Genomic DNA, 57671 nt, shown 5'->3' with positions numbered 1-57671 from the left:
AGCCGCTGTCTCTTTATTGGGAACCGTCTTTACGGTCATTTATTCTCTTTCATATCATATATTGGGCTTTTCTCCCGCTTCATTCGGGGCTTTTTGCGGGGCAACGCTTCATGAGGTGGCGCATGTGGCGGCGGCCGGCAGCGCCGGGGGAAAAGAAGCTGTCGAGATGGCAGTTATCGTCAAACTGACAAGGGTTGCGCTGCTTGTTCCGGCTGCATTGGCACTTGGAATTTGGGCACGCCGCAGCGGAGAGTCTGAGCCGCTTTCTTTTTCTTCTCTGCCTGTTCCTTGGTTTATCTTTGGATTTCTCGGAATGAGTGCGGTGCACACATCAGGTATTATTTCGGCATCACAGGCGGCGTTTCTTGTTCAAGTGTCGTATGTTCTCATCGGGATGGCGATGGCCGGGCTCGGCTTGAAGGTGCATGTCGCGGCGTTTCAAAACAATGGCTGGCGGGCACTGGCGGCGGGTTTGATCGGTTCTGCCTGTTTATCTCTGTTCGGCTGGGCCGCAGTCACTTTTTTTCTATAAAAAAAACGGCAGGCCTTTATGAAAAAGGCCGCCGTTTCCTGATTACAGCGCTTGAGCTGCCGTAATTAAAGCAAGGTTGTAAACGTCTTCAGCGTTACATCCTCTTGAAAGGTCGTTTACAGGCATATTTAAACCTTGTAAAATCGGTCCCACCGCTTCAAAGCCGCCGAGGCGCTGAGCGATTTTGTAGCCGATGTTTCCGGCTTCAAGGCTAGGGAATACAAATACATTTGCGTCCCCTTTAATTTCAGAATCCGGCGCTTTTTTCTCAGCAACGGATGGCACAAATGCCGCGTCAAATTGGAATTCTCCGTCTAAAGTAAGCTCAGGTGCTTTTTCTTTCGCAACCTTAACGGCTTCCGCCACTTTTTCTGTTTCGTCAGATTTTGCTGATCCTTTTGTAGAGAAGCTGAGCATCGCTACGCGCGGGTCGATATCAAACATTTTAGCCGTATTGGCGCTTTCGATTGCGATTTCCGCAAGGTCTTGGCTGTCAGGCGCAATGTTGATCGCGCAATCCGCGAAAACATATTGCTCATCGCCGCGGGCCATAATGAACACGCCAGACGTTTTTTTCACGCCTTCTTTTGTTTTGATGATTTGCAGCGCAGGGCGAACCGTGTCGGCCGTAGAATGCGCGGCTCCGCTGACAAGGCCGTCTGCAAGGCCTTTATACACAAGCATTGTGCCGAAGTAGTTTTCGTCTAACAAGGCTTTGCGCGCTTGTTCTTCCGTCGCTTTTCCTTTGCGGCGTTCTACGAAAGCCTGAACAAGTTCTTCCATGCCTTCATATGTATGCGGGTCATAAATATCAACGCCGTCAAGCGTGAGATTTAGTTCTTTCGCTTTTGCTTGAATTTCCTCTTTATTGCCGACAACGATCGGCTTTAATACCTTGTTGCCCACCAGGTTGTTGACCGCAACTAGGATACGTTCGTCCATTCCTTCAGGAAATACGATTTTCACATCTTTTCCTGCTACTTTTTCTTGTACTTTTGTAAATAAATCTGCCACGATATACCCTCCTCTATGTTGACAAAAAACGCTTACTTTTACAGCATACTCTTCTTCCAGCTAAATTCAAATAACCAACTTCTATTATAGCGCTTTCAATTAAAAATCTTATTTTTCTAATTAATTTAACCGCCTATGCAAACACGGCTTAGTTTCTCATACAAGACTTGAAATTATTCAAGGTTTCTCCACAGCCGAAACGGTTAAACTGTGATATAGTGAAGGCATTAACGAAAAGATATAGGAGTGAAGATAAATGAGTGAGCAGCAAAAAACGAATGAAGCGGCCCAAACGTTGGACGGCTGGTATGCGCTTCATGATTTCCGCACGATGGACTGGGCTTCTTGGAAACTGTTATCCAGCGACGAACGCCAATCGATTATTTATGAATTTACGGGCCTGCTTGAAAAATGGGGAGCCGCCCAAAAAGAAGGAAAAGGCTCGCAAACCATTTACAGCATCGTCGGACAAAAGGCTGATTTTATGCTGATGATTCTTCGCCCGACAATGGAAGAATTAAATGAAATTGAGCTTGAATTCAATAAGTCAAGGCTTGCTGAATTTACGATTCCGGCCTACTCCTACGTGTCAGTGGTTGAGCTGAGCAATTACCTGGCGAGCGGAGACGGTGATCCGTACGAAAATCCGCACGTGCGCGCACGCCTTTACCCTGAGCTTCCGGAAGCGAAATACATTTGCTTCTATCCGATGGATAAAAGAAGAAGCGGCGAAGATAACTGGTACATGCTGTCTATGGAAGAACGCAAAAACCTGATGAGAAGCCACGGTCTGATCGGCCGAAGCTATGCCGGCAAAGTCAAACAGATCATTACCGGGTCTGTCGGTTTTGATGATTACGAATGGGGCGTTACGCTGTTCAGCGATGATGTGCTTCAGTTTAAAAAGCTCGTCTATGAAATGCGTTTTGACGAAGTCAGCGCCCGCTACGGCGAATTTGGTTCATTTTTTGTCGGAAACAGATTATCTCTCGACACGCTTCCGCAGTTTTTGCACGTATAACACTCACCCGCCATTCCGGCGGGTTTTTTCTTTGTCAGAATTTAAATAAAATTTGCTATTTTCGTCATTTTTTTTTACGATGTAAAGGAGATTCCATTTTTATAAAGGGGTGCAGATATTTGTCAAAACGAACCGCATTTATTATGGGAGCCAGCCAGGGAATCGGCAAAGCGATTGCTCTGAAGCTGGCGGACAATGGTTTTGCCGTTGTCATCAATTCACGCGTCCTCGAAAATATTGAACCTGTGAAAGAAGACATTCTGGCCAAACATCCTGAGGCAAGCGTTACCGTTCTTGCAGGTGATATGTCCGATCAGCAGGCGAGAGCGGGCATTTTTGAAGAAATCGAATCAAAATGCGGACGCCTTGATGTACTGATCAACAATATTCCGGGCGGTACGCCGGATACGTTTGAAAACTGTGATATTGAGGATATGACAAAAACCTTTACGAATAAAACAATTGCTTATATCGACTCTATGAAAACAGCCGCCTCATTCATGAAGCGGAACGAATTTGGCAGAATCATCAATATCGTCGGGAACCTGTGGAAAGAGCCGGGCGTAAACATGTTTACCAACAGTATGATGAATGCCGCTTTAATTAATGCCAGTAAAAATATCGCCATTCAGCTTGCTCCTCACAACATTACTGTCAATTGCCTGAATCCAGGGTTTATCACTACAGACCGTTATCATCATTTCGTGCAGAATGTCATGAAGCAAAACGGCATTTCCAAAGAGGAAGCGGAAGAACGGATTGCTTCGGGTATTCCGATGAAACGCGTCGGGTCTGCTGAAGAAGCCGCTGCACTGGCCGCATTTCTCGCCTCTGAAGAAGCCTCTTATATTACGGGGCAGCAAGTCTCAGCGGACGGCGGCAGCATGAAAAGCATATAAAAAAATCCCGCTTTTTAGCGGGATACTTCTTGTAATGATGAAAACGGCAGGCTGAGCTTTTGAATCCGCATGACAAATTCCCGCAGTTCCTCCTGCTTTGCCACCATCGAAATCCGGACATAACGTTTTCCGCCGCTGCCGAAAATCTCCCCCGGCGTTACGACGACATGGGCATGCTCCAGCAAATAGTCGGAGAATTGGTGTGAGGACTCAAATGTTTTCGGAATGTCAGCCCATACATAAAACGTGCCTTTCGGCTTTTCGATGCTCCAGCCCAATTCCTTTTCACATAACTCCGTAAAAAAATCAATTCGTTCCCCATAGATGCGTTTCAGGCTTTCTGTGTGGGCGGGATCACCGGACAGCGCCGCCGCTGCCGCCTGCTGAAGCCCGCCGAACATGCCGACGAAGACGTGATCCTGAAACTCATTGACCGCCTGAATGATTTTCTCATTCCCAACGGCAAACGCCATTCTCCAGCCTGCCATATTAAATGTTTTTGAGAATGAATAAAGCTCCGCGCCGACAGCTTTTGAGCCTTCTGCCTGCAGAAAGCTGGCCGGTTTTTTATCAAACTCAAACGCGCCGTACGCAAAGTCATGAATCAGGTGGATCTGGTGCTTTTTCGCAAATGCCGCCGCCTTTTCATAAAACGCAGCGTCAGCCACGGCTCCCGTCGGGTTATTCGGGTAATTCAAAAACATCAGCTTGGCCTTTTGCAAGACGGCAGGATCGATCCGTTCAAAATCCGGCAAATAGCCGTTTTCCGGATGGAGGGGCATCTCATGCAGCTCCCCCCTTGCCATTGTGATTCCCGATAAATATTCAGGATAGCCGGGGTTCGGAACTAAAGCAATGTCACCGGGATTGAGCAGGCATTGCGTCAGAACGTACAAGCCTGCCTTTCCTCCGCCGAACAGGGCGATTTCTGTTTCCGGGTTGATGGAAACTCCGTACTCTCTCTCATAAAAGCCCGCAATGGCTTCCTTCAGAAAAGGATAGCCCCTGAACGGCCCGTACCCGTGAAAGGATGGATTCAGAGCGGCCTCCTGCAATGACTGCACAATATGCGGCGGTGTGGGAAGATCAGGATTTCCCTGCCCGAGATTAATGATCTGCGCCCCCGTTTTTTCCATCTCTTTTACCTTTTGAAAAACGAGCGAAAATTCCTGCTTTGGCAGTGTCTTGATGACGTCGGACGGTGTGATTTCCATCTGAAAGACTCCTTATAAATGAATTTGCTCTGATTTGTTATCTCGTTCCGAAAACGATTTATTGACCAGTTTTGTATGCAGAAACAAACCGCTTACCAAGATGACGATGAAAGCCATAATGACAGAGGCGTCTAACACGTTGATCAGCATGGAACCAACAGCGATGCATAAACCGATGGACGCCTCAGCCACGGAAAAAATCCGCCCTTGGATTTGGTTCGCCGCGTTCTCCTGCACTTTGACCTTCGCCAGCACTTCCCCATATTCCATCGCGATGAAAAAGAGAATGGCGGCGATGACAGATACGGCGAATATCGGCGTAAACAAAAACAGCGCAAGCGAGACAATGGATAAAACCGTAAAATACACCAAACCTTTATTGTTGTTAAAGCCCCATTTGCTGACGAGAGCGGCACCGATAAAACCCCCGAAGCCGATACAGAAAGTAAGGATGAAGTTGCCGATTTCCCCGTCGCCCAAAAACCGGCTGACGATCGGAAAATAGCTGTAGACGACTCCCCACAGAAGCGCCATCGTAATCATCGTAAACATAGCGTTTAATACGAATGAATTCGTTTTGATTTCCTTCAGCCCTTCTTTAAACGATTGAAAGGCCTCTTTCACGTTTTCTGACTGAATCGGCACAAATTGAAGCTTAATGCGTCTGATAAAAAACGCGGAGATCAAATAAGTCACACCGTTAAAGGCAACAGCCAGCTGTACAGAGCCGCCTAACAGGAAAAGCCCGCCGGCCGCAGCTCCGACAATAATGGAGATCGTCGTGGCTTTTGCAAATAGGGTGTTGATGCTTTTAATATCCGTTTCTAAAGAAGACATGACCGCGAGGCGGGCCGGGTTAAAAAACACGCCGCTTCCGTAAGAAATAAACAGCAGCGCCAGAAAAATGAGCGGATACTCGCCTTTCGGGAGAAACGTGAGCCCCAAAAAGATGACACCCCTGATCACATCCGTCCACAGCATGATCTTAATCCTGTCGAGGCGGTCAACGAGGACGCCTAAAAACGGCTGGAATACCATCGGAATACTCCGAACAGCGATGACACCCGAGGTGACCCAGTAATCATGATAGTATGTAGACAAAATGAGCAGGGCGGGGAGAACACAATAGTCTCCCATAAACGAAAGCGCCTGCCCGTAAAGCAAGTATTTAGAGTTCGGCTTCAGCTGTTTCATACTGATAACGCATACTTTGCAGCCAGCTTCGCATGCTGCTGGATTTGTTTGATTGATTCAGCGACATCAAGAGAATTTGTGCCTTTCAGCTCAAATGTCGCAATGGAATTAAATGCTTCGAAGAGCCGCAAATCAACTGACGTACCCGGTGCAACGGCTGAAAAAGAAACGAGTTCGGTATCTCCCTTTAAGATGCCGGACGGAATCTCAATGTTTTCAATGACGAAATCCGTAACCGCCTCAGGAAGCTGGCCGTTTTCTTTGAAATGCTGAGGATACAAATGGCAGTCGGCGATATAGTGCGGTTCTTTCTCCAATAATCCGTTCGGCAGGCCGGCGTCTTTTCCGAAGCAGAGAACGTCCAATAATAGCTGCGCCATGTCGACGCCGAAGACCTTTTTAATATTCGGAATCATATTCCAGCCTGCGAATCTGGCCGCTGATTCAATTAATCCGGCTTCTCTGTTTTTCATTAATTTAATTTCCGTATGCGTCGCGCAGTTTTCGAGGCCAAGCCCTTCATTTGCTTTTTTGGCGGCTTCGACGATTTTCCGCTTCGCGTCTTCGTCCAAGATGGACGGCGTAATATGAGATGTTTCCGTGAATCCGATTTGCGGTGTTTTATCATGGATCGCGACCGGGAAATATTCTCCGTCCGCCATGATGCCTTCTATGCTGATATAGTCGGAATAACCGCTTGTTTCGTACCAGTCGTCATACTCGCCCTGCAAAAATTCTTCCGCGATAAACGGAGCTTCAAACGTGACCGCTTTCGGTACATTGATTGATTTCAAGTAATCATTGACTCTGTTAAACTCGTCCTCGGCCGTTTCGATGTGTTTGATGAGCGTCACGCCGATGGAGCTTGCCAAATATGTCGGTTTTAAAATAAGCGGCGTGCCGATTTCTTCAAGTGCGGAACGGAAATCTTCAAGTGTGGTGACCCGTTTGTTTTTAATCGATTTGACACCCGCTTGGTTAAAGGCGGCTCTCATTTTATTTTTATCTCTGGCATTTTCAGCGGCTTGTACGCCTGCGCCCCTTAATCCGAGCCGTTCACAGGCTTTCGCCATCGGCGTGATAAACAATTCATTATTTGTCGTAATGGCATCGGCCTGAAACATTTCTGCAACCTTTACGATTTGATCGACGACTTCTTCTTCGGGCTTATTATGGTCTTCATGCGCCCAATAGATTGAATCGGGATGCTCAAAATCAGCTAAACTTTGAAAATAGTCTTTATCTTTAATGACCGCAACCGAGTATTTTTCAATTAACGCCGCATGAGAGGCTGTAATCGCAAATGGTCTCGGAATAAAGCTGACGAGGTTATATTTTTCGGCGGCGCTTTTATAAAACATGTGCGGCGGGCAGCCTCCAAGATCAGCGATAACCAATACTGTTTTTCTCTCCATATGTAAACACTCCTTCTCTATTGTGCGGTGTATCCACCGTCTGCGGTGATGGCGCTTCCGGTCATATAGCTTGATAAATCCGAGGCTAGAAACAGCATGACATTCGCTATTTCTTCAGGTTTGCCGAGCCTCAGCAGCGGATTAACTTTCGCTTTTTCTTTTTTGATTTCTTCAAGCGTGCCTTCATTATTTTCGAGAAACGATTTTTCATTCAAAGGTGTGTCGATGATACCGGGGCACACACAGTTGACGCGGATATTGTGTTTGGCGTAATCAACAGCCATAGAACGCGTCAGCTGCAATACGCCGCCTTTGCTGGCGTTATATGCGGGTATGTCAGGCCATGCCACGACTCCCCCGACAGAACACGTGTTGATGATATTGCCCTTGCCGCGCACGAGCATATGCTTGAGCGCATGCTTGCTCATTAAAAACATGCCCGTCAAATTGACATCAAGCACCTTGTTCCAATCGCTCAGCTCCATTTCATGGATGGGCGCTACAATTTCGAGGCCTGCATTATTAAGCAGGACGTCTAACCCGCCGAACGTATCAATCGCTGACTGGACGGCATTCTGACAAGCCACCTCGTCCGTAATATCCGTTTGGACAAAGTGCAGCCTGTCATTGTTTTCTTTTCGAATCATCGCTTCTCCCTGCGCCTCATCAATATCCGCTACAACCACATTTGCCTGCTCGTTCAAAAACGCTTGAACCGCGGCATAACCGATGCCTGATGCGCCCCCTGTAATGAGGACGGTTTTATCAGTAAGGTTCATGACTCTTTCTCCTCTAATTTTTTTGCTTTTGATCTGTTATAGCGCGGCGGAAAAAAGACATTGATTGATTTTGATTCTTTTTCAAATCGGTTGATGGCGCCGTGGTCTTCTCGTGGATCACAGAAATAAGCGGTGCCGAATTTCATTTCCACTTTGCAGTCTTCAACGGTCATATCATAACCGCCCCCGATGCAGATCCCGATTTGTTCATTGCGGTGTTTATGGAACGGCATTTCTCCGCCGTTGCCCGGAATATTCGCAAGCATGATTTCCACCCAGTCTTCCACAAAGAATGTGACTTCCATACCAGGCATTAAGTCCCTAGTTTTGTAAATATTCAAAAAATAGTCTTCGGGGCTTGTATATGTTTCATCAGCCTTCAGCCGTTTGATATCAATGGCGATCACTTCTTGGTCTGTCTCATTTCTTGCTCCGTGCGGCACATTCGGCGGTGCGATGTAGGCAGATTCCAAAGCTGTCATTTTCTTTGTGACGTCCCCGACAGTCATGGACAGCTCGCCTGAAACGACAATGCCGATTTGGACTTCCTTATGCTGATGAGGTTCGACATTGGTATGAGGCGGGACGTAAGACATCAGTACTTCAGTATCACCGCGCACGGAGGAATACTGCCTTACCCCGTTTTCCCACTCTATTAATTTAGGCGTCGGAAAATAAATTTCCTGCAAATCTTGTTCAGTTTTCATATTCAATCTCTCCTTTTCCGAATAATGACCAGCTCATAGGAATGCTTTTAAACGTTTTAACGAATTGAAGGCCGTACTTTTGTCTGGCAAGTTCATTGGTTAAGGCAATATCAGACAAGCCGTCTTTCACTTTTTTTGCGGCTGCACTGGTCGAATTAACCAGATCGAATGTGACATCTTTACGGGTAAAATACTTAATCAAATTGATAGGAGACGGGTGGGACACGATAACAGCCGTATCAAGCATGTCATCTGTGTATTCAAAATCGGGACGAACAGCCAGGCCGTACATCGGTGTATCGCACCTGAAGATTTGCAGAAGCTGCAAATCCGGCCTCATGTAGAAATGCTTAATGCCGTCATAAGCATGCGGCACAATTGTGTATTCCAGCGGGCTTTGAAGCGTTTTTTCAATGCACGATTCAAATGTATCATGCAGTGACAGCTTACTGTTCACCCCTTGAAGAAGGGTAAAATTGGAGATGAAGTTCTTTGCTGCGTACTCACTGCTTGTCCCTTCAGGACCGAGCGTGTTGACTGTAATCAGTTTTGATATTGAATAAGCGTTACTTTTTGTCTGAATGCTATTATCCAATATAATCATGAGCACCAACCAATCTTTTAAATTTTAAGTAAATATTATCCATAGAAAATACAGCTGTCAATATTATTTGAAAATATTGATAATTATTCCTATATAAAAGAAAACACCCTCATAAATAGGGTGTTAAAAATTCATTTTTACAGGAATTAAGAAACTTTATTTTATTGGGACAATGAATCATCCGCTTTCTGATCATAACTGCCGTATCTTCTGTATGCAAACACGCTGAGTCCAAACCCGAGCACGGTGACGGCCGAACATATAAAACCGACAGCGGCATATCCGTATCCGACGTATACCGGACCCATAGCGGCTGATCCCAATGTCACGGCCAAATTGGACGCTAAACTGTAAAACGCCATGATTTTGCCCCGATGACGCTCTGAGCAATCACTTAGAATGGTGCTGAGCAAGGTCACCGTCAGACTTTGCATCAATCCCCAGACGAATAAGCCGATGACTAAAAAGGTCATTGATGACGGCGCATATGCAAGACAGGCGAGCCAAATGCTGATGACAGCCATTGCCGTGATCAGGGAGCGCATTTTCCCAGCCTTGTCAGCGATTTTTCCTGTAAACACACTCATGGAAAACCCGATGCCGTAAATCATAATCAACAGGCCGGCCGTTGTATTTCCGCCGGAAAACACGTGATGAAGATACGCGCCTAAAAACGAATACATGCCGTAAAAACCAATCATGTTGCAAAAGGTAATCATGATATAAACGGGGACACGCGGCACTTTAAGCGCATCCCGAAATGTTCCCGCCGGCTGCTCGTTTTCCTCCGGTTCACCTTTTTCCGCCGCGTGGCGGCGCACTTCAAATAAAACAAGAGAAGCAACGAGGACAGCCATCATGGCGAAAATCCAAAACGTCCATCTCCAATTCAAAATCCCTCCGATAAAGGAGCCGAGCGGAACGCCGAAAATTAAAGCAAGCGACCAGCTTGATACAATCAGGCCCATCACCTTGCCCCGGTATGCATAAGGAACCCGGTCTCCGACAACCGCGTATGCGGTCGGCACAAACGCCCCGGCTGCCAATCCGGAAAGCGCCCTTCCTAAAAAGAAAATAAAGATATTCTGCGCCAATGCGCATATAACCGTCCCGGCGATAAAGATCAGAAGCCCCGCCATCAGGCTCAGCTCTCTGGAATATTTATCTCCCAAAGGAACCAAAAGCGGCGCTCCGATAAAAATCATGACACCGTAAATGCTGATCGAAAGCGCCAGCACACTGACATCCGAGCTGAAGGCCTGCGCTAAATCCGGCAGCAGCGGCGAAATGACAAGCTCTTCAGAACCCGCGGCAAAGACGCCTAATGTCAAAGCAAGCGCGAGGCATATCGGAAAATGGCGTTTCGTTTCGCTGTGATTGGTTTGTTTGCTGTTCATTCTCTCTGAACACCTCTTCCGGAAAACTTTCTAAAATTAGTTGAATTATAGTTTAGCATCCTTTATTTGCATTTTACATTTCATACGTAAACTAAATTGTCTTAATAATTTACAATCAGATTTTAAATAAAATATTTAGTTTATGTTCTAAAAATAAGATAAAACAAGCCTGCCGGATATGCTATAGTGATAGAATCATTTGTTAAGGTGGGTCATGTGATGAATAAAGGTCATTCAAAGGCCGTCCGCGCCAGTCTCGGCATGGTATTGATTCTCGGGACATTGGCTTCATTCGGGCCGCTTTCTCTTGATATGTATCTTCCTGCTTTGCCTGAGGTTGCGGAGGATCTTCATACGACAGCGTCGCTTGCGCAGCTGAGCCTGACGTTTTGTCTGCTTGGACTGGCGGTCGGGCAGATTATCGTCGGGCCGCTCAGCGATATGAAAGGGCGCCGGAAGCCGCTGATCATATCATTGATGCTTTATACGCTTTCTTCTTTATTATGCGCCTTCAGCCCTTCCGTTTCATTTTTAATTGTGATGAGGTTTATCCAAGGCTTTACCGGAGCAGCCGGGATCGTGATCGCCCGCGCTTCCGCCCGGGACATGTATTCCGGTAAAGAGCTGACCGCTTTTTTCTCATTATTAATGCTTGTGAATGGGGCGGCGCCGATTTTAGCGCCGATCACCGGAGGATTTGTCCTTCAATTTGCCAGCTGGAAAACAGTGTTTATTGTATTAGCGATCATCGGTATTCTTATTTTCATCTCAGTCCTTGCTGCTTTGCCTGAATCACTTCCATTGGAAAAACGGACAAAAGGCGGGCTTCAGGAGACGCTTACGACGTTTCGGCGCCTGCTTGGCGACCGGATGTTTATGGGCTTTGCCCTCAGCCAGGCATTTGTGCTGACCGGCATGTTCGCTTATATTGCCGGTTCACCGTTTGTGCTGCAAAACATATACGGCGTATCGGCCCAAATGTTCAGCCTGCTGTTCGCCGTCAACGGGGCCGGGATTATCGCCGCATCCCAGATCACGGGACGCCTTGCAAAAAAACTGGATGAGCGCAAACTGTTTGCCGCCGGACTTATCATCGCAATCATCGGCAGCATTGCGCTGCTGTTGTCGCTTGCCTTCGGTCTCGGACTGACTGCCGTCTGCATCTCTTTATTTATCATTGTTTCCTGTGTCGGAATCGTCACGACGACAGGTTTTGCACTGGCAATGCAAAAACAGGAGAAAGGCGCAGGGAGCGCTGCGGCTCTTCTCGGACTCCTGCCTTTTATCGGCGGAGCGCTTGCCGCTCCTTTGGTCGGCGCAGCCGGAGAAGAAAATGCATGGCCGATGGCCGCAAGCATTTTCGGCTTCAATTTAATTGCCGTTCTCTCCTATATTCTGTTGGTAAAACGAAAAACAAAGTAAAGCCCGCCGCCTATGCGGAGGGCTTTTCTCTCATCCTGCCGCGCCTTTTCCTGAGGCAGCGGACTCATTTTTCAGGCGCTTCTTTATGCTTAAGTGATAGTATGCATAACAGATGATCATCAGCGGCACGCCGCAGTATAAACCGATTCGCTGGTCGGGGATGAAAATAAGGCTGATCAGTATAAGCCCATAGATGACAAACCCGAGAATTGGAACGATTGGATAAAGAGGTGTTTTGAATGCCAGGTCTTTCAAATTCCCTCCTTCAGCGAGGAACCGTCTGCGAAAGACAAATTGCGAGGCGCAGATTGACATCCATGCGACCACGGTAATCATGCCCGATATCGATATCAGCCATACATACACCGTCTCAGCCGCCACCACACTTGTCAAAAGGGACAAGCCGGAAATGGCGATTGTAATGAACAGGGCTTTCAGGGGCACGCCTTTTTTCGTCAACTTCGTTAAAGAAGCGGGGCCCATTTTCGTTTTGGAAAGTGACCACATCATTCTGGAGGAAGCGTATAATCCGGAATTGGCCACCGATAACATCGCAGTTAAAATGACAAAATTCATAATATCAGCCGCATACGGAACGCCGATTTTATCCAGCACAGCCACAAACGGGCTTTCAATGACACCCGCCGTTTGATACGGCAAAATAGAGACAAGGACAAACATAGCGAACACAAAGAAAAACAGCGTCCGCCATATAACATTACGAATGGAGCGGGGAAGCGTCTTTTCCGGATTTTCGCTTTCACCCGACGCAATGCCGACGAGTTCGGTCCCCTGGAATGAGAAATTGACCATCACAAGCGTAAACAGGACGGCCTGGGCTCCGTTAGGGAAAAGACCTTTATCGGTCATGAAGTTTGACAGATAAGGTGCCTGCTGCCCGCCCTGAAAACCGATAAAGCCGAACACCGCAGCGCAGCCGATGATGATAAACAGCACGATCGCCATCACTTTAATACTCGAAAACCAAAATTCCGTTTCAGCAAAACTCCGCGCTGACAGAGCATTGATGGAAAAAATAATAACGCCGAATACGAGGCACCACACCCAAATCGGAACCGCGGGAAACCACCGCTGCATTAAAATGCCCGCGGACGTCAGCTCAAGCCCGACTGTATTGGCCCAGCTGAACGCGTACATCCAACCGATCGTAAAACCGGTTGACGGGCCCAAAAACCTTGAAGCATATGCCTGAAATGAACCCGCGACCGGCATGGCGACCGCCAGTTCTCCCAAACAAAGCATAACCAAATACATTAAAAAGCCGCCGATCATGTATGCCAATATCGCGCCTATCGGCCCCGCTTCGCTGATCGTAAAACCTGAGCCTAAAAACAGGCCGGTTCCGATCACGCCGCCGAGTGCGATCATAAACAAATGCCGGCCTTTCATCGTTCGCTGTAATTCATTTTGATTGGTATCTCCCTGCATGTTTCATCCCCCTCATTCCAATGTTTTAGCCATTGGTACGTATGTCTTCTAATCGGTAGCTTTGCAGCAGGTGCATCGTGGTTTGCTGAATGAGCTCAGGCAGAACATGAAATGTATACGGCTTATACACTCTTTCCGTCCATTTATGGCCGTCCTTGCCGTACACCCCTATGTTGACCGATGGTATATTCAATTCCCTTATTTCTTTAAAAGGAATCGTGCCGATTACGTCCCATCCCGGAAAATTATCCGTAAATGCTGAGATTTCCGCATCTGTCTCATGGAGCGATAAAAAACTTCCGTCCGCTAAATAAGGAAAAAACTTTTTAAAGGCAAATGTTTCTCCCGTTGATGCTGCTGTTTTTTCTACGGCCTCTTTAATGACATTCTGCAAAAGCCGGTCGCGGGTGCTCTCCTCTTTCAAATAATTATGCGGCAAGTACGGCGGCGCATAAAACAGGATGACTTTGGCTCCCTGCTCCGGATCAAGCTTTTGCAGCTCTTCGACAGCCTTAAAGCATCTCATCCGCAGCTCAAGATGTTCATACGTTTTAAATGCTTGTTCAATGCACTGCTCCGGGTCGATACCGCGGCTTTTCAGCCTTCTCAAGTAGTCTTCAAGACTGTACACTTGAATGTTCCATGACAGGTCTTTTTTCGGAAGGCTCGTACGATCGCAATATTCGTCGTAATAATCTGATAATTTTTGCTCTGTTTCACGGCAGGCGTCAGCTGCGACAACGGTCAGCTGATCCATGACTTCTTTGGCGGTTTTTTCGTATATGAAATAATTAAAATATAAATAGCTGCTCACCGCGGTTTGCACATTATACGCTTCCTTGTTATCACGCTGGTACAGGCATGACGGCGGCAGTACAAGCTCCCCTTCAATGTTTTCTGCCATGTGGATATTGTTGTGGATTCTTCTCGTGATTTCTGAAGCGATCAGATTCGGATCTATTCCCGCAAGCGTATCGCCGACATGCACCTCGCGTCCGTAAATCGCAAAGCACGGCAAAAGCTTTCCCGCGGCGCCCATGTAAATATACCTTGTCGTATCGCCGTCAAATAAAGGCGTGATAAAGTCGGTATTAATCGCCGCTAAATAATTGATCTGCTTTTCTTGTTTCAGCCGTTTTAATTCAGGGATACTCGTTAATATGCCGGAATGCTGGCTTTCTTCATCAGGATTAGACATGAATAAGATGTGGCCGGGCAATTGATCGCGCCGTTCTGAAAAGTGCAGCAGATTGGCGAGATGAACGGCAATTCCGCTCTGCATATCAACGGAGCCCCTTCCGAACATCCACTCCCCCGAGCGGGCATCCCGCTGTACGTCCTGATCAAATTCATAGTTTGAAAAATACTCAGCCAAACGGTCAGAATCAAAGGCGATATCCTTTAAAGGGCCGAAATCTTCGATGCCGACCGTATCCAGGTGGGCGTGATAGATGATCGTGTTCCGGCTTTTTCCGTTTCCTTCTATAAACGCGAAAATATTTTTGCGGCCGTAAGGGTCTTCCGGAATTGCCTGCTCCCAAACATGTGAAGGGTTTTCCTGAAAGTAAGGAAAGCTCTTCACCATATCTTTGATAAAGTCCGCTTTTTTTCCTTCTCCCAATGTGCCGTTTATGCTGTTTAATTGAACCAAAGATTTCGTGATGGCTTCGATTTTCTCACCCGGCAGCATTTTGCTGATTTGCTCATACATACCCCATCCTCCTTATTTGTTATAGAGAAATAGCGCGACTCTCTTTCGCATCGCGCTATTTCCGCAAGATTAATAGGCTTCAGACGTTGTTTTTGCCTGCATATGGAGAATCAGATAATCCGGTCCTCCGGCTTTTGAATCCGTTCCCGACATATTAAAGCCTCCGAATGGCTGATAACCGACAATCGCACCGGTACAGCCCCGGTTGAAGTAAAGATTTCCGACGTGAAAATCCTCGCGCGCACGTTCGATATGCGCGCGGTTTTTCGATAGCAGGGCACCCGTCAGGCCGTAATCGGTGTTATTGGCAATCTCAAGCATGTGATCGAAATCACGGGCTTTGCAGATCGCGACAACCGGCCCGAAAATTTCCTCCTGCATCAGGCGGGCGTTTTCATCTACATCGGCAAAAATGGTCGGCTGAATAAAATACCCTTTTGAATCATCGCCTTCCCCTCCCGTCAGAAGCTTGCCTTCTGTCTTGCCGATTTCGATATAACTCATCACTTTATTATAAGACGCTTCGTGGATAACTGGCCCCATGTATGTATCATAATCTTCCGGATTACCCACTGTTAATGATTTCGTTAAGGCGACGGCTTTCTCGACGACTTCATCGTATACGTCCTGATGAATGACCGCGCGGGAACCGGCTGAACATTTTTGGCCCGAGAATCCGAAAGCGGAATACACAATCGAAGAGGCTGCAAGATCGAGATCCGCATCTCTGTCCACAAGCACCGTATCTTTTCCGCCCATTTCCGCGATGACCCGTTTCAGCCATTTTTGGCCCGGCTGCACTTTTGCCGCGCGCTCATAGATGCGGCAGCCGACCGCACGGGAGCCTGTAAATGACACAAATCTCGTCTTCGGATGCTCCACTAAATAATCGCCGATTTCCGCTCCGTCGCCCGGAATGAAATTGAGCACGCCATCCGGCAGACCCGCTTCTTCCATCACCTCGACAAATTTCGCTGCAACGACCGGCGCCGCATCAGCCGGCTTTAACAAAATCGTGTTTCCCGATACGATCGCTGCTGCCGCCGTTCCGGCCATAATCGCAAGCGGAAAGTTAAATGGAGAAATCACGATCCCGACGCCAAGCGGCTCATAATGGTATTGATTATGTTCTCCTTCGCGGCTTTTTACGGGAGATCCGTCTTTCAGCTTCAAAATCTGCCGCGCGTAATACTCTAAAAAGTCTATCGCCTCTGCCGTGTCAGCATCTGCTTCTTTCCACGGTTTTCCCGCTTCTTTCACCAGGTATCCTGAGAATTCATGTTTTCTTCTGCGCAAAATAGCCGCCGCTTTAAACAGCACATTCGCGCGGTGCTCCGGCTGTACTTTTTTCCATGTCTGAAATGCCTGTAATGCCGCCTGCATCGCCTTCTCAGCAATCTCTTTGCCCGCGGCGGATACGGAACCGATGACTTCTTTTTTATCAGCCGGATTGATGGAAACGATTTTTTTATCCGTCTCTATTTTTTCTCCGTTAATGATGAGCGGATAATGCTTGCCAAGCTGCGTATTCACATAAGCTAACGCCTCTTGGAACGATTGTTTATGTGTCTCTTCCTGAAAATTTGTAAACGGTTCGTGCGCATATGAAACTGTCATATGAAATCCTCCTCGTTGTGTGTACTGTTTTCTCACTCTCATTTAGATGCAAGAAGTATACCAATGATGATGGTTTTATATAAAAATAGAGAGATTCATTGCCGAATGTGAACGAAGCATGTCCGATTTTGACTGAAGCTTTCTGAAAAACGCAAAGAAATTTTGCGAATCTCCCGCTGATTCACGCAAAATTCCTTTGCAGTGTAAAAGGGTTTTTATCGATCACACCCAGCCGCGGAAACGGGCGGCTTCAGCCGTTTTTCTGATGCCTGTCATATATGCCGCTAAGCGCATATCGACCTTGTGTGTGTGAGATGTCTGATAAATGGTTTCAAAAGAATGTACCATGACGCTTCGCAGTTTCTCGGCCACTTCAGCCTCAGACCAGTAATAGCCTTGATTATTCTGCACCCATTCAAAATAAGATACCGTCACACCCCCGGCGCTTGCCAAAATATCCGGCACGAGAAGCACGCCTCTTTCGTTAAGAATTTTCGTCGCGTCGATCGTTGTCGGCCCGTTTGCCGCTTCCACAATGATAGAGGCTTTGATGTGATGGGCGTTTTCAGCCGTAATCTGATTGGAAATGGCAGCCGGCACGAGAATATCACAATCCTTTTCCAGCAATTCTTTATTAGAAATGACATCTGTAAAAAGATTCGTCACCGTGCCGAAGCTGTCGCGCTTATCCAGCAGGTGGTCAATATCAAGACCGTTCGGGTCATACAGAGCGCCGTGGGCGTCTGAGATTCCGATTACCTTGGCGCCGGCGTCATGCATAAACTTGGCGAGAAAGCTCCCGGCATTTCCGAACCCTTGAATGATGATGCGCGCATTCTCCAATGGAATGCCCTTTTTCTTTACGGCTTCTTCGATACAAATCGTGACGCCTTGCGCGGTCGCTGTTTCCCGTCCCTGCGATCCGCCCAAAACGATCGGTTTCCCCGTAATGAAACCGGGCGAATCAAATTCGCGCAAGCGGCTGTATTCATCCATCATCCACGCCATGATCTGCGAGTTGGTATAGACGTCAGGAGCCGGAATATCCTTTGTCGGGCCGACGATTTGGCTGATGGCGCGCACATATCCGCGGCTTAATCGTTCTAATTCGCTAAATGACATCGTCCGCGGATCACAGATGATGCCGCCCTTTCCGCCCCCGTAAGGAAGGTTTGTGATTCCGCATTTTAACGTCATCCAGATGGAGAGCGCCTTGACTTCCTCTTCATTGACTTCCGGGTGGAAACGGACGCCGCCTTTTGTCGGGCCGACCGCGTCATTATGCTGTGAGCGGTAGCCTGTAAAGACCCGGACGCTACCGTTGTCCATTTTGACAGGAATGCGGACGGTCAGCATCCGCATCGGTTCTTTCATTAAGTCATACGTATTGTCGGGATACCCTAATTTACGCAAGGCTTCCTTTATGATTGATTGTGTGGACAAAAACAGATTAAGCACTTCTTTTTCTTCATCTTTTTGGTTGCTTTTTGAAAGCGGGTTGGCTGACATGTTTATCACCTCATCATGTTTTACGTTTAAGCTTCAATCAACAGCATAATATAAATGTAAGCGCTTTTACACCAAAACCCATCAGTCCCTTTTCAAATTGTCGTTACGCACGTTTATATGCAAGTTTCATGCCATCTTTTCCGGACACACAAAAAAAGGCTGTTGTCAGCCCTTTTTTGTTTTATACATTTTCACACATCTATTCACCTGTTCTAAAAACAGAAAAAGAACTCCCGCATACTTAGCCTTGTTTGGCTAGGTATGCGGCAATCTTCTTCATGTTTTGGCATGCGGCTGTGAGGAGAACTTGTTCGCTCACATTCCGTTTTCCCCTTAACCTGCAATAGCGAAGCCCATGCAGCGGTTTTGATTCTGCAAAACTTCGCTCTATTTTTTCTTTTCTTTTTTTATAGAGGTTTTTTCCTGAAGCAGACAACACGATTTTGTCTAACCTTTTCTTTATGAACTTCCCATACATGTTTAACATGTCCTTTGTATTTGAAAAAGTGCCTGGTGTCATAAATTTCAAGGTGTGTATGATAGACAACTAGTAAACGGTTTAATATATCGAACAGTCCTTTGTCCCGTACAGACAGCATCTCTATGAGTTCAAAAGACCTGCCGTAACGGAGACGGAAGTTTTTTGTATTGAGACCTTCACCATTTAGCCCTTCTTTTATATAGACATTTACTTGATTATAAGAAAGCAAGTCCAAATGGCAGATGCCATAAAGCTGAATATTTCTTGATCCTATTCTAGAAAGAATATTATTTTATCATATAGGCTATAGATAGATTTCACCTATATCTTAGTGGTTTCACTAATCCCAAAGGCTATCTTTATAAGACACTGTACTAAAAAGCATATCATATTTATAGCTAGTTACTTTATTAGAATCTAATACGTTTTAAACGCACAGTAAATGTTGTTTTTTGAAAGGGTGCGCTATCTAAAGATATACTTCCTCCCATTTGCTCTACTAATCTTTTAGTAATAGTTAGCCCCAATCCACTTCCCTGATAATTGGTATTTCTCGAGTCTTCCAATGTGTACATTCGCTCAAAGACACGGTCTTTATGCAATTCATTGATCCCTTTTCCTTTATCTGATACTTCTACGTAAACATCATTTTCTGCTATTCTAATCTTTAAACCTACCATCTTACCGGCAGAACCATATTGAATTGCATTAGTAATTAAATTATTTATAACCCTCTCAATTGCATCTTCATCTCCCCTAACAAAGACAGGATCTTCTGGTATATCTATAACTACCTCGAATTCTTTATTTATTAAAATTTCGTAGTAATCCAATATTATTTTTCGGCTAACTTCACATATATCAATTCTTGAAGAATTTAATTTTTTATCTCCTGACTCCAATTTTACTAGTTCAAAGAAACGGTTTATTAACTCTAATACCTCTACAGTTTTTAAATTAACTGTTTCTAGTGAACTCATAATCTTTTCTGTAGTTAGATTTTTATCATTGTTTAAAATCTCAATATAGCCTAGTATAACGGTTAGAGGCGTCTTTAAATCATGTGAAATATTTGAGAGCATTTTTCGCATTGAAAGTTCTATACTATTATAATTCCCTATGATCTTTTGATTATGGTTCAAAAGACGGTTTATTTGTATTAACAAGGATTTAATATATTTATCATCCGTGTAAAGCAATAACCTTTCGCCTGTTTCTTCACTAACAATTTTACTTAGTTTATTCCTTATGTACTTAATTTCAGTTCTTTGATTTGATCGACTTCGAAAAAGAATTATATTTACTACTACAGAACATATTAATAAAATAACCACCAGATTAAACATTTTAAAAATCTCCTAACTTATAACCGATCCCCCACAAAGTTTTTATGTACGTGGGATGAGATGGATCGTCCTCAATTTTCTCTCTAAGCCGTCTAATATGAACATTAATTACATTCTCATCACCGTGATAATTATCTTCCCATACGGCCTTATAAAGTTGAGATTTAGTATATACTTGCGAAGGATTAGAAATAAAAAGTTTTAAAATATTAAATTCTTTTGCAGTAAGATTAATCTTCTTGTCGATTTTTTTTACAGAAAAGCCATCCAGATCAACACTTAAATCTCCTATTTTCACAATTTTTCTTTCTTTCTCTTCCTCTGGGGATTGGGAACCCTTATAGTGTCTCTCTCTTCTAATGGTTGCTTTGATTCTAGCCAAAACCTCCAGCATAGAAAAAGGTTTGGAAATATAATCATCAGCTCCAAGGCCGAGACCAAGTGCCTTATCTACATCTTCATCTTTTGCAGACATGATAAGGACTGGAACCATGCTTTTAGAACGAATCATTCTTAGACATTCCATACCATCTATCTTCGGTAGCATAAGATCCAACAATATAACCTCAAACGTTTGTGTGTTCAATATCTCTAAAGCTTCTTCACCATCAAAAGCTGCTGTTACTTCAAACCCTTCCTTTGTCAAGCTTTCATTTACCATATCGCTTATAAATTGATCGTCTTCTACAATTAATATTCTGTAACTCAAAGCTTTCCACTCCTCAAATCTTTAGTATAGAAATGATATTCTTGATCCTCTATAATTTCAATTTTATACAATTAATTCAATTTTATTATAATTCTTTTTTCATCCAACAGTAATAAATATTTCATAAGATGTTATCAAATAAATAAGACAACCATTTCTTCACTATAGCGGAAATCGGCTGTCTAGTGTTCTTCTCTTTCTCATCTCAAAAAAGATTTTAATGCTTTTGCGTCTTACTTACATGTAATTTACGTCCTTCGGAAAAGGTATTCTAATTCTTGTACTACTTTCCATGCACATTCAGGGCTAAGACATAGCTGTCCGTGCAGTAGGGATATATTACGTTCTGAAACCTCACCAGTAATTGTGCATCTACTATAAGGTGCATATTTTTTTAGAACAATTTCATTTCCTCTTGTGAATATTTCCATTAGTGTGTTTACTCCTATACCTTTTGCATCTCGTAGGTCTTTTGGTAATACAATTCTTCCTAAACCATCTACTTTTCTAGTAATCCCTGTAGAGTTCATTTTAATTCTTCCTCTCTAATTTCTTAATATGACTTCACAAGCTGCATAGACGCATTTTCAAGTTAAAGAATAAGCGATTCTAAAAAAAGGAACTAAATAAAAAGAAAGAACTATAGCACTTTGAATTTCATTTTTTCTAAAAATTGATTTCCTATAAAGATTTACGAATTAATATTTTTAGTAAATCAAAATATTAAAAAACTAATTAAAAAGTGCTGTGCTTAAAAGAAAAAATTAAGACAGCACCTAAAGAAAGACTTAAACTCATTTTAATGTCGGTGTATAGTTCCGAAGGTTCTGCACAAACCTCTTAATAATTAATTTGTAACATTTATAGCGCCATCCACACTAGATAGACTTAGCTTATTAGCTCCCTCGCCGATTTCACCTTTTTTCAATTTTACGCCATCATTACTTTTCTTAAGCCCATCTATATCGAGCGTTACATCAGAATTACTCTTTGCAAAAACTGTGAGGGAAGTTGGCGCTTTTTTATATGAAAGACCAATATCTCCTGCTATCGTATTTACAACTAAAGATTCTCCCTCTGTTATGTCCCTGATTGAAACCGCTCCATCTTTAGAAGTTACCTTTATCTTAGAACTATCTATATCTTTCATATAATTATCGCCGTTTGTAGAAGTTATATTTAAGTCTTCAAAAGAACTATTTTCAAGACTTAACGATCCATCCCTAGATGCAAACTTTCCAGTATTAGCTGAAACACCTTTAATTTTTTCATCACCGTAACTATTTTCAACGACAATATTATCGGCTGTAATTTTACTCATTTGTATATTCCCATCTTTATTAGTTATTTCAATATTGTTCATGCCTGACTTGGGAACATTAATATAAATTGTGCCGCCCTGCTTCCCAAAAGTAAATCCTCCAAAAAAGCCACTACTTTTTTGTGCTTTTTGTCTAATGACTAAATCTTCTCCGTCTTTTTGAAATGTAACTGGAGCTTTATCTTTTTGTTTTCCCTCTGCAGAAATTGTTACCTCATTTGAATTACTCTCTTTAAACCTCACATCCCATGAGTCAGTATATACTTTTAAAGTTTCAATATTTTCCACATTATAAGACTTGTTCTTTTTAAAGCTTTTTGCATCTACCTTATAAGTACTAAAAGCAATAGCAATTCCACCAATCACTACTAACGCTATAGACGTTGCTATAAACTTTTTCATTTTCTAATTCCTCCTCATTGTATTGTATTATAAAGATAATTTTATCTTCATTTACACTATATCTTTTTGATCCACCTTACGATAAGAAAGATAACCCACTAAAAGACCAATTAAACAAAATGTAGTTGGAATTATAATGAATTGACTCAAACTGACTGTTTCTCCTCCATTGGAAACTGTTGCATTAATAAAGACTCCAATTATTACTGCCCAAGTGATTGTAGCAGCCGTTGATTTTCTTCTCATACCAAAAAATAATGGAATTAGACTCACTCCAGCCATCATAAGAGCAGTGATAAGAGTCGATGGCACAGTAGAAATAATTTCACTCATTTCAACAGGCTTCTCAAATAAATATAAGTGTGGACTGATTAAGAAAATTAACAAGTTAATAACAAAAGTAGCAATAACAATACTTACAAAACAGAATAGGAAAACTATTGATAGTTTAGCTTGCATTAATTTTTTTCTTTGTAAAGGATAAGTAAATAGCAATTGAATTGTTTTATTTTTATATTCATCAATAACTAAACGGGACAAAATAACAGCAGCAAAACTAATAAACACAATTCTAATAAAAATATTAGTTAGAGACATAAAATCTGCATAAGCAGGAAACATTGGTTCAATTTCGTTTCTAGATCCCCATCCCATAAGAGCAACCAAGGCAAAGATGATTAATATCCAAAGTGCCACTCCTTTAAAATACTGTGACAAGTGATGCTTTCTGTACTCCAATTTCATAAGTTTTAACATATTAAATAGCCTCCAGCAGAAGAATTTAAGACGATGTATCTAAGGCTTCTTTCCTTCAAGATGCACTTTAGCCAAATAACATCAAAATAAAATTTATACTTTTTACAAAATTATATTTGAGTGATCTATCTAATTAAGTGTGTATTCCTTCACCATTCATTGAACTTAGGAAATACTCTTCTAATGAACTGTGTTTTTTATTTATACTTTCTATACCTATATCATTCATAATGAATGCTTTAGAGATTTCTTGTTGTGTGACAGCTGTTTCGTAGATACGAATTATCTGTTTATCAATTATTTTAAAATTTCTTATCCCTAAATTTTGTTCTAAAATATATAACGCTTTTTTTTTATTTTGGACTTTTACCTCAATATACTCCGTTTGGTTTCCATTAATGCTCTTCATTGATACTTCTTTTATTAACTTACCATTTTGTATAATGCCAACAGTATCTGACATCTGTTCCATTTCGGCTAAAATGTGACTAGAGACTAACAACGTAATTCCATACTCTCTGCAAAGTAACTTAAAGAGATCCCTTAACTCTTTTATACCGATAGGATCTAGACCGTTGATTGGCTCATCTAGAACCAAAAGTTCTGGTCTTGTAGAAATGGCTCTAGCTATTCCTAACCTTTGTTTCATTCCTAACGAAAACTCTTTTACTTTTTTATTTTCAATATTATGTAACTTTACAAGCTCAATAGCGTGATCAATAGACTTTTTATCGTAATACCCCATATATTCACAATGGAAATATAGATTTTCTTTAGCAGTGAGATTGTCATAGAAAATTGGATACTCAATAATGGTGCCCATTCGCTTTAGAACTTCAAATGATGTGTCTGTTAATTTCTCACCGAAAATTTCAATTTCCCCACTTGTTGGTTTAATCAAATTGGTAATCATTTTCATAATAGTTGTTTTACCTGCACCATTCGGGCCTAAAAAGCCATAAATCTCTCCTTTTTTCACGTGCATGTTAACTCCAGAAACAACCTCTTTTCCTTTAAATGATTTTGTAAGTTGGTTAGTTTTTAAGATGTACGTCATTCGCTTTCCCCTTTCCATATATATTCTTATTATATAAAGCAAACTTCTCTTTTCCCTTAAGCAAATATTACTTTTTTCTTAAGATTTATTATTACACCTAAAAGAGTTAATCTGGATATTTTAAAAAGAAGAAAGAGCTATCTAAAATAGCTAGATAGGCTCTTTTCCCCTCATTATAAAGTATAGTTCTTTCTTTAAAGCTGCTTAGATCGGTTCAAAAATGCCTAATCGTGGTATGGGGAATCTTATTTTGCAATGTGTGTCCCCAGAGATATTTAATAATGTAGACACTGATATCACTTTCGACTATTTAAGGGAGCTTTTATTCACTAATACCTCAGAAAAAGTTAAAAGCATTTCATCAACTTCTTCAGTTTTAAATTCATCGCTATGACTATTTATAAAATCTTCAATTAGTTTTCTCTTATTTAGTTTGCCCCCTGCTGTTACGGGAAGCTTTTCACTTTAACAATTTCATTCGGAATCATATAACAAGAAAGATTCTTTTTTTAATGACTTAATTTCATTAGCAGATTCCACTCTATTACTGTGATAAAAAGCAATGAAGAGTGGGAGTCCTGAGATTGATCATAAATAACTGCAGCATCATTAATTCCCTTTAACTCACGAATTCTCGCTTCTACTTCTGCTAATTCAATTCTATATCCATTAATTTTGACTTGCTCATCCGCTCTTCCTAACAGCTTTATTGTTCCAGCTTGCTTCCAATACCTAACATTTCCAGTTTTGTAGAGAGGCTGATCTGAAATATGAGGAATAGTAATATATCGCTCGTCAGTTAAGCTTGGCTTATTTAACCCCGTGCAACTCCTGATCCACCGACATATAACTCCCCTTCCTCGTCAATGGCACATAGGTTATCATCTTTTAGGTATAAATTTCACCATTTTTAATAGGACTTTTCCTTTCGCGAATGACTTTCTCCTTTTCCCGCAAGGTTCACATGTACTGAAAATCACAAAAAAACGAAGACATCCTGCTGTCTTCGTTTTGTATTATCGATGAGCGGTCTGCCAATCAAAGCCGATGGTCTTGTCATTCCACGGAATCCTTTTTTCATCGGGCTGATCCGGATTATATGACATGGTCGTAAAATAAATGATGGTCAGCGGGGTTTCTCCGAGCACCCTGTAACCGTGTGCGACTCCTTTCGGAATAAGGAGCAGCATCGGATTGTCTTCTCCCATGTAGTATACATCTGTTTCTCCCTTTGTTTTTGACTCTTCGCGCAGGTCGTAAAGCACGACCTGCGCATGGCCTGTTGGGAAAAACCAAAGGTCATCCTGTTTTTCATGATAGTGAAATGCCTTGATGACGCCGGGATAGCTTTTGGACCAGGAAGCCTGCCCGAAATGCTCCAGCAGATTCTCGTCGTCACGGACGAGCTCTGAGAAAAATCCCCGGTCATCACTGTATTTTGTCAGCTTTTTAACTTTTACGCCTTCAATCACTTGCACTGTCCCACCCCTTGTAAATAATCCCGCAGCGCGTCCCGCCAATGTCTCATGCTAAGACCCAGCTTTTCAATCGACTCAAGGCTTAGCACTGAGTAAGCGGGCCGCGGCGTCAGGTTTCCGTATTCCTCCGTGCTGACAGGCAGCACGGCAGTCGTCCGGCCGCTTTCTTCCATAATGGCTTTGGCAAATTCATACCAGCTGCATATCCCTGCATTTGCTGCATGATACGTTCCCGGCGGACTGTCAAACAGCTGGATCACCGTTTCGGCCAAATCCTTTGTATATGTCGGCGATCCGATTTGATCACTGACGACACGCACTTGATCACGTGTGTCTGCAAGCTTCAGCATCGTATTGACAAAGTTATGCCCGCCGCTGCCGTACACCCATGATGTTCTGACGATGGTATGATTTTTCCCCGTTAACCGAATCAGTTCTTCCCCGAGTTTTTTGCTTTTTCCGTATATCGTTCCGGGCTCAGGAGGATCGTCTTCTTTATAAGGTTCGGTGCCTCTGCCGCTGAAGACGTAATCGGTGCTGATATGGATGACTCTTGCGCCGATTTGCTCTGCCTCCAGCGCGGTATAATAAGCGCCGATTCCGTTAATCAAATACGCTTTATCCAGCTCCGTCTCACATTGATCCACGGATGTATACGCCGCCGTATTGACGACGATATCCGGCTTGTAATGACTGAACGAATGCCGCACTGAGCGCTGGTCGGAGATATTCATCATTGCTTTCGTTAAGGCAATTACTTCATAGCCTGCCTGCTTCAGTTGGCGGCAAAGCTCCCGCCCCAGCTGGCCGGCCGCTCCGGTTACTAATACCTTCGTCAATCGGATCCCCTTCTTTCCGATTAGTCTTGGCTGTCTGTATACCAGCGAATGGTTCGTTTCATTCCCTCTTCAAACGTGACTTCCTGCTGCCAGCCCAGCTCGTTTTTCAGCTTGGAAGCATCGATGGCGTAACGGCGGTCGTGCCCTTTTCTGTCTTCGACATGCGCAAACTGTTCTTTTACGCCCAGCTCTTTCATAATAAAAGCCGCCAGTTCTTTATTCGTCCGTTCATTTCCGCCGCCGATATTGTAAACCCCGCCGATCGTTCCTTTTTCCAGCACTAACTTGACCGCACGGCAATGATCTTCGGCGAACAGCCAGTCTCTGATCTGCATGCCGTCGCCATACAGCGGAACGGGCTGCCCATTTACGGCATTCCTGATGATGGCCGGGATCATTTTTTCATGATGCTGGTAAGGCCCGTAATTGTTACTGCACCTTGTAATGACCGCGGGCAGCTGATGGGTTTTGACATAGGACATGACGAGAAGATCGGAGCTTGCTTTGCTTGCGGAATACGGATTGTTCGGAGAAAGCGGCGTCGTTTCCGTAAAGGCGGGATCGTCCGGTCCCAGATCTCCGTACACCTCATCTGTTGAAATGTGAATCAGCTTGCCGGCCTTGCCCAGTAATACCGCCTCAGCCAGCCGATATGTGCCCATTACATTGGTTGTGATAAACGGTTCAGCCTGATTGATGCTTCTGTCCACATGAGATTCAGCCGCAAAGTGTATCACCGCGTCATACGTCTCAGTAAATGCCTTGTCAATATCCTCCCTGCTTGTGATATCGCCCTTTATGAACCGGAAACGGCCGTTCTTTTTTAATGCTTCTATTTCAAGCGGCCGGCTCGCGTACGTGAGGTTATCTAAGACCGTAATCTGCGCATCCGTCTCGTGCAGCATCATCTTTGTAAAGGTAAGGCCGATAAATCCGGCACCGCCCGTAATTAAATAAGATTTTGGCATGATTAATGTTCCTGTCCTTTCTGTAATGCCTGATGCGCCAAACTGCCGGCAAGGTAAAGCGATTCATGCGTTCCGGCATCCACCCACCAGCCCGTTAACACATCATACGTCAGCTCACTGTGTTCAATGTATAAATTATTGACATCGGTGATTTCGAGTTCCCCGCGTTTTGAGGGAGATATTTGTTCAATATAAGAAAATACTTCTGCATCATACATGTAAATGCCTGTGACACATAGATTGGTCGGCGGGTTTTCCGGCTTTTCAATGATCGACTTGATCCGTTTATTTTTCACATCAATGTCGGCGATACCGAAGCGCTCTGGATCATCAACTTCTTTCAGCAGCACTTTTGCCCCTTTTCCTTGCTGCGTAAAACGTTCCGTATATGGCTTCAAGGAATCTTCAAATATATTATCTCCTAAAAGCAAGACAAACGGGTCACGTCCGGTAAACCGCTTCGCGTATGACAGCCCGTCTGAGATGCCGGATGCAGCGGGCTGCAATTGGTATGTGAGAGAAACACCAAGCTCCTCGCCGTTTTCAAGCAGTTTATGAAATTGCGGCACGTACTCCTTTTGTGTAATCAGCAAAATGTCCGTGATTCCGGCTTCTGCAAGCTTCATAATCGACCAGTAAATCATCGGATAAGGACCGACGGGGAGCAAATGCTTATTGACCGCTTTTGTCAGCGGCATAAGGCGTGTGCCGGTACCCCCGGCTAAAATGACACCTTTCACATGAACACTTCCTTACGTGTGGTTTTATCACAAATCATAAAGAATCGCCGCCGCCCGTTTGATGCCCTTGCCATCCACAAGCGGCGTTCCGTTTTGGTGAAGCCCGAGACGAAGCGGAAAATGGCCGCTCATCTCAGACATATGCCGGGCGAGCTCAGCTGCTGAAATCTTTTCTCCAAGCCCGAGATCAACGGCCGCGCCTGCCGCGGCAAATTTCCCCGCTGTCACGGTTTGATGCGGAACTTGAGAAAGAACGATGCAGGGCACACCTGTGCAGACGGTTTCGTATAACGTGATTCCGCCGGAGACAACCGCCATATCCGCCTGTCTCAGCAGCGCCGACATGTCATTTGTTTGCTTTACCATCGCATAATAAGGCTTTTGCGCAATAAGCGCGCGGGCTTCCTCAGCATGGCTTGCGGCGTCTCCCATAACAAATATCACTTTTTTCCGTTCAATGTCCGGGACGTGCCGGCATGCTTCGATCACTTTGAAAACAAGCTTTTTCGGATCACTTCCCCCTAAAGACACCAAAATCGTCCGGCACTCTTTTTTCAGACGATATGCCCGTTTGGCCTTTTTAAAACCCGGATGAAGAATGATATATTCAGGGCCTTCACATACAAGGGCATTTCCCAGTCTGTACGTTCGGCTTTTCACCTCTCCGTAGATGCCGTTAATGACGGCGTCACATAAGCGTATGGTTTTTTCTTGTTTTTCTTCAAATAAAACGATGCGTGCCGCTGACTTTGCCTTGATTGCCTCAAGCCAATCAGAAGGCATATTGAGAAGGTCAAATAAGAGCATATCCGGAGCCTGCCGGTTTATTTCCCGGACAATAAAATCCTTCTGTCCCTGCTCGGGCTTTACGAGGACTTGCCAATGGCCCGACGCGAGATACGAAGCAGATTCTTCATTTGTGTAAAACGTAATGGAGCATCTGCTTTTCATTTCGTCAGCGAGAAGCTTCATCCGGACGACGTGCCCCATGCCTTTTTCACGCCCGCCATCGGCGAATATCAAAACACGCATGCTAGTCAGCCTCTTTTTGCCGTATCATTTTATTGATCACCGCGAGCTCGGGATGGCTGTTCAGCAGACGGATCAGTTCTTTTGCCGGAACATCAGGCCGCGCCCCTGCTTTTTCATATAGGGCACAGGCTAATTGATAGTCCTCTTCGGTATCTACGGTCAGCCGTAAATGAGGGGCGCGGAGGTTCTCAGGAGGTTCCGGAAACAGCAGGCGGTACCGCTCAGGGCAGTCTCTTACATACAGCGTCACATGCTCTTGGTATTTGTCCGCAAGTATTTTGTCGGCGCTGATGTCCGTCAGCAGGCTCGCGTTTACCGCCTCGCCGCCGATGCCGAGCGGCGTATTGCTGACATACGTGTAGTCAGCTTTTTCTTTTACATGCGCCGTGATCATCATATCAAGCAGCGAAGGATCGACAAACGGATTATCACCCGTCAGCCTGACCGCAACGGATGGTTTTACCCGTTCAATCACCTCTGCGAACCGGTCGAGCACGCGTTGTTCACTGCCGCGATGCACCCGGTATTGCTTGCCCCGGCAATGTTCCTCCAAGATGTCGTCGGCCTCGCTGTCAGAGGTGGCGATGATCAGATTGTCTCGCTTTCCCTCGTAGTACGCGCTTTGCCGGACTCTGCTGACGATAATATCCAAAATGGTTTGTTCCCCGAGCGGGCGAAGCACTTTGCCGGGAAGCCGTTCGCTCCCCATCCTTGCCTGAATGATGAACAGAATATCAGTCATGGCCAGAGCTGCCTTTCGTCAATAGGTCATCCCATGTGATGCCCGTGTCGGCAGGGATATCCCTGACCGCACACACTCCGTCTGTCAGAAGCTCAAAATATCTCGGATGAAGCCCCTGCGGTTTTTGGCCGGGGCGAAGGACGGCAATGTTGTCTGCCGTAAAGGCCTCGCCTTTTTGAATCGGAGCTGTTGAAAAGATGCCTCTGTACGCAAATTTTCTGATATCCCCTTCAATTGCCGTCGTCGTTTTGTGTGAGCTTCCTGACAGCGTTTCTGAAATCGGTGCGCGTACCCCCTGCTTCAGCTCATCTTCAACGGCACGGATCGCTGTGACCATTTCTTTTAATTCATCCGGATTCAGGGCGAATGAATGATCCGCGCCGGGCAGGTTTTTGTCTATCGTAAAATGCTTTTCTATCAGTTTCGCGCCTAACCTGACAGCCGCACACGGGACTTCATACGGGTGTGCGCTATGGTCTGAAAAACCGATCACCGCATCCGGAAAAGCCGCGGCGAGCATCGGGATGACGCTCAGGTTGCTGTATTCGGGCGGCGCAGGGTATTTCGCCACACAGTGCATGATCGCAATCTCTTTGTTTCCCTCTGAGGTAATTGTTTTATAAGCCTCCTGAATATCTGAAATGTCAGCCCCCGCTGTTGAAAAAATAATCGGCGTGTTCAGCTTCGCGACATATTTCAAAAGCGGCAGATGGTTCAGTTCATAGGAGGCAATTTTAAATGCTGACGGCGAGGTCGCATACAATAAGTCAGCGGAGCCTTCGTCACATACCGTGCTTAAAAAAAGCACCCCTTTTTTCTTACAGTATTCAAGCAGCGGTTCAATCCATTCAGCGGGCATTTCCATTGACTGCACTAAAGAAAAAATAGATACGTTTTTTCCGGCTGCCGTTTGGTACAAGCCGGGATCTTTCTGATACATTTTGTCAGCCTGAAACATCTGAAATTTGACCGCATCCGCTCCGGCTTCACTGGCGGCGTCAATCAATGCAAATGCCTGGCTCAGCTTCCCGTCATGATTAATGCCTGCTTCTGCAATGATGAATACAGGCGAGTCTTCTCCGATTGACTTAGATCCGATTTGACACGATGCCATTAGTCCGCCTCCTTCGCGGGCCACACATGATAGTAGTAATAGGATTTTTCCGCGGCAAATCCCATTCTTTCGTACAGACGGATCGCCCTGACATTGTGAAGCTGCGTTCCTGCTGATACAGTTCTATGCTGAAAACGCATCGATTGTTCAATAATGTGCGCCACTAAATGATATCCCGCTCCTTTTCCTTCAAAGCCCGGCTTTACCGCCATCAGATCAAGGACGAATTCATCGCCCTTTGACAGTCCCTGAACAAATCCGACGACTTCACCTTTTGATATGGCGACGATGTTTAAAGAAGCTCTCCCTTCGGCATTATTTCGCGCCCACTCTTCAAACAGGCGGTTTGCGTTCTCATAGCTGATATGGGGGTCATAATAATACCTGCTTTTTGTAAAGACGTCGCGGGCAAGCCGGCAAATATCCTCCGTGTCGCCGGGTCTGGCTTCGGCAAGCTCAAACGGCGGAGCCTGGTGATAAAAACGCACCGGGCTGACAAGCTTGAACAAGCTGCCGACAAAATAGGAGGACGGGAGCTGCTGCACCACTTGCATAGCGCCGACATCCTCGGCAGGTATTTTGATAAACATAAAGTCAGTGCCGTCCGCCCGCCTCGCCGCGTAAAATTCCTGAAACAGCTTTTTGAGCTGTCCTGTGCTGTTTGCGGAGGCAATCTTCACATTAATCACATGCTTTTGGTACAATTCGCTTTCCCACGGGGAGCTTTCGTATAAGATCACGCCCTGAAGGCTGTTTTCCTCTAATAATCCAAGCGAGAATTCATATGTCTCAGGCTGAATCCCCTTATCTTGCAAAAATGCAAGAATCACATCCTGCGGAAGATTTTCTTTCAGCGTGTACACCTAATCAGCCCCTTTGACGATATCCCGGACCGCTGAAATAACGTCCCCGACATCATCATCTGTCATGGAAGGATAAAGGGGAAGGGACACAGTCCGCTTATAATAGGCTGCGGCTGCCGGGAAATCAGTCTCTTTATATCCATATGTTTTCTGATAATACGGATGAAACGGAACCGGAATAAAGTGGACGCTCGTGCCGATGTTGTATTGATCCTTTAAAGCATTAATCATGTCATTCCTGCTGATTCCGGCCTCCTTTTCCTCCACTTGGAGGACATACAAATGCCAGGCATGCCGCCCGTCATCACTGACATACGGGACGGTAAGCCCTTTGATTTGGCTGAAAGCGTCCTGATAGCGGAGCGCAATCTCCGTCCTCCGTTTCTGCATACCGTCAATCCGTTTCAGCTGATGAAGCCCAAGCGCAGCCTGAAGATCAAACATATTCATTTTGTAGCCGGGCGTTTCGACCTCATAGTACCAGCTCCCGTTTGAGGAGTAGCGGTTCCACGCCCCTTTGCTCATGCCGTGAAGGCTGAGCACCCTGATCTGATCGGCGAGCGCGTCATCATCGGTCGTCAGCATACCTCCTTCGCCCGTCGCCAGGTTTTTGGTCGCGTAAAAGCTGAATGCCGTCGCGTCTCCGATTGATCCGACCATTTTCTGTTTATAAGTGGTGTACACGGCGTGTGCCGCGTCCTCTAAGACAAAAAGCTGATGCTTGCGGGCAATGGCTAATATCTCATCCATGTCACACGACTGACCGCCGAAGTGAACGGGGACAATCGCCTTTGTCCGCGGAGTGACAGCCGCCTTGATCTTCTCGGGGTCTGCATTAAGCGTTAACGGATCAATATCGACAAACACAGGCACAGCGCCTGTATGCACGATCGTATTGGCGGTTGAGCTGAATGTCAGCGCTGATGTGATGACCTCGTCGCCCGGGCCGATCCCTTTCGCCTTCAGCGCCAAAAATAAAGCGGCGGTACATGAATTCAGCGCGACCGCGTGTTTTGCCCCCGTCCAGGCTGCAAATGCTTTTTCAAACGCCTCTACTTTCGGCCCCTTCGAAAGCCAGCCTGATTCAAGCGTATCAATGACCTCCTGAATTTCTTCCTTCCCGATCATCGGAAATGAATAGGGAAGAAAGGTTGATCTTTTTTGTACCATTTTCTTTGCGCTCCTATCTTTTTTATAAAGGGTCAACCCGTCTGAAGTCGACTCCGGTTTTTTGTTGCAAAACATCACATAAGGCATCCGTTGAATTCTGAACCGGGTAATTGGCCGCGATAAAAGCCCGGCGCACCTGCTCTGCCTGTTGATATTTGGCAGGACTGCCGCATACACTGATCAATTCCTGGGCGAGTGCCGTCGGATCGTCAAAAGCAAATTCCCCGAGAGAATGATAATAAGGGTAATGGCGGGCCCCGGCTGATTTTCCGATCAGAACGGGTTTTTGGAACAGCATCGCTTCCAAACCGACCGTTGATGTTTGTGTCACTGCGGCGTCAACATACGGGAGAATGTCATACAGACTCATCTCTTTTTTGATCATTTTGCAGGCTTTATGTTTCCTGAACACCCGAGCGTAGACATCAAGCTTATTTTTGCCGATCTCCCACGGATGCGGCTTGATGATCAGCTGAATGTGCTTATGCTTCATAAGCTCTTCCAGCACCCCCGTATAAAATTCATCGGAGAACGGCTGAGTGGCGATCAGCACTGTCTGCCGCGACGGGAGAAAGGACAGCTTGCGGTAAAACACTTCCTTATCGATCGGTTCTCTTGAGAAAATATCGTCAAAGCGGGGATGACCCGTTATGATGATTTGTTCAGGCCGGCAGCCTTTCTGTTTGTACCACCCCGCTTCATAGGCGCCAAACACTGCCTGATAGTCGGTAAACACGGGCAGAAACGCTTCGTCTCCCATGAGCGCCCCGTGCTGGAGACAAATGCTGACGGCATTTCGTTTCGCACACATCAGCGCGAGCACCCGGCTGTAAATATCTTCTGTCGTGCCGACAACGACGGCGGAAATATTTTCAGACGCAAACAAAACGTCAATGGCATCAATCGCTTCAATAAATAACGGAATATCTTTATACAGGCGCTCCTGAAACGCTTCGCTCCCAAAAGCCGGGTGGCTGCTGAGCCGTTCCAGAATCGATTGGGCTTTTTCAATATATGGGGCGGAATTGCCTTTTTTGCCCGTTCTGTTCAGCTCCAATCTTGAGATAACGGGAAGCCCGCAATGATCCGGCAGGCTCCATCTGGCTAATACAGCCGTTTTTTCCGGATCAAACTGCCGGTAGTTGCCGTCGGTGAACCGGAGATGGTCGAAATGCAAAATCACCTTTCCCTCTGCCGGTGTCTCGTTTGTTTCCTTGATGGCTTGTTTCTTTTCATCAAAATAAGGCTGAATATGAGCCTCCGGTACATGCTGGTCAGCCGGGCCGAAAAGCTCAGGGTTCTCTTCCATGCTCTCCCGCAGCTCGGGGCTGATATATTGGTAAAAATTACTGATCAATGCAAGCGGGATGTCCTTGTAGCGAAAGGTTTGAAAAAGGTCAATATATTGCCGGTACAGCACCCAATAGTTCGCTAAGTATGCCGACAAGCCCTCACCCCTTTCTAAGCTTTTTTAATGATTCCCTCAGCTCGCGGCACGTGTTTTGCGGAGGCAGATTGTGCACAAATTCATTTTTCCCCTCAGCAAAAAGCTGATAATGGATCGATTGATCGGTAATGTAATTAAGGTCAAGCTCCTCAGAAATCGGATAAAACGGATAAAAATGATTGACTCTCCAAAAGAAACGGGCATCACCGATCCGGTAAAACGCGGGGCTTTCATCCCAATAGGAACCGAATGCTGCTTTGACGGTCTCCAGCACGGAAAATCGGTGCATGACCGAGCAATGGTCAATCGCGCACGGCGCATTCCATACGATCTGCTCAGCAGGTCTCACAGTCTCCTTCACAACCTCTTGATGCTGATTCAGATGATAGGTTTTGGAGCTTGAATAGATCACTGCTTTTTCCCGATCACCATCAAGCTCATTTACCATTTTCTCGAGCCGGTCCGGCATGTATATGTTGTCGTCGGTCGCATATGTTACATACTCACCCTCTGCCATTTCTATCGCTTGGTTAATCAGTGCGGCATATCGCGTTTTTTCCGTTCTTTCTTTGACGTCCGATATATCGCTTTTATAAAACCGAACACGGGCATCCGTGAGAAAAGGACGTATTTCCGCCAGTGTTTCTTCATTTGAATTGTCGTCCATAATAAAAAGCTCAAAATCAGTAAATGTCTGTGAAAGAATGCTTTTAATAGAGCGGGCCACATAGTCACTTTTGTTATAACTCGTCATAATCACTGACACTTTAGGCAACTCGTCACCCCCTTTTCGCACCTGAAACTACCGCTATCATATGTTCCTAATGCGTGAGATGCGCTAGGAATACAGACTATTATGCGAAAAGTCAGCAGGGCGGCGTATAAAAAAAGCCGGATGGGGCATCCGGCTGTCAGCACGTTTTCTTTTTTCGCATAATTCTCTTTGGCGGCTCATATGGTGGAATAGATGAAGCGGCAGCCGTACATGACGGTTGTTTGATACAAGTCAGGAGGTTTCAGCACCAAGAGGTTTTCATCAAAGGAGGAACAATATGAAACCGAAAAAGAGTCAATATCAGCAAATGCAGGGGATGGATATGCAGGGATACCAGCCGCAATTCGGGGCAAATCCTTACCCGCAGCCGCAGGGCCAAGGACCGCAGATGATGCCGATGCAGCAGCAAATGCCGATGCAGCAGCAAATGCCGATGCAGCAAGGCCAGCAGGGCTTCGGCGGCGGATTCCCGGGCCAGCAGCAACAGCAGCAGGGCGGCGGAGGCTTTCAGATTCCGTCAGGACCGTCCACCTCTTCCCCGTCACAAAACGTTCCCGGCATGCTGCCGATTGAAGAGTCATACATTGAAAATATTCTTCGTTTGAACCGGGGAAGAACGGCAACGATTTATATGACGTTTGAAAACAGCAAGGAATGGAATTCGAAGATTTTCCGCGGCGTTATTCAGGCGGCGGGACGGGACCATATCATTATCAGTGACCCGAAAACAGGGACCCGTTATTTGCTTTTGACCATTTATCTTGATTACATCACGTTTGACGAAGAAATAGCATACACCTATCCGTACTCCATGGCCTCTTATTCGCCGAGATAAAGCAAAAGCCAATCACTCGTTTGTCAGAGGATTGGCTTTTTTTCTTTATAAATATTTGACCGCAGCGACAACAATCATAATCCACGAAACGATAAACGCCACGCCGCCAAGCGGTGTGATTGCTCCGAGAATGGAGATTTGCGTCACGCTCAATACGTACAGGCTTCCGGAAAACAGCACGATACCCGCAAACATCAGCCAGCCTGCAACCGTGATGCCGCCTGCGCCTGACAGCTTTTCCGCCAAAAACGCGACAGCAAGGAGGCCGAGCGCATGATACATATGATACTGCACGCCGGTATGCCACACCTGCAAATACTTATCGGGAATTTTCCCTTCAAGACCGTGCGCGCCAAAAGCACCCAGCGCCACAGCCAATAAAGCGTTAATTGCACCTAATATGATAAACACTTTCATCTATTTGTCTCCCGCCTTTTCGTTAAAGTTTCCAATTTAATCATAACCCATCACCGGCAAAATTCAACGCCTGTCCTCCGATGACACGAGATTGTCGGATTTTTTCTTTTTGAAAAGCTGGATTTGGTCCGCCGCTATCGCCATCAGCGTTCCCAGCACAAGTCCGTTGCTTAATAGAGAAATCAAGATCGGGTGCATGCCTGATAATGCGCTTTCAGGAACAAACATCACACCGACACCCGCCAAAAGCGAGAGACCGATCACCGAACGGATTCTCTTTTGTTCTGTTTTTTCATATGCATCAAATTCAGTGAAGGCGAGGCCGGCCATCGTAGAGAACACGACAAAATTAACAGCGAAGCCCACAGGTGACGGCAGACTCGCAAACGCATTCATAAATAAAGGAATCATACTGATAATAATGACAAATACACTGCCGAGAAGAAACGGCTTTTTTGATGGGAGCTTCGTCGTCTCAATAAAACCGGCCGCCCCTGAAATCGGCACCGGCGCAACCCCTCCCGTCAGACCGCTCAAAAGGTGGCTGAACGATGCCGCAAACCCGGCCGGGCGCTCACGCCGCTCCCCTGGTTTGTTCCCGAATTTTTTTACCGCAGCCTCGACCACCCTGATGCTTGCCAGCATGTTGACAATCAGCAAAACGGTAATGAATAGCGAGGTGATGATCAGACCGCTGTCAAAGACCGGCTTTCCGAACGGAAAAAAAGACGGCAATTGAATGATGTGATCCGGTATTTGAATCGGTTTGGCCGCTCCGGCGACAGCAAATAGAATCCATCCGCCGACAAGCGAAAAGAGAATCGCATATTGTCTTAAAAATGTGATGTTCGACCTCGACATAATGAACATTGCCGCCGTCACGGCCATGGCAAGCCCGAATACTAGGCCGTCTACGCTGTTTTTTAAATAGCCGATGCCTAAAAGCCCTTTCACAATCGGCTGGCTCAGCTGCATGACCAAAAGCAGCAGATAAACGCCCGTCACCACCGGCGTAAACAGCACGGCAAGGCGTTCAATCACCTTAAAGAGACTGAACAAAAAGAAAAAGACAGCGCTTAACAACAGCGCTCCCTGCAGTGCCCGCAGTGTCTCGCCAAATGTCGCAAACACAGTGCCCGTCAGTCCGCCGTAAATGGTATACACGCCCCACCATAATCCGGCCGGGCTTTCATTAATCGGCAGACGGTGCCCCTGGAGACATTGGATGACCGCGGCGATACCAAGCACAAAAAACGTGCTTTGAATCAATGCGGCTGAATCGGCATGATTCAGATGAAAAGATTGCGCAATGGCGACCGGAACCACAATTGCCGCCGCAATCATAAATGCCGTCCATTGCAAACCCCCGAGTATCAATTTCAAGTCAATCAACCTTTCCTATTAGAAATCGAAAATGGAATCTCCGTTTCCGTCTTCTTCACGTTTATCTTTACTTTTTTTCTGATATTGGTTCAGCCCGGCGCTGCCCATCATTTTTTCAAGAAGCAGCGGGTCTGTCGAAGGAGATGATGAAGGGCTCGGCACCGCTTTAGGAATCGGTGCCTGAGGCGGCGCGGAAGCTGTATGGCTTGGCCGATCGAGCACGACATCGCACAAAGAACGGACAGCCGCTACATGCATCTTGACCTCCTCGTCCCGAGACGCCGTTTTTGCCTGCCTCAGCTCTTCTTCCATTTTCTGAATCAAAGCAGAGATATGTATATTCATGAGATATCCTCCAACATTCAATTTGTCTTCTTCCTGCATTTTATCAAATTTCTGGCCAATCCGCAGAAATGAGTTTGTTATTTTTTCTGACAAAATATGCACCGGGCGTAAAAAGACGCTTCCGCACCAGCAGAAGCGCCTGCAAAACCGTTTATTTCGGCAGGTCGGGGATACACCAATCAATCGGCTGTTCCCCCATTTTCTCAAGCGCAGCGTTCGTCCGTGAAAACGGTTTGCTCCCGAAAAAACCATTCCTTGCTGAAAACGGGCTTGGGTGAGTCGATTCAATAATGACGTGCTTCGACGTGTCGATGCGCTCTTTTTTCATCTGCGCGTGACGGCCCCATAAAATGAAGATTACCGGCTTCTCTCTTTCATTCAGCACATCAATGATGCGGTCAGTCAGCTGCTCCCAGCCTTTTCCCTTGTGGGAATTGGCCTGGCCGCGCCGTACCGTGAGCACCGTGTTCAACAGAAGAACCCCTTGCTTCGCCCAGCTGACGAGCGATCCGTGATTCGGAACGGAGCAGCCGATATCATCCTGAAGCTCTATAAAAATATTTTTCAACGACGGCGGCTGCCTGACCCCAGGCTGAACGGAAAAGCTCAGCCCGTGCGCCTGTCCCGGCCCGTGGTACGGATCTTGTCCGAGAATCACCGCTTTTACATCCTCGTACGCCGTATAATGCAAGGCGTTATAAATATCATGGCTGTCCGGAAAAATGGTTTGGCTGCTGTATTCCTGTTTCAGCATCTCTCTCAGCTCTTGATAATACGGTTTTTCAAATTCATCTTTCAGCTGATTCCACCAGCTGTCCTTTAAAAGCTGCTTCAAGCTGTCCGCCTCCCTTATAAGCTGTGCAGTCTGGAATAGACGGGCTTGCCGTCCCACACGATATCGGTTGGGGCCTCCCGCCTTTTCATATCAGGTTCCTCAAGGAGAACCGCAAAGTTTTTCGTCGGAAGCTCCCCGAGCCCGTGCTTTTCGCTTAAACGGTCTAAATACTGCTTCCGCTTGGCGCCGAGATCCGCGGACTGATTGCCGCCCGCCTCAGAAAATGCATAGATGACGCTCGCGCAAGGGACACGCTTTACCCGGTATTCTTTCGCCGCTCGCAAATAAAAGTCCCAGTCCCAATAATTGTGGACGCTTGGATCAAAATACCCTAACGTATCATGAAGGAAACGCCTGTACATGCTGCCTGACGGAACATATGTGGAAAACACACGCATGTCCTCATAGTCCGCCGTATAGGCAAATGGCTTCCGTGACAGCGGATATCTCGTACCATCCCGTTCTTCAAATGACACAATTTCTGCGTCAGAATGGACAAAATCAGCGTCCGCAAGCTCTGCCGCCATTCTCTCCATATGGCCCGGCGTAATGAAGTCATCATCATCGCACAGCATGATGCCATCACCTGACGCTGCCTTTACACCGGCGTTCCGCGCCAGCACATGCCCGGCGTTTTGTTCTAAATCAATGACTTGAATCGGCAGATCGGCATACAGCTGCTTTACATGATGGACCGGTTCGCCCGCGTCATTGACAATGATCACTTCAAAAGGCTTCAGCGTTTGCTTGGAAATCGACTCCAGCAGCTCACATAAAGCCGGAATCCGATTATACGTAACAATTACAATAGATATATTCATGACCCGCTCCTTCTGCTATATTTCTCATGTTCTATTAAAACATAAAGCGGCGGAGAGATCAGGGGGGATTTTCGGAGAAAACTGAGAATCCGGCGCATCCTCCCCGCTTTGCGCCCCTGTCAATTCATTCCTCTAAGCCTTTCGTATTGTGATCAGAAGAAAATCTAACTATAATGAGGTATAAAACATGATGGAGGCCATTGATATGTCAATGTATAAAGCACTAACTATTGCCGGATCTGATTCAAGCGGCGGCGCGGGAATTCAGGCCGATCTCAAAACGTTTCAAGAAAAAAATGTATACGGAATGACGGCTTTAACCGTTATCGTGGCGATGGACCCTGAAAACAGCTGGGATCATCAGGTATTTCCCATCGATGCCGATACGATTCGCGCACAGCTTGCGACGATTGTTGACGGAATCGGCGCAGACGCCATGAAAACGGGAATGCTCCCTACCGTAGAGATCATTGAGCTTGCGGCAAAAACGATTAAAGAAAAACAGCTGAAAAATGTCGTCATTGACCCGGTAATGGTATGCAAAGGAGCGAACGAAGTGCTGTATCCGGAGCATGCCGAAGCGCTGCGCACCCAATTGGCGCCGCTTGCCACCGTGATCACACCAAACCTGTTTGAAGCGAGCCAGCTCAGCGGAATGGATGAGTTAAAAACAGTCGAAGACATGATAGAAGCAGCAAAAAAAATCCACGCGCTCGGCGCTCAATATGTGTTAATTACAGGCGGAGGCAAACTCAAACACGAAAAAGCGGTTGACGTGTTATATGACGGAGAAACCGCAGAAGTATTAGAGAGCGAAATGATTGATACTCCATACACACACGGAGCCGGATGCACGTTCTCTGCCGCTGTCACAGCAGAACTGGCCAAAGGCACTGAAGTAAAAGAAGCGATTTACGCGGCGAAAGAATTTATAACAGCCGCTATTAAGGAATCCTTCCCGCTGAACCAATATATCGGACCGACTAAACATTCAGCGATGCGTTTTCGCGATAAATAAACAAATATCCCCCTCGCTTTAAGAGGGGGATTATTTCATTTTTCTCGCCGACGACCGCAAAAACGTCTCAATCGATTGAACAAACAGCGCATATTCCTTCATCTGTTCATATGTATGGCTGAGCCGTTCATTCCATTCGTTATGCAGCTCAGCTCTTTTGAGCATGCGTTTCAGCTGGAGCAATACCTCTTTATATTCTTCACGTTTATCTTCCACTTGATTTGCAGCTTTGAACAGTAAACATTGCGGCGTTATCTTCTGATTCTCCAAAACTAAGAAAACAACTCCTTTTATTCCTGAGAATAGTAGTCTTTCGTTGAAGAATAGCACAGATGGCATAGGTTTCACATAAGAAAAAAGAACGATTTTCTATAAAAGTGTCCAAATGGCAACGTTCATTTCTGTATTCCCCCCCGAGGTGACCGTTACCTCATCATTTCCCGGGAAAGGAAAATACCTGGCGCTGAATACTTCTTCTCCGTCATTCAAAAACACTTCGATTGATGAGGCATCCATAAACAGCTGTACGGTATGCACATCAGTTATGGCGCAGCTTCTAGTTTCTTTTTCTTCTCCGTTAAAAGCGGTGCGTTCCAGTACTGCCATTCCCTCTTTCGGATTGAAAATAAAGCGGGCCGTGCCCCGAATCGCCACTTCAAAGCCCGATTCGGTGAAGATATCTTCCAGCAGCACCTCTGTTCTTGCGGCATCCTTCACCGGAAGCCGCCCAGCCGAACGGGACAAATGAAGGCGGCCTCGCTGCTGATCCGTGCGGAGGGCTTTCATTTCAGGGAGCGGGCGCTGTATAAGCTTCCCTCCTGATAATGACAGCTCTCTCGGCATTGCCATGCAGTGAACCCAATGATAGTCATGCGTCGGATGGCTGTCCTCCTGCTGATCAGGCACGGCCATCCACGCAAACAATATTCTCCGTCCCTTGTCATCCACCAGCGTCTGGGCCGCGTAAAAATCAAACCCTCTGTCAAGCTCCGTAAACTCACCATGCTGAAACTCAGGTGTATCCGTATTCAGACATCCGAGAAAATACCCCGCCTGATGTTTGTTTTGATACTCGGTGCCGTCAGCCTCAAGACCTTGCGGAGATACGAGCAGCACGTCCGCTTCGCCGAGGGAAAACAAATCAGGGCATTCCCACATATATCCGAATGATCCGAGACTGCCCGATCCCGCTCCTGCAATCGGGCCGAGAAACGTCCATTCCGTCACATTTTCTGATCTGAATAAAACAGCGCTGCCCTTGAGCTCTTCTGTCTGCGCGCCAAGCACCATAAAGTATGTGCCGTCTTTCTCCCACACTTTCGGATCCCGGAAATGAGCGGTATAGCCTTCAGGCAGATGCGCAACGACTCCTTTTTTTTCAAACACTTTTCCGTCTTTCGATACTGCAAGGCATTGATACGTTTCCCGATCGCCGTGTTCATCCCTTACATTGCCCGTATACAGCAGGCAAAGCTGATCATCTTTTGCAATGGCGCTGCCGGAATAACAGCCGTTTCTGTCATACCATTCGCCCGGCGCAAGCGCGATGTCTTCCTCTTCCCACGTGACAAAATCACGCGTCGTGACATGCGCCCAAAATTTTGCCCCATGTCCCGTATGGAAGGGCTGCCATTGAAAAAACAAGTGATACGTTCCCTTCCATTGAATAACACCGTTCGGATCATTTAAAAGCCCGACCGGCGGCATGATATGAAAATGCTGGCGATAGGGATCCGACGATGCAATCTTCCCGAGTCTCTCTTTCTCTTCATAGGCGCGGCGGCGGAGTTCTTGATCAAGTGCACTCATTTTATACCTCCTCCTTTTCTTTGGCTCCCATTACATAAGCGGCAATAAACGCTGTCACCGAGGCAATGCCCATTCCGATCAGATAATGCAAGAGATTCCCTAAGCCGAGCGGAGCCGTGATGGCGATCATCGGAATTCCCGTCAGCCCGTAGGCATTGGCGGCGACACCGGTGACCACGACATAAGCGCCTCCCAGCGCTCCGCCGATCATCCCCGCGATAAACGGCTTACGGTATCTCAGATTGACACCGAAGATGACCGGCTCCGTTACACCGAGAAAAGCGGAAAACGCGGCAGGCAGGGCGATTTCTTTCGTTTTCGCCTTTTTCGTCAGGAAAAATACGGCCAATCCCGCCGCGCCTTGCGCGACATTAGCCATTGACCAAATAGGCAGGATATAGTTTCTCCCCAAGTCAGCAATAAGGCCGGCCTCAATCGCATGGAAGCTGTGGTGCACGCCGGTGAGCACAATAAGCGGATAAAGGCCGCCGAAAATGAGTCCTGCTGCAATCCCCGCATGATCGTACACATAAGTTAACGAAACCGTAATGCCTGATCCGATCGCTCTGCCAAGCGGCCCGATTGCAATAAACGTGATAAACCCGGTCACAATCACCGTCACAAACGGCGTGACCAATAAATCTAACGCGTGGGGCACGGCTTTTCTTGTCCCTTTTTCCACCTTGCTCATGATATAAACGGCCAAAAGCACCGGAATCACCGTCCCTTGGTAGCCGAGCAGCGCAATATTGAATCCGAACAACTCCATGTAGCCAGGCGACGCATCGGCGAGCCCCCACGGATTCAGCAGCTCCGGATGGATCATAATCCCCCCGATTACCGCACCGAGATACGCATTTCCGCCAAATTCCTTCGCCGCGCTGAATCCGATGAAAACAGGCAAGAAGAGAAAAGCCGCACTTGAAAACATGTCGAGCAGTTTTAACAGCGGCGAATGTTCAGGCAGCCAGTGAAAAGCCTTCATCATTCCGAGCAGTCCCATTAACAGGCCGCTTGCTACGATAGCCGGAATGATGGGAACGAATATGTTGGACAGCGTTTTCGCAAATCTTGCGGCCGGATTCAGCTTTTGCTTCACGGCGTCTTGATTCGTCTCATCTTCGTCCCGCCCCAACCCGGCCTCTTTTGAAAAAGCGTCGTACACTTTATTCACGAGACCCGTTCCGAAAATAATCTGGTATTGTCCCGAACTGCTGAAAGCCCCTTTGACACCTTCCATCTCTTCTATTTCGGCGCTATTAATCTTCTGTTCATCGTAAATGACAAGCCGGAGCCGGGTCGCGCAATGCGCCGCGCTGATCACGTTTGATTTTCCTCCGATATGTTTTATAAGCTGTTTTGCCGTTACTTGATAATCCATTATCTTTACCCCCTTTTGAGAAAACAAAAAAGACCTAAAATTCGCCAACGAAAAAGGTCAACATGATCCCTTTTTCATGTACGCAAATTTTAGGTCTTGCCTGCATAACCAGTCACAATCCCGCCGGATTCATTTTTTTGATGCGCTTTCATTTTAGTTCATGACAGCGCTTTCGTCAACTATTTTTTATTAAAAAAAGTCTGTTTCTCTAAACAGACACATTATTCCGAGGGTTTTTGAAGACGCTGGACATGCAGCGTAATATAGCCGGCCTCAGACTCCGGCAGTTCCAATTCATATTCATTTTTTAAAAACGCCGCTAATTCAAGCGCACACCGATAAGCAAACGGATACTTTTTTTGGATGAAATAAAGCATTTCTTCGTCCATGGAATGGAGCGCTTCATTTGAATCCAACCGGCTGACCGCATACCGCAAGTGCGTGACGAGGCGCTGATAGGAAATACTGTCTTCATCCACCTTTTGCTCAAAAAAGGCTTCTATCCTTTCGATCATTTCTTTGATCATGGTTGTATGTTTCATCGCCGAATACATACTTTTGGCATCCGCCTTGGCAGTATGGATATGAAGCGCGATATACCCCGCCTCATCATCAGGAAGAGATACACCAAGGGTCTTTTTCACATGATTGACCGCCCAGAGGCCGATCTCGTATTCTTTTTTATAAAGCGCCTTAATTTCATGAAGCAATCGGTTATGCACCTGAAGACCGTTTTGAATCCTTTCGATCGCAAAGGATAAATGATCCGCCAGCGCAATATGAATATGATCGCTCAGAGGCGCCGCAAGCTCTCCCTCCGCATGGCTGATAATATCTTCAGCCGCTTCTATATGCTCTTCGGGAAGCGTTTCTAACACTTGTTTGAACTTTTCATTTTCGTCGTGCACGACAAATATTTTTTCAATTTTATGTTTTTGAATGACATCATTTTTTCTCTTTTGAAAAGCGATTCCGGGACCCATCACGATCTTTTCCCGTCCGTCTTCTTTTATTAACGCCGCATTGTTATTTAATACTTTGTCTATTCTCAAGAGGTTCGCTCCCGTTCATATGTTTAGTGGGATTGTACCCTCTTTTTCATATGATGTAAAGATACCGGGCCTGCGCGCTCCCGCTTCGGCAATTCTTTGCGGACTGGCACCCATCGATTCTTATCCTGCCTGCCGCAAGCCGATTTTGTTTCATCAGTCAGATCCGCCGATCGGACACGGCCCGCAAACGAAAATGCCTTGGCTGCCCGTCTCGCTTTCTGCTGATATGTACCTTGGTTTCCATACACGGCGGCTAATTGGTATCTTCCTTCAGCCGGCGCCATCCAGTTCATCAGAAAGACCATCCACACCCGTAAAGATACTAGCAAACGTTTCATTGCAAATCATCCCTCCGCTTCTTATTGACAGACAGCTGTTCGCAGGCCTGTTTCGTTCTCTCCGCTTTAACGGAAAAGGCGGCCGATCCTTTTCCCTTAAAAACTAGCGGGCCTAGCAACCCTATGACTCTATGATAGACGCGGCCTGGCAAATTGTTTGTCACAATATGAGTGAAAAAACAAACTAGTTTTCAGAAGTTTTGTTGAAAGCTGATGGAAATGACATGAAAAATGGAGAAGAGGTTTAAAAAGTTATGCACAAGTTATCCCTTAGTTAAGAACAGCTTAAACACAGGTGATATCCACATATCCACAAACACTTTCTATATTTTGTATAGGAACATTCGTTCCCAACTATATATATACACAGGTTTATTAAGTTATACACAACATTTTGTGCATAACTTCCTCCTTATTCACAGACAAATTTCCAGAAATGAGTCATATGGCACAAGGATTATTTTGAATTTTCAAGAAATATATACTAGATTTCTAATTTAGACAAAGAAAAAGGGGGAAACACATTGAAAAAAGGAATCATTCGTTATCTGCTTCCGGCTTTTGTCTTATCCTTTACCTTATCCACAAGTACACAGGCTGCGCCGGCATCAAAGCTGCAATCGCCTGATCTTGAGAAAGCCGAAGTGTTCGGGGACATCGATATGACAACCGGCAAACAAACGACGGTCATTGTGGAATTAAAAGAAAAATCTCTGGCCGAAGCGAAGGAACTCGGCAAAACACAAACAAAAAGCAAGCTGAAAAGCGAACGCGCAAAAGTGAAAAACAAAGCGCTCAAAGCAGTTAAACACGGAAAAATCAACAGAGAATACGAGCAGGTGTTTTCCGGTTTCTCCATGAAGCTTCCGGCTAACGAAATTCCGAAGCTGCTGAGTGATCAGGATGTCAAAGCGGTTTATCCGAATGTCACCTATCATACCGATCACCTGAAAGATAAAGACGTCACCCTTTCCAAAGATGCCGTGTCCCCGCAGATGGATGACAGCGCACCATACATCGGGGCAAATGATGCGTGGAAGCTCGGCTACACAGGAAAAGGCGTCAAAGTCGCCATCATTGATACGGGCGTCGAATACAAACACCCTGATTTAAAGAAAAATTTCGGACAATATAAAGGGTACGATTTTGTGGATAACGATTATGATCCTGAGGAAACGCCGTCCGGCGATCCGAGAGGCGCAGCCACTGACCACGGGACACACGTGGCGGGCACAGTAGCGGCAAATGGAACGATTAAAGGCGTGGCGCCTGATGCAACGCTCCTCGCCTACCGCGTACTCGGCCCGGGCGGAAGCGGCACGACTGAAAACGTCATCGCCGGAATCGAACGCGCCGTGCAAGACGGAGCGAATGTCATGAACCTTTCTCTCGGCAACTCTGTGAATAACCCGGATTGGGCTACAAGCACGGCTCTTGACTGGGCCATGTCTGAAGGCGTTGTTGCGGTCACCTCAAACGGAAACAGCGGCCCGAATAATTGGACTGTCGGATCACCGGGGACGTCCAGAGAAGCGATCTCCGTCGGAGCGACACAGCTGCCGCTGAACGAATACGCCGTCTCATTCGGTTCTTACTCCTCTGCTAAAGTCATGGGCTACAACAAAGAAGATGAAATAAAAGCGCTGAATAAAAAAGAGGCAGAGCTTGTTGAAGCTGGCATCGGCGAGCAAAAAGATTTTGAAGGCAAAGACCTGAAAGGAAAAGTCGCAGTCGTCAAACGCGGCAGCATTGCATTTGTGGATAAAGCCGACAACGCCAAAAAAGCCGGCGCAATCGGTATGGTTGTGTATAACAACGCATCAGGAGAAATCGAAGCCAACGTACCGGGCATGGCTGTTCCGACCATCAAGCTTTCTTTAGAGGATGGTGAAAAGCTCGTCAATCAATTAAAAACGGGCAGCACCAAAACGGTATTCGGCTTATCGGTTTCCAAATCCCTTACTGAACAAATGGCGGACTTCTCTTCACGCGGACCTGTCATGGACACATGGATGATTAAACCGGATGTCTCAGCTCCCGGCGTTAACATCGTCAGCACGATTCCGACACATAATCCGACCAATCCGTACGGCTACGGATCAAAGCAAGGAACAAGCATGGCATCACCGCATGTGGCCGGCGCAGCTGCCGTCATCAAGCAGGCAAAACCGAAATGGAGCCCGGAACAAATAAAAGCCGCCCTCATGAACACGGCGGAAACCTTAACGGACGCTGACGGTGATGTATATCCGCATAACGCGCAAGGCGCCGGAAGCATCAGAATCATAAAAGCGATCAAAGCGGACTCTCTCGTTTCCCCGGGAAGCTATTCCTATGGAACGTTTATGAAAGACAATGGCAATGAAACGAAAAAAGAAACCTTTACGATTGAAAACCAATCGTCCATCAGAAAGTCATACCAGCTCGAGTATGCGTTTAACGGCACGGGCATTACCGCTTCTGGAACAGACCGGGTGGTGATCCCCGCGCATAAAACCGGAAAAGTAAACACGAAGGTAAAGGTCAATGCGAAGAAAGTGAAGGCCGGAACCTATGAAGGAACGGTTACCGTGCGCGAAGGCGGGAAAACAGTCGCCAAAGTTCCGACGCTTCTGATTGTGAAAGAGCCGGACTATCCGCGCGTGACTTCAATTGAAGTGCAGGACGGCACAACTCAAGGAACCTATCAAATTGAAACCTATCTTCCTGCGGGAGCGGAAGAGCTCGCTTTCCTTGTATATAACAGCAATCTTGATTTCGTAGGCCAAGCCGGCATCTACAAAAAACAAGACAAAGGCTATCAATATTTCAATTGGAACGGCAAAGTCAACGGTGATACCGCTCTGCCGGCCGGAGAATATTACATGCTGGCCTATGCCGCAAACAAGGGAAAATCAAGCCAGGTTCTGACCGAGAAACCATTTACCGTTGAATAAACGAAACAACCCTGCTGGCATCAGCAGGGTTTCTTTTTTATGACTCAGCAAATGCTTCTCGAAGCAGCCGGTACGAATGCAGTTTATCTTCAAATTGATGTGTAATGGTCACAGCCATTATTTCTTCGGTTCCATACGCTTTCGTGAGCGCCAAAAGCTGTTCCTTCACTTGCTGCTTTGTCCCAATGATCATCCGATTTCGGTTATCGGCTATCCGCCTTTGCTCATACGGAGAATATGAATTGCCGCGGACGGTTTCATAAGCGGGAACACCGTTCAGCGGAATCCCCTGCTCCCCCGCAAGCAGCGTATAGTCCAATACTGATGCAAGTTCTTCCGCTTTCTCTTCAGTGTCCGCGCAAAGAACGAAAACCGCAACCGCCGTTTTTGGTTTTTGTCCTAAGACGGAAGGTTTGAACCTCCGCTTATATTGTGCCACCGTACTTTCTCCGCCATCGCCATTAATGAAATGGGCAAACATGTAGCCCGCCCCAGTCTCAGCGCTTAGGAGCGCGCTTTCTCCCGAAGAACCGAGAAGCCAGACATCCGGCGCCGTTGCGATATGAGGCGAAGCTGTCAGATTCGGAAAGCGGTGACTGTCATCGGCCAAATCATGCAAATACATCGTCAGCTCACGAATCTGCTGCGGGTATTGATCAGCATTGCGCTTGCCGCCGTCATTCAGCGCCCACGAAGCAATCGGCATTCCGCCGGGCGCCCTGCCCAGCCCGAGATCAATTCTTCCCGGAGTAAGGCCTTCAAGCACACGAAAATTCTCTGCCACCTTATAGGCGCTGTAATGAGGAAGCATCACACCGCCTGATCCCACACGAATCCTGCTTGTTTTGGCTGCAATATGGCTGATCAGCACCTCAGGGCTTGAACCTGCTAAACGTTTTGAATAATGATGCTCTGAAACCCAAAATCTCTTATATCCGAGCTCCTCTGCGGCCTGCGCCAGCCTAACGGTTTCCTGAAGCGCGCTTTCCGCAGAACGGCCCTCAGATACCGGAGATTGATCTAATACGCTTAATGAAATCATCACTGTCACCTCATCAACATCGTACCACTGCCAAGCCGTTTTTTCTTTCCGTATGCTTGTAAGCATCCCCTATGGATGATCATTTCATAATGAACGATGTTCGATTTTGTCGAAATATGTTACACGTGAAACATGAAAACCTCTCCCAGTCGGGAGAGGTTTTTTCTTAATTCTTTTGAAAGCCTTTATCTTTTACGTATTGATTTAAATAGGTTCTCGGTTTTTGTCTCATGAACTGCAAGATTTGATCAGACCATGTTTCAACCCGCTTGCCGTTTGTCCGTTTTTCATAATAAGCGGAAATGGTTTCATCGTATTCCTTCATATAACGGCGGAAGTTTTCTTCGTTCGTATCGTACGTATTTTCATGATAGACGGCCTGTTTCGGAAGTCTCGGCTTTTGACCGGACGGATGAGCGGGATGCCCGACAACCAAGCCAAAGAGCGGCAGGACGTGATCAGGCGTCTCCAGCACTTCCGTCACCTGATCCAGTTCATTCCGGATGCCGCCGATGTAACAAATGCCAAGCCCCATTGATTCCGCAGCAACACTTACATTTTGTGCGGCAAGAGCAGCATCAATCACGCTGACCATAAACATCTCCGTATTCTCAAGAAGCTCGGTAATGTCTTCGCCTTTCTCTTCGGCAAGCTTTTTATGTCGGTATAAATCAGCACAGAACACAAACAAATGCCCGTTATTTTCGACATAAGGCTGATTTCCGGCAAGCGCGGCCAGCTTCCGTTTTTTCTCTTGATCGGTTACGCCGATGATGGAATATGCCTGCACATAGCTGGACGTAGACGCCGCCTGCGCGCTTTTCACTAATGTATCTATCTCTTCTGACGTCAGAAGCTCGTCGGTAAATGATCGGATTGACCGATGATTAAGTATGGTTTCAATGGTATTGTTCATGTATAGAACCTCCTTCTTTTTTATCATATCCGAAAGAGAAGAAAGCCAAAAGTGAAATGCTCTGAAAAGAAAAAAGACAGCCCGCATCTGAGCTGTCCTTTTATCAGGAATTAAACAAATAACTTTTATATTTCGTGAGCTGAACGCTGGCATTATACACGATACCGAAGCTGATCAATGTAGAAAGCACCGAGCTCCCTCCGTAGCTGACAAACAGCAGCGGAATCCCGGTAACCGGCATAATACCGATATTCATACCGATGTTTTGGAACGTGTGGATCACGATAAGTGCCGTAAATCCAACGCAAAAAAACGCACCGAATCGGTTAAAAGCATGCAGCCGGTCAATCAGCACCACAAGCCTGTAAATTAAAAAGAAAAACATCACGACGACGATGGCACATCCTAAAAATCCAAAGCTTTCACCTAAAATCGCGAAGATAAAGTCCGTCTGCCCCTCAGGCACGTAAACCTTCAGATTATGAACGCCGTTTCCTGTGATACCGCCTGATCCGATCGCCATCACCGCCTGATCCACCTGCCAGCTTTTATCACTGTCAGCCTGGGTTGATGTATTGGAGTCAGACATCCATGATGTGACCCTGTCAATTTGATAATTTTGAATGCCGATAGCATTCGCCACATGGGGGAATTCAATCACTAGCACAAGGAAAAGCGCCACCACAAGAGCGGCGGAACCGCCGATCAAGGTGATTAACTTCCAGTTTACGCCTGACATAAACACCATCACCATGACGATAAACAGGCATATCGCGCCTGTTCCGGCATCCTGTAATACGATCAGCCCGATCGGAATAACAGTCCATGCCGCAATTTTCAGCAGCAAATTGATATCTTCCCGCAGCGATCTTTGATCTTTCGGCCCGGCTTTAGATATAATGGACGCCACCATCATCATAATGCCAATTTTCGTAAATTCGGAGGGCTGAAGTGTAAAGCTTCCAATTTGAAACCAGCTTTTCGCACCGTTTTTAATCGGCGCGATGGACTCCGGAGCAACCCGCAAAAGGAGCAGTGACAACACTCCGGCTATTAATACATACAAACTGAGCTTTTCAAGCTGCTCTAAATCGAAATACAGTAAAAGCCCGATCACACCGGCTCCAATTACATAGAAAACAATTTGTTTCATCCATGCATTGCTTCCATACTGCCCAAACTGTCCGGCCGCATAAATGGCAGCAATACTAATAATTAAAAACACACCAAATATAAAAATCAAATCCCCCTGATAATAGGGATTTTGCTGTTTCTTGTATCGACTCATTCTATCCCGCCTTACATTTTCATCGGAAATCACTATTGTTTATTATACATGAACACAGTTCAAGAAAACATGACTAGGTTGTTTCCTTTTTATTTTTTAACGGTTTGAGGACTACACGACATATGACGTGTTAGAAAAGGAAATGTTTCGGTCATCCTGAAAGTTTTCCAATAAAAAACCCCTTCGCGTCGGAAAAGGGGTTTGGGTTAAAAGAAATCCAGCGTTGAGACATTGATCTGTAATCTTAACAAGCCGCGGCATGCCGTATGGATACGGCTCTTGTGATATCTGACAGGTCGACAGGTCATCCTGAAGGGCAATATGGCCGGACACCTTTTGAGCGCCGCAGCAGCCTGTTACGCCGGTATTTGCTTATATGTCTAACCTCATAAACAAACTGTTCGGGTCCTCTTTGTAGTCTGCGAACAGATCACAGTAATAAAAACCAGCCTTTTCATATAAGCTTCTGGCGGGATGAAAAGCGGCCATGGAACCGGTCTCCAGGCTGATTCTCTGATAGCCGCACTGTCTTGCTTCTTCAATGAGATGGTGAAGGAGCTGTTTGGCCACGCCTTTTCTTACATGCTGCGGAGAGGTTTTCATAGATTTGATCTCGCCATGCAGGCTGTCAAGCTCTTTCAGGGCTGCGCAGCCGAGCAAGCCGTCCCCGTCCCATGCACTCCAGAACGTCACATCAGTCTGGCGCAAGCGCTCTGCATCGAGCGCGTGTATGCTTTCCGGCGGAGAATGAAGCGTTAAACTTTGAAGGTGATCATGCAGCAGCGCAATGACCTCCGGACCCGTTACATCGTCTTTTTTTATATTCATTCCGATTCCTTCCTTAGTGAGCATTTTCTCTTCAACGTAACACAGGTTCACAGCTGTTTCTATTGTGTTGTTTGATGATGTGACATCGCAATTGGGGTTTCCGGTTTCTTTTTCCTATCCAAAAATGAGGCGATAGTTGCAATACATTTCTTTAAAAAGCGGTATCAAAAAATGGAAAACATGGTATAATAATTGTAACAAAATGTTCAAAAAACGACCACAAAACAGACACATTTTATTCTCTGCATTTCATTTTGGAAACGCTGTCATAAAATGAAAGGAGACAAGTAAGATGGACATGTTTTTCGCTTATTTACTGGTCGCAACCGCAACGCCTCTCTTTATTTGGCTCGATAACAAAAAAGTAGCTCTTTCGGCCATACCGCCAATCATTTTAATGTGGGTTTTCTTCTACTTTTACGCAACCAGCAGCCTTTCCCCTCTCGGCCACACACTTATGATTATCCTATTTGCCGTCAACGTGATTGTTGCCCATATTGCCGCCTTTATCATTTACGGCCTTCCCCGTCTCCGCCGGAGAAGAAGTGAATAAAAAAAGGCAGAAAAAACCCTCTTCGCTTACACGAAGAGGGTTTCTTTTTATTCGTGATGTTCGGAATGATGCTTAGCACCGCCGGGAGGGTTTCCATCCATATGGTCACCGTGATGGTAGTGCGCCGCAAAGATCCAGATGGAGCCAAGGATGATAACAATCGCTCCGAAAAATCCGAAGAGCGTGTTTCCTACTTGGATGGTGCCGTTTTCGCTCTCTGTCATGTGCATGAACATGAGAAGCTGCAAGCCGGCCTGAATGAATGCGAATCCGAAAATAATCCAAAGTTTTGCAGATGAGCTTAAATCCGTATATACCGCAACCCAAAGGGCCAGCAGGGTCAGAATAATAGACAACGCAAAACCTACAATATGCTTCCACGGAAAGTGGCTGTGTTCAGCAGATTTGTTTGCCATATTATAGTCCCCCCAATCCGATGAGATAGACGCCTGTAAAGATGAAGATCCATACAACGTCTAAGAAGTGCCAGTATAAACTTGAGATAAAGATTTTTGAAGAAGTTTGCGGCGTCAGTCCGCGTTTCTTCAATTGCAGTAAGATGCCGGTGATCCAGAAGATACCGATCGTTACGTGCGTTCCGTGCGTTCCGAGAAGGACAAAGAATCCTGACCAGAAAGCACTTGTACCTAGAGATGCTCCTTCATGAACATAGTGGACGAACTCGTTAATCTCACATCCGACGAAGCCCGCGCCGAGAAGAAGAGTGATAATCGTCCAAATGACAACGCCTTTTAAACTTCCGCGCCGCATTTCATGAACAGCGATCCCGCAGGTGAAACTGCTGATAAGCAGCAGGAATGTCATAATCATGACAAGGTTTACTTCAAATAATTCGGCCGGTAAGACCCCTCCAGCTGTTCTTCTTTGAAGAACGAAGAAGGTTGCAAATAGTGTTGAGAACAACACAATTTCTGCCCCTAAAAAGATCCAAAACCCGAGAATATTGAGTCTGCCGGTTTCAGATTGATATTCCATAGGCGCGTTAGAATTGCCGTGTTCTGCATGTTCCATAAATCACGCCTCCTTTATTCGGAAATCTTTCTTTCCGTCTCTTTTATTTCTTCAACAGGTATATAGTAGCCATCATCATACTCAAATGAGCGAAGCACCATGCAAAGCAGAATACCGATCAGTCCGATAATGCCCATCCAGTACCATTCAAATACAAGTCCGAAGCCTGCAAAACCGAATGCGACTGACATAATAAGCGGTCTGCCTGAGTTGTGCGGCATATGGATTTTCTTGAATTTGCTTTCCGGATGGATATCCACTTTGTCTTCTTTCAATTGCAGGTACCCATCTAGAGATTTCACTTCAGGAAGCACCGCAAAGTTGTAATGCGGCGGAATCGCAGATGAAGTCGCCCACTCAAGCGTACGTCCCACGCCCCATGAATCTCCGCTGATCTCACGAGTAGAATAGCGGAAGCTGTAATAGATGTTATAGCAAAGGATTAAGAATCCGACACCCATCATGAAGGCTCCGACAGTTGAGATAAAGTTTAATGTAGTCCAGCCGTCATTCGGTCCGTATGTGTAAATACGGCGAGGCATACCTTGAAGCCCCAAGAAATATTGCGGGAAGAAACATACATTAAATCCGATCATAAAGATCCAGAAGAACCATTTTCCGATTCTTTCGTTCAGCTTATGGCCGAACATTTTCGGATACCAGAAAATAAATCCGGCGAAACACGCAAATACAGTACCCGCGATCAGCACATAGTGGAAGTGAGATACAAGGAAGTACGTATTATGGTATTGGTAATCCGCTGCAGCCATCGCAAGCATAACCCCTGTTACCCCGCCGATAACGAAGTTCGGAATAAACGCAAGCGCCCACAGCATCGGTGTTGTAAAACTGATTCGGCCTTTATACATCGTAAAGAGCCAGTTAAAGATTTTAACCCCGGTCGGAACCGAAATGGCCATCGTCGTAATCGAGAAGAAAGAGTTAACGGACGCACTGTTCCCCATTGTGAAGAAGTGGTGAGTCCATACAAGGAAACTCAGGACGGAAATGGCGATAATTGAACCGACCATCGCTTTGTAACCGAATAACTGCTTTCTTGCAAAAGCTGAGATAATCTCAGAGAAAATACCGAATGCCGGTAGGATAACGATATATACTTCAGGGTGTCCCCAAATCCAGAACAGGTTGGCCCAAAGCATCGGCATACCGCCGGCTTCCAGTGTGAAAAAGTGTGCGCCGAACAAACGGTCAAATGATAAGAGCGCCAATGCCACTGTAAGTACAGGGAAGGCAAAAACGATAATAACCATTGTGATCAGCGTCGTCCAAGTGAACATCGGCATACGCATAAGCGTCATACCTTTAGTACGCATTTTCAAGATCGTTACCATAAAGTTGATACCCGTCATCAGCGTACCGATACCGGCAATCTGAAGACCGAGCAGGTAGAAGTTCTCACCTGGCCCAGGGCTCATGTCGTTACTTGCCAGCGGCATGTAACTCGTCCATCCCGCGTTCGGAGAACCCCCGATAACGAAGGAAATATTGAAAAGCATCGCTCCTACGAAGAACGTCCAGAAGCTCAGGTTGTTTAAGTAAGGAAATGCTACGTCGCGCGCACCGATTTGCAAAGGTACGACAACGTTAATCAGACCGATCAGAAACGGCATCGCCATGAAGATAATCATGATCGTACCGTGAGTCGTAAAGATTTCGTTATAGTGGTTTGAGTCTAAAAAATTGTTATTAGGAAGCGCTAACTGGGCACGCATCATCAAGCCGTCGACCCCGCCGCGGAACAGCATGATAACAGCAGAGATAATGTACATGATTCCAAGTTTCTTATGGTCTACAGATGTTAACCATTCAGACCAGAGCCACTTCCACTTTTTAAAGTATGTGAGTACAACGATAATAGCGATAGTGGACAGCGCAATGGAAACTTGTGCGCCCAGAATTAATGGGTCACCTGTTACAAAAAATTCATCCCATCTCAATTTCATTCGGGCTTCCTCCTTTCTTGTTCAATATCAGTCTTCTTTATCGTCGGATATTTTAAATTCGTTTTTCTTTACATTTTCCCACGGATCAGTTTTAGAGTGCGGTGAAACGGCTTTATAGCCCAGGCGTTTGCGCGCCTCCATCGCATATTCAGCATCTTGGCCGTGGTCAACGTATTTCAAGTGTGTAGAAGAGAACGTTAATTTACCGACATTCTCCGGAAGCATCAGTTCATCATACTTCTCTTTCGTCAGCTTAGGAGAATCGCTTTGGGCTTTTTTCACCCAGTTGTTAAAGTCTTTTTGCGTAACGGCTTTAACATTGAATTTTTGGTCGGCAAAGTGTTCGCCCGTGAAGTTCGCATTGCGGCCTTCATACGTTCCCACTTTGTCAGCCTGTAAGTATTGGTCCATCAGCATTCCCGCCATCGCGTATTTTTGTCCTCCAAGCTGAGGAATCCATAGCGATGCCATTGAATCGGCTGAGGAAATTTTGAATAAAATCGGACGGTCTACAGGGATGTTCAGGTAGTTAACCGTCTCGATATCCTGTTCAGGGTAACTAAATACCCACTTCCAGTCTACCGAAGTAGCATACACAACAAGGGGCTCTTTATCCTTTGTCGCTTCAGGAGCTTTTTCTAACGAATATATCGTCTGTACGGTAGGCACAGAAAGTGCAATGACAATTAAAATTGGGATCACTGTCCAGACTACTTCTAAAAACGTGTTGCCGTGCATGTCCGGCTTGTAATTTCCGCTGTCCTTGCCTTTGCGGTCGCGATATTTGACTAAGATAATGGTAAATAGAACGAATACGACACCGACAATGAACAACATGAATCCGATTGATAACAGAATCAAATCTTTTTGCTGATCTGCTACAGGCCCCTTCGGATCTAATACGGAAATGTCGCTGCATCCGCCAAGAACGAAAACAACAGCCAACATCGCCAATAAAAGTAACGGTCTAAATGCTCTGAACAAGAAGATCACCATCCTTCCTATTGATGTAGTGAATCTGAAATGTACTTTCTCAAAATCTTTTCTCTATCTACCTTGTTATGCTATCAAAATCTGCACTTATTAGCTTTATTTTTTTCTAAAGTTCATCTTTTTTTCGCCCAAATGTCACAAAATCGACAAAAAATGCACGA

55 protein-coding genes and 2 pseudogenes (1 of these 57 only partly in view) are annotated in these 57671 nt (G+C 45.9%); 8 read left to right on the top strand and 49 right to left on the bottom strand.

What is annotated here, in order from left to right:
- Positions 1–532 carry the 3' portion of a YeiH family protein gene (locus AXI59_RS05555; RefSeq protein WP_061527628.1) on the top strand. The gene continues 458 nt to the left of window position 1, outside the view, so only the last 532 of its 990 coding nucleotides appear in the window; the start codon falls outside the window, past its left edge; its stop codon occupies positions 530–532.
- A gap of 42 nt (positions 533–574) precedes the next feature.
- Here AXI59_RS05555 and pta read toward each other — a convergent pair whose 3' ends face one another.
- On the bottom strand, positions 575–1546 hold the full coding sequence (gene pta / locus AXI59_RS05550) for a phosphate acetyltransferase (RefSeq protein ID WP_061527627.1): 972 nt from the start codon (positions 1544–1546) through the stop codon (positions 575–577).
- Positions 1547–1802: 256 nt separating this feature from the next.
- Between pta and hemQ the strand changes: the two genes are divergently transcribed.
- Positions 1803–2567, top strand: coding sequence for a hydrogen peroxide-dependent heme synthase (gene hemQ / locus AXI59_RS05545; protein ID WP_061522479.1), 765 nt, complete (start codon positions 1803–1805; stop codon positions 2565–2567).
- 119 nt (positions 2568–2686) lie between these two features.
- Positions 2687–3466: an NADPH-dependent reductase BacG gene (bacG, locus tag AXI59_RS05540; RefSeq protein WP_061527626.1), complete on the top strand. Its 780-nt coding sequence runs from the start codon at positions 2687–2689 to the stop codon at positions 3464–3466.
- A 14-nt stretch (positions 3467–3480) separates the two neighbouring features.
- Here the strand turns inward: bacG and AXI59_RS05535 are convergent, their stop codons facing one another.
- The 7 genes from AXI59_RS05535 to AXI59_RS05505 all read right to left on the bottom strand — a co-directional run bounded on the left by AXI59_RS05535 (position 3481) and on the right by AXI59_RS05505 (position 10776).
- On the bottom strand, positions 3481–4680 hold the full coding sequence (locus AXI59_RS05535; protein ID WP_061527625.1) for a pyridoxal phosphate-dependent aminotransferase: 1200 nt from the start codon (positions 4678–4680) through the stop codon (positions 3481–3483).
- Positions 4681–4692: 12 nt separating this feature from the next.
- Entirely contained in the window at positions 4693–5874 is a 1182-nt protein-coding gene (locus AXI59_RS05530) for an MFS transporter (protein ID WP_061527624.1), read from the bottom strand.
- Entirely contained in the window at positions 5871–7289 is a 1419-nt protein-coding gene (locus tag AXI59_RS05525; RefSeq protein ID WP_061527623.1) for an alanine--anticapsin ligase, read from the bottom strand. Before AXI59_RS05525 ends, AXI59_RS05530 begins: the two co-directional genes overlap by 4 nt.
- Positions 7290–7306: 17 nt before the next feature.
- Positions 7307–8068 (bottom strand): dihydroanticapsin 7-dehydrogenase, encoded by a 762-nt coding sequence (gene bacC, locus AXI59_RS05520; protein ID WP_061527622.1) that lies wholly within the window; start codon positions 8066–8068, stop codon positions 7307–7309.
- Positions 8065–8775, bottom strand: coding sequence for a 3-((4R)-4-hydroxycyclohexa-1,5-dien-1-yl)-2-oxopropanoate isomerase (gene bacB / locus AXI59_RS05515; protein ID WP_061522473.1), 711 nt, complete (start codon positions 8773–8775; stop codon positions 8065–8067). Before bacB ends, bacC begins: the two co-directional genes overlap by 4 nt.
- The gene (gene bacA, locus AXI59_RS05510; protein WP_061522472.1) at positions 8765–9379 is read right to left on the bottom strand and encodes a prephenate decarboxylase; all 615 of its coding nucleotides are present in this window, start codon (positions 9377–9379) and stop codon (positions 8765–8767) included. Before bacA ends, bacB begins: the two co-directional genes overlap by 11 nt.
- A gap of 161 nt (positions 9380–9540) precedes the next feature.
- Complete coding sequence (locus AXI59_RS05505; protein ID WP_061527621.1) at positions 9541–10776, bottom strand: MFS transporter; 1236 nt, start codon at positions 10774–10776, stop codon at positions 9541–9543.
- A gap of 219 nt (positions 10777–10995) precedes the next feature.
- On the opposite strand from AXI59_RS05505, the gene AXI59_RS05500 reads away from it, so the two are divergent.
- Positions 10996–12198, top strand: coding sequence for a multidrug effflux MFS transporter (locus AXI59_RS05500; protein ID WP_061527620.1), 1203 nt, complete (start codon positions 10996–10998; stop codon positions 12196–12198).
- Between the two features lie 30 nt (positions 12199–12228).
- On the opposite strand, the gene AXI59_RS05495 is transcribed toward AXI59_RS05500, so the two are convergent.
- From AXI59_RS05495 to AXI59_RS05390, 23 genes and pseudogenes are all read right to left on the bottom strand, one after another.
- Positions 12229–13647, bottom strand: a complete 1419-nt coding sequence (locus AXI59_RS05495; protein ID WP_061527619.1) for an amino acid permease — start codon at positions 13645–13647, stop codon at positions 12229–12231.
- A 25-nt stretch (positions 13648–13672) separates the two neighbouring features.
- The gene (locus tag AXI59_RS05490; RefSeq protein WP_061527618.1) at positions 13673–15358 is read right to left on the bottom strand and encodes a M20 family metallopeptidase; all 1686 of its coding nucleotides are present in this window, start codon (positions 15356–15358) and stop codon (positions 13673–13675) included.
- 69 nt (positions 15359–15427) lie between these two features.
- The gene (gene pruA / locus AXI59_RS05485) at positions 15428–16975 is read right to left on the bottom strand and encodes an L-glutamate gamma-semialdehyde dehydrogenase (RefSeq protein WP_061527617.1); all 1548 of its coding nucleotides are present in this window, start codon (positions 16973–16975) and stop codon (positions 15428–15430) included.
- Between the two features lie 222 nt (positions 16976–17197).
- Positions 17198–18484, bottom strand: a complete 1287-nt coding sequence (locus AXI59_RS05480; RefSeq protein WP_061527616.1) for a Glu/Leu/Phe/Val family dehydrogenase — start codon at positions 18482–18484, stop codon at positions 17198–17200.
- 241 nt (positions 18485–18725) lie between these two features.
- Positions 18726–18966, bottom strand: a pseudogene (locus AXI59_RS05475) (transposase); the annotation flags it as partial.
- Positions 18967–19128: 162 nt separating this feature from the next.
- Positions 19129–19254 (bottom strand): annotated as a pseudogene (locus tag AXI59_RS20710) (esterase); the annotation flags it as partial.
- Positions 19255–19375: 121 nt separating this feature from the next.
- Complete coding sequence (locus AXI59_RS05470; RefSeq protein ID WP_061522464.1) at positions 19376–20311, bottom strand: sensor histidine kinase; 936 nt, start codon at positions 20309–20311, stop codon at positions 19376–19378.
- Position 20312: 1 nt separating this feature from the next.
- Positions 20313–21020, bottom strand: coding sequence for a response regulator transcription factor (locus AXI59_RS05465; RefSeq protein ID WP_061527615.1), 708 nt, complete (start codon positions 21018–21020; stop codon positions 20313–20315).
- A gap of 248 nt (positions 21021–21268) precedes the next feature.
- Positions 21269–21550: an AbrB/MazE/SpoVT family DNA-binding domain-containing protein gene (locus AXI59_RS05460; RefSeq protein ID WP_061527614.1), complete on the bottom strand. Its 282-nt coding sequence runs from the start codon at positions 21548–21550 to the stop codon at positions 21269–21271.
- A gap of 317 nt (positions 21551–21867) precedes the next feature.
- A complete protein-coding gene (locus tag AXI59_RS05455; protein ID WP_061527613.1) occupies positions 21868–22743 on the bottom strand; it encodes a DUF4097 family beta strand repeat-containing protein in 876 nt (291 codons plus the stop codon).
- 51 nt (positions 22744–22794) lie between these two features.
- Complete coding sequence (locus tag AXI59_RS05450) at positions 22795–23499, bottom strand: ABC transporter permease (protein ID WP_061522460.1); 705 nt, start codon at positions 23497–23499, stop codon at positions 22795–22797.
- Between the two features lie 133 nt (positions 23500–23632).
- Positions 23633–24556, bottom strand: a complete 924-nt coding sequence (locus tag AXI59_RS05445) for an ABC transporter ATP-binding protein (protein ID WP_061527612.1) — start codon at positions 24554–24556, stop codon at positions 23633–23635.
- Between the two features lie 1016 nt (positions 24557–25572).
- Positions 25573–26028, bottom strand: coding sequence for a dTDP-4-dehydrorhamnose 3,5-epimerase family protein (locus AXI59_RS05440; RefSeq protein WP_061522458.1), 456 nt, complete (start codon positions 26026–26028; stop codon positions 25573–25575).
- Positions 26025–26873: a dTDP-4-dehydrorhamnose reductase gene (rfbD, locus tag AXI59_RS05435; RefSeq protein ID WP_061527611.1), complete on the bottom strand. Its 849-nt coding sequence runs from the start codon at positions 26871–26873 to the stop codon at positions 26025–26027. The genes AXI59_RS05440 and rfbD overlap by 4 nt, the downstream gene beginning before the upstream one ends.
- A gap of 20 nt (positions 26874–26893) precedes the next feature.
- Complete coding sequence (gene rfbB / locus AXI59_RS05430; RefSeq protein ID WP_061527610.1) at positions 26894–27841, bottom strand: dTDP-glucose 4,6-dehydratase; 948 nt, start codon at positions 27839–27841, stop codon at positions 26894–26896.
- A gap of 2 nt (positions 27842–27843) precedes the next feature.
- Entirely contained in the window at positions 27844–28581 is a 738-nt protein-coding gene (locus tag AXI59_RS05425) for a sugar phosphate nucleotidyltransferase (RefSeq protein ID WP_061522455.1), read from the bottom strand.
- 27 nt (positions 28582–28608) lie between these two features.
- A complete protein-coding gene (locus AXI59_RS05420; RefSeq protein WP_061527609.1) occupies positions 28609–29613 on the bottom strand; it encodes a PseG/SpsG family protein in 1005 nt (334 codons plus the stop codon).
- A 1-nt stretch (position 29614) separates the two neighbouring features.
- Positions 29615–30355 (bottom strand): cytidylyltransferase domain-containing protein, encoded by a 741-nt coding sequence (locus AXI59_RS05415; RefSeq protein WP_061527608.1) that lies wholly within the window; start codon positions 30353–30355, stop codon positions 29615–29617.
- Positions 30348–31469, bottom strand: a complete 1122-nt coding sequence (locus AXI59_RS05410; RefSeq protein WP_061522452.1) for an N-acetylneuraminate synthase family protein — start codon at positions 31467–31469, stop codon at positions 30348–30350. The genes AXI59_RS05415 and AXI59_RS05410 overlap by 8 nt, the downstream gene beginning before the upstream one ends.
- Positions 31469–32332, bottom strand: a complete 864-nt coding sequence (locus tag AXI59_RS05405) for a GNAT family N-acetyltransferase (protein WP_061522451.1) — start codon at positions 32330–32332, stop codon at positions 31469–31471. The genes AXI59_RS05410 and AXI59_RS05405 overlap by 1 nt, the downstream gene beginning before the upstream one ends.
- A complete protein-coding gene (locus AXI59_RS05400) occupies positions 32333–33502 on the bottom strand; it encodes a DegT/DnrJ/EryC1/StrS family aminotransferase (RefSeq protein ID WP_061527607.1) in 1170 nt (389 codons plus the stop codon).
- A gap of 22 nt (positions 33503–33524) precedes the next feature.
- Positions 33525–34949 (bottom strand): capsular polysaccharide export protein, LipB/KpsS family, encoded by a 1425-nt coding sequence (locus tag AXI59_RS05395; RefSeq protein WP_061527606.1) that lies wholly within the window; start codon positions 34947–34949, stop codon positions 33525–33527.
- A 4-nt stretch (positions 34950–34953) separates the two neighbouring features.
- Positions 34954–35724, bottom strand: coding sequence for a glycosyltransferase family 2 protein (locus AXI59_RS05390; RefSeq protein WP_061527605.1), 771 nt, complete (start codon positions 35722–35724; stop codon positions 34954–34956).
- Between the two features lie 277 nt (positions 35725–36001).
- Here AXI59_RS05390 and gerQ point away from each other — a divergent pair, with 277 nt between their 5' ends.
- Positions 36002–36559 (top strand): spore coat protein GerQ, encoded by a 558-nt coding sequence (gene gerQ, locus AXI59_RS05385; RefSeq protein WP_061522447.1) that lies wholly within the window; start codon positions 36002–36004, stop codon positions 36557–36559.
- 45 nt (positions 36560–36604) lie between these two features.
- On the opposite strand, the gene AXI59_RS05380 is transcribed toward gerQ, so the two are convergent.
- The 5 genes from AXI59_RS05380 to AXI59_RS05360 all read right to left on the bottom strand — a co-directional run bounded on the left by AXI59_RS05380 (position 36605) and on the right by AXI59_RS05360 (position 40360).
- Positions 36605–36976 (bottom strand): DUF423 domain-containing protein, encoded by a 372-nt coding sequence (locus AXI59_RS05380; protein ID WP_061522446.1) that lies wholly within the window; start codon positions 36974–36976, stop codon positions 36605–36607.
- A gap of 63 nt (positions 36977–37039) precedes the next feature.
- The gene (locus AXI59_RS05375; RefSeq protein WP_061527604.1) at positions 37040–38359 is read right to left on the bottom strand and encodes a purine/pyrimidine permease; all 1320 of its coding nucleotides are present in this window, start codon (positions 38357–38359) and stop codon (positions 37040–37042) included.
- Between the two features lie 18 nt (positions 38360–38377).
- Entirely contained in the window at positions 38378–38800 is a 423-nt protein-coding gene (locus AXI59_RS05370) for a YwdI family protein (RefSeq protein WP_061527638.1), read from the bottom strand.
- A gap of 55 nt (positions 38801–38855) precedes the next feature.
- A complete protein-coding gene (locus tag AXI59_RS05365; protein ID WP_061522444.1) occupies positions 38856–39539 on the bottom strand; it encodes a uracil-DNA glycosylase in 684 nt (227 codons plus the stop codon).
- Between the two features lie 14 nt (positions 39540–39553).
- Positions 39554–40360, bottom strand: a complete 807-nt coding sequence (locus AXI59_RS05360) for a glycosyltransferase family 2 protein (RefSeq protein ID WP_061522443.1) — start codon at positions 40358–40360, stop codon at positions 39554–39556.
- A gap of 205 nt (positions 40361–40565) precedes the next feature.
- Here AXI59_RS05360 and AXI59_RS05355 point away from each other — a divergent pair, with 205 nt between their 5' ends.
- On the top strand, positions 40566–41378 hold the full coding sequence (locus AXI59_RS05355) for a bifunctional hydroxymethylpyrimidine kinase/phosphomethylpyrimidine kinase (RefSeq protein ID WP_061522709.1): 813 nt from the start codon (positions 40566–40568) through the stop codon (positions 41376–41378).
- 30 nt (positions 41379–41408) lie between these two features.
- Here AXI59_RS05355 and AXI59_RS05350 read toward each other — a convergent pair whose 3' ends face one another.
- From AXI59_RS05350 to AXI59_RS05330, 5 genes are all read right to left on the bottom strand, one after another.
- Positions 41409–41648 (bottom strand): hypothetical protein, encoded by a 240-nt coding sequence (locus tag AXI59_RS05350; protein WP_061527603.1) that lies wholly within the window; start codon positions 41646–41648, stop codon positions 41409–41411.
- 99 nt (positions 41649–41747) lie between these two features.
- Positions 41748–43187, bottom strand: coding sequence for a sucrose-6-phosphate hydrolase (locus AXI59_RS05345; RefSeq protein ID WP_061527602.1), 1440 nt, complete (start codon positions 43185–43187; stop codon positions 41748–41750).
- Between the two features lies 1 nt (position 43188).
- The gene (locus AXI59_RS05340; protein WP_061527601.1) at positions 43189–44568 is read right to left on the bottom strand and encodes a sucrose-specific PTS transporter subunit IIBC; all 1380 of its coding nucleotides are present in this window, start codon (positions 44566–44568) and stop codon (positions 43189–43191) included.
- Positions 44569–44789: 221 nt separating this feature from the next.
- Positions 44790–45620 carry a PRD domain-containing protein gene (locus AXI59_RS05335; RefSeq protein ID WP_061522439.1) on the bottom strand — a complete coding sequence of 277 codons (831 nt, stop codon included), beginning with the start codon at positions 45618–45620 and terminating at the stop codon, positions 44790–44792.
- A gap of 23 nt (positions 45621–45643) precedes the next feature.
- On the bottom strand, positions 45644–45958 hold the full coding sequence (locus tag AXI59_RS05330; RefSeq protein ID WP_061527600.1) for a hypothetical protein: 315 nt from the start codon (positions 45956–45958) through the stop codon (positions 45644–45646).
- 524 nt (positions 45959–46482) lie between these two features.
- Between AXI59_RS05330 and AXI59_RS05325 the strand changes: the two genes are divergently transcribed.
- A complete protein-coding gene (locus tag AXI59_RS05325; protein ID WP_061527599.1) occupies positions 46483–48894 on the top strand; it encodes a S8 family peptidase in 2412 nt (803 codons plus the stop codon).
- A gap of 37 nt (positions 48895–48931) precedes the next feature.
- On the opposite strand, the gene AXI59_RS05320 is transcribed toward AXI59_RS05325, so the two are convergent.
- The 4 genes from AXI59_RS05320 to AXI59_RS05305 form a co-directional block, all read right to left on the bottom strand.
- The gene (locus AXI59_RS05320) at positions 48932–49936 is read right to left on the bottom strand and encodes an LLM class flavin-dependent oxidoreductase (protein WP_061527598.1); all 1005 of its coding nucleotides are present in this window, start codon (positions 49934–49936) and stop codon (positions 48932–48934) included.
- A 166-nt stretch (positions 49937–50102) separates the two neighbouring features.
- Positions 50103–50852 (bottom strand): oxygen-insensitive NADPH nitroreductase, encoded by a 750-nt coding sequence (nfsA, locus tag AXI59_RS05315; protein ID WP_061527597.1) that lies wholly within the window; start codon positions 50850–50852, stop codon positions 50103–50105.
- A 103-nt stretch (positions 50853–50955) separates the two neighbouring features.
- The gene (locus tag AXI59_RS05310) at positions 50956–52140 is read right to left on the bottom strand and encodes an FtsW/RodA/SpoVE family cell cycle protein (RefSeq protein WP_061522434.1); all 1185 of its coding nucleotides are present in this window, start codon (positions 52138–52140) and stop codon (positions 50956–50958) included.
- Positions 52141–52512: 372 nt separating this feature from the next.
- Positions 52513–52968 carry a GNAT family N-acetyltransferase gene (locus AXI59_RS05305; protein WP_061527596.1) on the bottom strand — a complete coding sequence of 152 codons (456 nt, stop codon included), beginning with the start codon at positions 52966–52968 and terminating at the stop codon, positions 52513–52515.
- 292 nt (positions 52969–53260) lie between these two features.
- On the opposite strand from AXI59_RS05305, the gene ywcE reads away from it, so the two are divergent.
- Positions 53261–53521: a spore morphogenesis/germination protein YwcE gene (ywcE, locus tag AXI59_RS05300; RefSeq protein WP_061522432.1), complete on the top strand. Its 261-nt coding sequence runs from the start codon at positions 53261–53263 to the stop codon at positions 53519–53521.
- 47 nt (positions 53522–53568) lie between these two features.
- On the opposite strand, the gene qoxD is transcribed toward ywcE, so the two are convergent.
- From qoxD to qoxA, 4 genes are read right to left on the bottom strand one after another with little or no spacing between them, the layout of a single operon-like run.
- Positions 53569–53937 carry a cytochrome aa3 quinol oxidase subunit IV gene (gene qoxD / locus AXI59_RS05295; protein WP_061522431.1) on the bottom strand — a complete coding sequence of 123 codons (369 nt, stop codon included), beginning with the start codon at positions 53935–53937 and terminating at the stop codon, positions 53569–53571.
- 1 nt (position 53938) lies between these two features.
- Positions 53939–54553, bottom strand: a complete 615-nt coding sequence (gene qoxC, locus AXI59_RS05290) for a cytochrome aa3 quinol oxidase subunit III (protein ID WP_061522430.1) — start codon at positions 54551–54553, stop codon at positions 53939–53941.
- Between the two features lie 14 nt (positions 54554–54567).
- Entirely contained in the window at positions 54568–56517 is a 1950-nt protein-coding gene (gene qoxB, locus AXI59_RS05285) for a cytochrome aa3 quinol oxidase subunit I (RefSeq protein ID WP_061522429.1), read from the bottom strand.
- Positions 56518–56544: 27 nt separating this feature from the next.
- Entirely contained in the window at positions 56545–57510 is a 966-nt protein-coding gene (gene qoxA / locus AXI59_RS05280; RefSeq protein WP_156476231.1) for a cytochrome aa3 quinol oxidase subunit II, read from the bottom strand.
- Between the last annotated feature and the right edge of the window lie 161 nt (positions 57511–57671).

This window comes from Bacillus nakamurai (genome assembly GCF_001584325.1).
Taxonomy (GTDB): domain Bacteria; phylum Bacillota; class Bacilli; order Bacillales; family Bacillaceae; genus Bacillus; species Bacillus nakamurai.
Note: the sequence above shows the minus strand (reverse complement) of the source record. Positions and strands in the feature narration are given on the sequence as shown.

What these genes read in the sequence shown, in the direction of transcription:
- hemQ (WP_061522479.1), top strand. Translation starts at nt 1,803, where the DNA reads ATGAGTGAGCAGCAAAAAACGAATGAAGCGGCCCAAACGTTGGACGGC.
- AXI59_RS05535 (WP_061527625.1), bottom strand. Translation starts at nt 4,680, where the DNA reads ATGGAAATCACACCGTCCGACGTCATCAAGACACTGCCAAAGCAGGAA.
- AXI59_RS05530 (WP_061527624.1), bottom strand. Translation starts at nt 5,874, where the DNA reads ATGAAACAGCTGAAGCCGAACTCTAAATACTTGCTTTACGGGCAGGCG.
- AXI59_RS05525 (WP_061527623.1), bottom strand. Translation starts at nt 7,289, where the DNA reads ATGGAGAGAAAAACAGTATTGGTTATCGCTGATCTTGGAGGCTGCCCG.
- bacC (WP_061527622.1), bottom strand. Translation starts at nt 8,068, where the DNA reads ATGAACCTTACTGATAAAACCGTCCTCATTACAGGGGGCGCATCAGGC.
- bacB (WP_061522473.1), bottom strand. Translation starts at nt 8,775, where the DNA reads ATGAAAACTGAACAAGATTTGCAGGAAATTTATTTTCCGACGCCTAAA.
- bacA (WP_061522472.1), bottom strand. Translation starts at nt 9,379, where the DNA reads ATGATTATATTGGATAATAGCATTCAGACAAAAAGTAACGCTTATTCA.
- AXI59_RS05505 (WP_061527621.1), bottom strand. Translation starts at nt 10,776, where the DNA reads ATGAACAGCAAACAAACCAATCACAGCGAAACGAAACGCCATTTTCCG.
- AXI59_RS05500 (WP_061527620.1), top strand. Translation starts at nt 10,996, where the DNA reads ATGAATAAAGGTCATTCAAAGGCCGTCCGCGCCAGTCTCGGCATGGTA.
- AXI59_RS05495 (WP_061527619.1), bottom strand. Translation starts at nt 13,647, where the DNA reads ATGCAGGGAGATACCAATCAAAATGAATTACAGCGAACGATGAAAGGC.
- AXI59_RS05490 (WP_061527618.1), bottom strand. Translation starts at nt 15,358, where the DNA reads ATGTATGAGCAAATCAGCAAAATGCTGCCGGGTGAGAAAATCGAAGCC.
- pruA (WP_061527617.1), bottom strand. Translation starts at nt 16,975, where the DNA reads ATGACAGTTTCATATGCGCACGAACCGTTTACAAATTTTCAGGAAGAG.
- AXI59_RS05480 (WP_061527616.1), bottom strand. Translation starts at nt 18,484, where the DNA reads ATGTCAGCCAACCCGCTTTCAAAAAGCAACCAAAAAGATGAAGAAAAA.
- AXI59_RS05470 (WP_061522464.1), bottom strand. Translation starts at nt 20,311, where the DNA reads ATGTTTAATCTGGTGGTTATTTTATTAATATGTTCTGTAGTAGTAAAT.
- AXI59_RS05460 (WP_061527614.1), bottom strand. Translation starts at nt 21,550, where the DNA reads ATGAACTCTACAGGGATTACTAGAAAAGTAGATGGTTTAGGAAGAATT.
- AXI59_RS05455 (WP_061527613.1), bottom strand. Translation starts at nt 22,743, where the DNA reads ATGAAAAAGTTTATAGCAACGTCTATAGCGTTAGTAGTGATTGGTGGA.
- AXI59_RS05450 (WP_061522460.1), bottom strand. Translation starts at nt 23,499, where the DNA reads ATGTTAAAACTTATGAAATTGGAGTACAGAAAGCATCACTTGTCACAG.
- AXI59_RS05445 (WP_061527612.1), bottom strand. Translation starts at nt 24,556, where the DNA reads ATGACGTACATCTTAAAAACTAACCAACTTACAAAATCATTTAAAGGA.
- rfbB (WP_061527610.1), bottom strand. Translation starts at nt 27,841, where the DNA reads ATGCCAAAATCTTATTTAATTACGGGCGGTGCCGGATTTATCGGCCTT.
- AXI59_RS05420 (WP_061527609.1), bottom strand. Translation starts at nt 29,613, where the DNA reads ATGCGTGTTTTGATATTCGCCGATGGCGGGCGTGAAAAAGGCATGGGG.
- AXI59_RS05415 (WP_061527608.1), bottom strand. Translation starts at nt 30,355, where the DNA reads ATGACTGATATTCTGTTCATCATTCAGGCAAGGATGGGGAGCGAACGG.
- AXI59_RS05410 (WP_061522452.1), bottom strand. Translation starts at nt 31,469, where the DNA reads ATGGCATCGTGTCAAATCGGATCTAAGTCAATCGGAGAAGACTCGCCT.
- AXI59_RS05400 (WP_061527607.1), bottom strand. Translation starts at nt 33,502, where the DNA reads ATGGTACAAAAAAGATCAACCTTTCTTCCCTATTCATTTCCGATGATC.
- gerQ (WP_061522447.1), top strand. Translation starts at nt 36,002, where the DNA reads ATGAAACCGAAAAAGAGTCAATATCAGCAAATGCAGGGGATGGATATG.
- AXI59_RS05380 (WP_061522446.1), bottom strand. Translation starts at nt 36,976, where the DNA reads ATGAAAGTGTTTATCATATTAGGTGCAATTAACGCTTTATTGGCTGTG.
- AXI59_RS05360 (WP_061522443.1), bottom strand. Translation starts at nt 40,360, where the DNA reads ATGAATATATCTATTGTAATTGTTACGTATAATCGGATTCCGGCTTTA.
- AXI59_RS05355 (WP_061522709.1), top strand. Translation starts at nt 40,566, where the DNA reads ATGTCAATGTATAAAGCACTAACTATTGCCGGATCTGATTCAAGCGGC.
- AXI59_RS05345 (WP_061527602.1), bottom strand. Translation starts at nt 43,187, where the DNA reads ATGAGTGCACTTGATCAAGAACTCCGCCGCCGCGCCTATGAAGAGAAA.
- AXI59_RS05340 (WP_061527601.1), bottom strand. Translation starts at nt 44,568, where the DNA reads ATGGATTATCAAGTAACGGCAAAACAGCTTATAAAACATATCGGAGGA.
- AXI59_RS05330 (WP_061527600.1), bottom strand. Translation starts at nt 45,958, where the DNA reads ATGAAACGTTTGCTAGTATCTTTACGGGTGTGGATGGTCTTTCTGATG.
- AXI59_RS05320 (WP_061527598.1), bottom strand. Translation starts at nt 49,936, where the DNA reads ATGATTTCATTAAGCGTATTAGATCAATCTCCGGTATCTGAGGGCCGT.
- nfsA (WP_061527597.1), bottom strand. Translation starts at nt 50,852, where the DNA reads ATGAACAATACCATTGAAACCATACTTAATCATCGGTCAATCCGATCA.
- AXI59_RS05310 (WP_061522434.1), bottom strand. Translation starts at nt 52,140, where the DNA reads ATGAGTCGATACAAGAAACAGCAAAATCCCTATTATCAGGGGGATTTG.
- AXI59_RS05305 (WP_061527596.1), bottom strand. Translation starts at nt 52,968, where the DNA reads ATGAATATAAAAAAAGACGATGTAACGGGTCCGGAGGTCATTGCGCTG.
- ywcE (WP_061522432.1), top strand. Translation starts at nt 53,261, where the DNA reads ATGGACATGTTTTTCGCTTATTTACTGGTCGCAACCGCAACGCCTCTC.
- qoxD (WP_061522431.1), bottom strand. Translation starts at nt 53,937, where the DNA reads ATGGCAAACAAATCTGCTGAACACAGCCACTTTCCGTGGAAGCATATT.
- qoxC (WP_061522430.1), bottom strand. Translation starts at nt 54,553, where the DNA reads ATGGAACATGCAGAACACGGCAATTCTAACGCGCCTATGGAATATCAA.
- qoxB (WP_061522429.1), bottom strand. Translation starts at nt 56,517, where the DNA reads ATGAAATTGAGATGGGATGAATTTTTTGTAACAGGTGACCCATTAATT.